This is a genomic window from Thauera sp. 27, assembly GCF_000310125.2.
GTDB lineage: Bacteria > Pseudomonadota > Gammaproteobacteria > Burkholderiales > Rhodocyclaceae > Thauera > Thauera mechernichensis.
In genome coordinates, this window is sequence record NZ_AMXB01000026.1 from 1 (window position 1) to 56,522 (window position 56,522).

The following is a 56,522-nucleotide window of genomic DNA, read 5'->3' on the forward strand; positions in this document are numbered from 1 at the left end:
CGTCCGCACGCGCGCTGGCCGGGGCTGTGCGACGCGCAGCCAGCGCCGGTGCGGCGGCAGGGGGCGCGCTTGCCCGCGTGCTGCGGGCTCTGATCGCGGCAGCGCGGGTGATTTCGGCGAGCAGGCGCAATACCGCCTCGATGCGCCCGAGCAGGCATTCGGCCTGGCCGCCGATGCGTGGCAGCGGCGTTGTGCGCAAGGCGCGGATGAGGATGGCGGTGAGGCGGTCGACATCCAGGTCCAGGGTGGGGAAGTGCGGATAGACGTCCGTCTCCAGCCGGTTGAGCAGGCAGGCGAAGCTCTCGCGCACGGCGCGCGCGGCCGTGCTGGCGCCGGCGGGGTGTGTGCGCAACTCGGCGCGTACCTCGCCGAGCATGACCAGGAAGTCGGCGCGGAAGCCGGCCTGGCTCAGGCCCAGGGTGTCGGTGAGGATGCGGCTCGCACGCCGCAGGGTGCTGCGGATCTGTGCGTCTGACAGCAGGCCGGCGAGCGGTGCCAGGCGCTCGAGGCCGGCGGCGATGTGCTCGAGCATGTCGGCGGTCGTGGCCGGCGGCGGCCCGCTCGCAAAGCTGGCAAGCGGTGTGGTGAGGGGCTCGACCAGTGCGCGCAGTTCGTTCAGTGCCTGCGGCAGGCGTGGGCCGATCCGTGCCAGCAGGGTCGAGGCGAAGCGCTGGCCGGCAGCCTCGAAGGCCGGCAGGACCGCGTCCGCGGCAGCAGGGTTGAGGCTGAGCAGGTGTGCGAGGGCAACGACTTCGTCGGCGATCTCGTCACCGGCGCCGCGCCCCTGCATGCGGTTGAGCATTTGCGGCTGGATCAGGAGGGAGCCGAGCATCGTCCTGTTCTCCTAGGTGCCCACGCTGACGCTGGCGCTCACGCTCACTGATGCGCCGCTGCCGCCGGGAGCGCTGGCAAGCAGTGCGGCGTAGGCGGCGTCAACGCGGCTGATGTGCAGGCGCAGTTCGGGTGGCAGCGCGTTGATCCAGTCGACGATGAGCTGGATCGAGGCGCTGGCGTCGAGCGCTGCGACCAGCGGCTCCACCGTCGCCCGCCAGGTCTCGTCCAGTGGCTGGAGCAGCAAGGGGTCGGGGTCGAGCGCGCCGACCTTGGCCTGCAGCTCACGGTGCATGGCGTCGAGCTGGGCGCGCTGGGCAGGCGGGATCACGGTGTCGAGCGAGATGCGCGCGAGCAGGCGGTCGCGGGTGGCCTCAAGCGGCTGGCGCAGTCCGGCGGGGTCGAGGGCGCGCAGTTCGCCGAGCAGGTCGCGGTATAGGGTATCGACCTGTTGCGCGTACAGGCCCGGGTCGAGCCCGGCGACGCGGGCGGTGAGCGATTCGATGCCTTCGAGCAGTGCGGCAAGCGCCTGCGGGGCGGCCAGGAGTTCGTCGAGCCTGGCCTGCAGGGCGTCGACCAGGCGACGCAGTGCGGCCGTGGCGCTGCGCAGCAGGGCCACCAGCACTTGCAGACTGTCGAGGAAGAGCACCAGCGGGCGGCCGAACTGGCGCACCAGGGCTTCGCGCACCCAGGCGCGCAACTGGACGGGGTTGCCCGGCAGCAAGGCGGCGAAGGGGCCTTGTGCGGCCGGAAAGCGGTTGCCGAGCTGGTCGAGCAGGGTTGTCATGCGGGCGTCGGTTTCGGTCAGACGACGCGACAGCGCGGCGATGGCGATCAGGCCGTCCTCGGCGGCGCGGGTGTCGGCTTCGTCCAGCCAGCTGGCGATCGGGTTGGCGAGCGCGGGCGGGAGTGCGCCGAGCTGGCCGCGGATGCGGGCGCGGGCGAGCGCGAGTTCGCGCAGCAGCGCTGCGGACTGGGTGCCGGGGCTGGTGTCGGCGAGTGTTGTGGCGAGCGCGTCACGGTGTGCGGCCCACTGCGCGCGCAGGGCGTCGGCACTGCTGGCGAGCGCGGCCTGGCGCAGCGTGTCGAGGGCCTCGAGCTGCGCTGCTGTGGCCGTTTCCGGGACCTTGGCGAGGATGCCGTCGAGCCAGCTGTCGAACTCGCTGCCGGCGTCCCCCAGGGTGCCGAGACGGTCGACGAGGTGGTCGGCGACATCGAGCGCGCTTGCCAGGGTGCTGGCGAAGCTGCGTATGCGGTCGAGCGTCGCCGCCAGCGCCGTGCCGAGCTCGCCCGCCGGTACGGCAGCGTCCAGCGCCTGGAGGGCCTGGCCGAGTGTGGTGGCGAGCGGCTGCAGCAGGGCGGATGGGCGCAGGCCTTCGAGCTCGCGCACCAGCGCGCCATGGGCTTGCGCCGGTGCGGCGAGCGCGCCGCCGATGTCGAGCTGGCGGCCGAGGCGCTGGCGGGTGTCGGCCAGCGTGCGATCGGCTTCGTCCAGCCATTGCGCGGGCTGGAAGGCGGCCAGGCCGTCGCGCACTGCAGCAAAGGGTTCGGCCAGCAGTGGGGCGAGGGCCGCGCGCGGCGACAGTGCGAGCAGGCGGGCTCGTGCCTCTTCGGGAATGGCCTTGAGCTGGGTCAGCAGTTCGGTCGGGCTGGCCTCGAGCTGGGTGTCGAGACGGACGATGAGCGGGTCGGTGAGCGGCACCAGCGAGGGCGGCAGTACGCTCATGGCGGAGCGGATCAGCTCGGGGCCCGGAGCGGGCAGGGTGGCGGGGTCGATTGCGCGCAACACGGCTTCGAGCTTGCCGATGGCGGCGATGACCTCGTCCGCCACCGGTGCGAAGGAGATGCGTGACAGAGATTCGCTCAGCGCCTTCACCTGGCCGAGCACCTGGATGAGCCGGGCCACGTCTTCTTGCTGACTGAGGCTGGCAAGGGGTTGCAGGATCTGCTGCAGCGGTGCGGAGAGCACTTCCGGATCGATCGCGTCCATCGCCGTGTCCGCGGCCTGGAGGGCCTGCGCAAGGGCCGTGGTGGCGGGCGCAAGCGTGGCGGCAAGGGCTGCCTCGATGGCCCCCACGGCTTGCTCCAGGCTCTGTTCGAACTGACGCTGAAGGCGCGCGAGGTCGAGCGTCTGGAGCTGGCTGCGGGCATCGTCGAAGGCGCGTGCGCTGCTCGCCCCGAGCGCGGCGAGCTGGGCTTCGATGTTTGCGAGGGTACTGTTTGCGCGCGCCAGTGCGGTGGTGACAGGGGCGCTGACGGCGCTGATGTCGAGCAGGTCGAGCACCGTCTCGAGGCGCGTCTGGATATCGTCGATCAGGGCCTCCAGTGCGGCGAAGGCATTGGCAGGCAGGCCCGGGATGGCGAGTCCGGGGACGGACTGGGTGAGGTCGGCCAGGCTCGCCCGTGGCAGCAGCAGGACCAGCGTGCGGCACAGCCCGGCGTCGAGGGCGCCTGGCAGAGCGAGGAGGGCGTTGTGCAGGCGCGCGCGGGCTGCGGTGCTGGCGGGGGCGAGCGTGACGTTGCGCGCCGCGAGCAGCGGTGCGCGCAGGGCCTGCGCATTCGCGAGCGCGGCTGCGATGGCAGCGGAGTCGGTGGGCTGCGCAGCGGTGAGGGCCGCGAGCGAGCCCACTGCAGTGACGAAATCGGCACCCGCGCTGCCCAGTTCGATGCCGGGCTGGGTGGCAAGGTCCGCAGCAGGGAGCGCGTGGGGAATGTGGGCGCTGGTATTGGCTGCGATCAGCGCCGCGAGTTGCTCCAGTGTCTGCTGGAGTTCGGCCTCTACCGCTGCGGCGCTGGCATCGTCCCAGCGGATCAGTGTGTCGAGCGGGTCACGCAGATCGTCGAGCACGGGTAACGAGCGCAGCTGGAAGTAACCCGGACGGAAGGTGCCCACGCGTGCATGCAGCCAGCGCAGCAGGCTGGGGACCGAAAGGTCGGCGGGCAGGGTGTCGATCAGTGCGTTTGCGGCCGCAACCTGTGCGGTGTCGAGCGCGCCGGCAGCGTTCGTGCCTGTTGCGCCGCCGCCTTCTTCCCCACCTTCTTCCCCACCTTCTCCCCCACCTTCGGCTCCGCCCCCGCTCGTGCTTGCGCCTGCACTGCTGCTAGCGGGGCCGGCCCCTGCCGTCAGGTCTGCCGGGATGGCGAGACCGCAGTGCCAGTCGGTGTTGAACACGGCCTGCAGCCGCGCAATGCGTGCGAGCAATGGTGCAAAGGCCGCTTGCAGGTCGGCGCCGAGGCGTTCGGGCAAGGCGGCAATATCGGCCTGCAGCGCCTGCGCGAGTCCGCCCAGCTCGCCCTGCAGGTTCGGCAACAGCGTGCCGAAGCCAAGGCTGAACTCGAAGCCGCCGGACAGTTGTGGCACTGGCAGGCCTGCCAGGTCGGCGAGCGCGCTGCCGAAGTCGCCCGGCGGGCCGCTCTGCCAGCCGGCGATGAGGCGGCCGAGCTCGCCGTAGGCGCCGCCGACGCTGCCCGCGATCGCGGACAGGTCGGCGCCGGATACTGTCAGGTCGAGTTGAACCAGCAGTCCGGCCATGGTCGCCTACTCCAGCAGGTCGCGCAGCCCGGCACCGATGCTGCCGAGTTGGCCGATGGCGGGCGCGGTGTCGCCCAGGATGCCGGTGAGCGGGCCTGTCGGGTCGGACAGTTCCGGCATGCTGCCGAGCGCCTGCAGCGCGTCGAGCGCCCCCATGGCGTCGTCGAGCAGGCCGGCTGCCTGGTCGAGCAGGCTGGTGTCGATGCCGCCGAGGATGTTGCCCGGTGGCGGTGGCGGCGGCGACTCGATGAGCCACAGCGCGTAGTCGATCTGGTCGGGCGCGCTGGCCTCGGCCTGGACATGAACCTGCTGCAGCAGCACGTACTGGATGTCGGTGCCGGTGACGATGTCGGAGACGAAGGTCAGGGGTTGTCCGGCGCCGTAGTGCTCGCGTACGGCGTTGAGCAGGTCGAGGCCGGCCTCGCTGCCGAACACCGAGCCTTCGATGATGATGCGTGCGGGACGGCGCTCGAGGTCCTGGAACAGGCTGCCCGCGCGCCCGGGTAGCGGGAGCTCGAGGAAGTCGCGCGTTTCGAGGGTCTCGAGCCTCGTCACCCGCGGCAGCTCCCAGTCGGCAAGCATCGGTGTCAGGCTCATGACAGATCGACTCCGCGTAACCAGGCCTGCTCGCGCAGCAGGCGCTCGAGTCCGGCCGCGAGCTCACCGGGGTGGGAGGGGGCGGCATCGGCGTGGTGCTCCGCCTGCGTGGGCGTACCGCCGGTCGTTTGAGGCGTGCGCGCGAGGACGGCGTCCTGGGCGCCCAGCAGGCGCGAGGGCGCGCGCCCTTGCGGGAGCAGCGCCGGTGCTCCGGACGTGCGGCCTGCAGGCTGCCCGGCAGCGGTTTCCGCCGGAGCAGGGCGGAGGCCTGCCCGGGGCGCGGTTGCGAACAGGGTGCCGACCAGTTGCCGCAGTGCGTCGCTGCCGAGCTGCGGTGAGCCGGTGAGGCTATTGTCCGCTGGGTGGCCAGGGGGAGGCACATCGGCGCGGCCCGGGCGATCGCGATGGAGAGCGGTGCTGCCAGGCCACCCCCCCTCGCCTTGCCGCAACGGTTTGCGCGGGTAAAAGGGCGTTGTGTCGGGAGCGGCCTGGACGGCTGCAGGCGGGCGCACATGTGCGGGGCCGGCGGCAGCGGGCAGGCGGCCAACGCGTGCGGGGCGAGTGTCCGGGCCCGTTGCGAGCCCGGACGCAGCGGAGCGGGTATCCCGGCCGTCCGCCTCCCGGGTGCCGCCGGCAGGATGCAGGCGGGGGAGGTGCTGCGGGTCGGGGCGGGGCGCAGTGTGGCGTCGGAGCAGGGCGGTGATGAGCGCGCCGGCATCCTCGCCTGCAGCGGTGGCCGCGATCGGGGGCGGTGTGCTTATCCCGCGTGCTGCCTGGCCGGCGCCTTCTCCTGGCGGCGGGGAGGCAGTGGCCTCGTTGCCCATCCGGTCCGCGTTGCTGGTGCGGGCCATCGCCTGGCGTGTCCCCCGCAGTGGGCGTGGGTCGGCAGGCATCGCGCTTGCGCGTGGCTGGCTGCGAGCGTTGGCCCCGGCAATCTCGGCAACCGCCGCGGCGGCGGCTGGCGCTGCAAAGGGGTCGAAGGACGCCAGGGCAGGAAGCCGGTCGAGGTGTGCGGCATGTGCGAGTCCGTGTTCGCTACAGCGGGCGATCAGCCCGGACAGCCTGGCTTCGACCGCCTGCAAGGCGTGCACACAGCATTTGAACCCGTCAAGGGGACGGATTGGGGGCGTACGACCGTGCGTTTCAGCCATCGCCGTCTCGCTCTTCGCGCAGCATCTGCAGGTGCAGCAGGATCTGACCGAGGGTCAGCTCACCGATCTGTTGCGGCGTCCATCCGAAGGCGCGCGCCAGCACATGGGCTGCGCGTGCAATGGGTTGCTCGGCGGCGTCCTCGAGTGCGGCCGGCGCTACGGCGAGGCCGCTGATGCGGTTGACCTCGGCGAGAAGGAACTCCATCAGGCCGAGCGGCAACGCGCTGATCTGCGGCAGGGTCAGCGCGGGGGTCTGCAGCGCAGCGTGCACCATCAGTGCGCCGGCGAGGCTGTCGCTGTCGCGTGCGGCGCGGCTGATGAGCTGCAGGTCGCGCACGGTGAGCGGACGGATCTGCACGCGGCCGGCGAGGCCGCTGCGTCCGGCTTCGACCAGCGCGGCGGGAACCTCGATATCGAAGCTGGCGGCGCTGCCGGCGAGCAGCTCGTCGGCGGCAAGGTAGCGATCATGGGCGGGCGCTGCGGCGGTGGCTGCGCCTGTCTGGGCAGAGAGCGCCATGGCGTCAGCCCTGTTCGTCGCGGACGCTCAGGTAGAGGGCCTGGAAACGCGCGCCCTCCATGACGAAATCGTCTTCGGGCATGCTCAGGTTCCACTGTTCGAGCTTGACGTCGTGCAGCGTCACGATCGAGCGCGTGCCCGGGTTGGCGGCGTTCTCCGCCATCAGCGTGATGTTGAAGGCGGGTTGGGCCCACGCACTGCGCGGCCGCTGTTCGCTCGCCTCGCCCAGCAGCAGGCGCAGCAGCGCGCCGTTGAGCCAGGCACGGTCGATCTGGCCGCGCACGCTGACGTTGCCTGCGCGCAACTCGCTCGCGTAGCGCTGGCCGATCTCGTGAAAGGGACGGATCGCCGAGCTTACCTGGACGGTGACGCCGGTGACGCGGCCGACCTGGATGAGGTCGTTGCCTTCGATCACCGTGCTGGCGGCCGCACCTTCGGGGCCTTCGCCTGCAGGGGCGAGCAGGATGGAACCGTCGGCTCCGGTGTAAACATGGGTGTTGGCGGCGGATGGCATGTCGGTCTCCTTTCCTGCGCGTTCAGGACAGCGCGAGGGTCACGCGGATGTAATCGATGCTGAAGGTCGGCTGCATGGCGACGTTGACGATGCAGCGGCCCGCGACCTCGTCGGCGCGTGTCGCCTTGACCTCCAGCTGGTAGCCGGTGAGCGCCTCGTCGACCACCATGGTGGTCAGGAAGCTGTCGAGCGCGCCGTGCAGGGCGGTGCGCACGCGTTCGTTGTTGAGCCGGCCGACGAAGGGGTTGGCGACCTGGCGAATGCCGGCCTTGGCGTAGTCGACGATGCGCCGTGTGGTGATCTGCGCGAAGGCTTCCCCTTCGGTGGTGATGCCCCGCACGACACGGATGCCCTGGCGGTCCTCAAGCGCGCATACGTTGCCCTGCAGCAGTGCCTTCAGCTGGCCATAGCTGTAGCGGGTGGCGAGCTGGGTGACGCCGGCAAGCACCTTGTTGGTGGGGCTGGCCTGGGGCGCGAGGCTGGCGACCAGGCCCGCGACCGCGGCTGCGGTGTAGTTGCCTGGCAGGGTGACCATGGCGCCGGCCGCCGGGTCGTAGGCGCGCACCCCGGGCGATACCAGCACGACGCGCTTGTTGGCCGCAACCTGGTCGACGACGGCGGTCACAGTGCTCGCATCCGAGCCGATCACCGTGATCATGTCCTTGCCGTCGCCCTCGGCGGCATTGACTGCCGCCGGCAGCACCTGCAGCGCGGTGGCGGTGGCCAGTTCGGGCGCGACCAGTATGTTGATGGTGTCCTTGAGGAGTTCGGCCGTACCGTTGGCGAAGGCGGTCTGGTCGGCGCCGGCTGCCAGCGCATGGGCATAGACGGTGCGCGCACCGTTGGCAAAGAGCAGGGCGAGGCCGCGCATCAGGTTGAGCGTGCCGGCGCTGAGCGCGTCCGAGGCAGCGTAGAGCTTGGCCGCATCCTCCATGCTGCCAAGGATGTGAGTCTGGCCGATCGCATCGGTGACGTCCTCGGCCGCAGCCGCGGTGCCGACGATGCCGACGTTGCCGAAGCTGACGCCCTTGGGCGCGATCAGTCCCTCTGCCTGTACCCGGATGAATGTGCCCGGAACGATCTGTTCCGCAAAGTTCTCTTCCATCGCCCGCTCCTTGGTTCCCCCTGGGGGTGTGTGCGCCCCGCGCGGGGCATTTTCGGCCGCACGGCGCGTGGTACGCGCGGTGCGCTGTGCGCGTCCGGGCACTCAGCCGTCGGGCGCGATGTCGAGGATGAGGTCCGTGATCACGCCCTCCGAAGTCGCGGGTGGGCGGATGAACTCGAAGTCGATGTCGAAGAGGATGGCGCGCGCATCGCTGCTGTCCGCACGTGCCATGCGATGGATGCCCGCAGCATGCAACTCGCTGCGCGACAGGCTGAGCAGGTGGGAAGCCAGGTTGTGCACATGGGCCCGTGCATCGGCCTCGCTGCCGCCATTGATGCTGAGGTTCAGGCGGGCATTCAGGCGCCGCCCGAACAGTGCGCCCTCGGGCGCAACATGGTGGCCGACATAGCCACCTAGCCCGAGCGGCCTGACGTGTCGCACGTCGAGCGCCCTGGTGCGGCTCAGGCCCGCGGGAGGCGCGTCCGGGAGCAGGCTGTCCACAGCCACACCCAGTGCGTCGATGGCGTTCTGGGACAGGGCATCAGGCATCTGTCTCTCCTGCGTCCGTTCGCACGCGGCCCCCCGCGCTCAGCTCGTGGAGTGGCGCGGGTGGGGAGGCTTTCCTTCCTTTGTCATAACCGGTTTAGTTGCCGGTGGGCGCTTTGTCAAACCGCGTGAATGGGGAGGTTCGCGGGCTGGCGAGGCGAGCCGCGAGGCCCTCTTGTCCGTTCGTGTGAAATCCTTGGCGCCAGGGCGGCTGCGGACTCTTCAAGGGGGGGCAACAGGGGAGTAGGCTTGTAACGATGATGAGTGAAGAGACCGTGCTCCTGCATTTCGAAGACGAGGCCGAGCAGGCCGGGCGTCTGGCGCAGGCTGCGGGGCTGGACCTGCAGTTGATCGAACGCCACCGCTTTCCCGACGACGAGTTGCGCTTGCGCCTGCCGGCCAGGCTGCCGCCGAGCGTCCTGCTCTACCGCAGTCTTTATCGCCCGAACGAGAAGCTGCTCGAGTTGCTGCTGGTCGCGCGTACGGCCGGCCGTCTGGGGGCGCGGCACCTGAGCTTGGTGGCCCCCTACATGGCCTACATGCGTCAGGACATGGCCTTTTGCAGTGGCGAGGTCGTCAGCCAGCGCGTGGTTGGCGACTTTCTGGCGGGCCTGTTCGACGCCGTGGTCACGGTCGATCCCCACCTGCATCGCGTCGCGACCCTGGCCGAGGCGATCCCTGTCCCACATGCGGTTGCCCTGTCAGGGGCCGGGCTGCTGGGTGCGCTCGCTGCCGAGCGGCGCGAGCGGCCGCTGCTGGCAGGACCGGATGCGGAGTCGAGGCAGTGGGTCGAGCTTGCTGCGCGCGAGCAGGGCCTGGACTTCATGGTGTGCACCAAGGTCCGCCATGATGACCGCCGCGTCGACATTGCGTTGCCGGAAGGGGCCGCCGTGGCCGGGCGCGCGGTCGTGCTCCTGGACGACGTGGCCAGCTCGGGGCACACGCTCGCCGAAGCGGCGCGGCAGTTGCGCGCAGCCGGCGCCGCATCGGTCGATGTCGCCGTCACCCACGCCCTGTTTGCCGATGGGGCGCTCGAACTGATCCATGGCGCAGGCGTCGAGCAGGTGTGGAGTACCGACTGCATCGCCCACCCGAGCAATGTCGTCAGCGTGGCGCCCATGCTTGCAGCTGCGCTGACTACAATGGGACTCTGCCGGTAGCCGTGTGTGCCGCATGCGCGTGCGGGATGCGCGCTTGCAGTGGGAAGGTCCCCCACGGTGCGGCGCTGCACCGAGATGCGCTTTGTGCAGGGCGCGATGCGCATGTCGGCGGCGGCCCCTTCAGCGATGACGTCTTCAAGCCTTAGTGCTAGCATCACGCATTCCGCGATGCTGCGAATGCGCGCCCCCTCTGCCCGGGGCGCCCGTCTGCGCGTCCGGCGACAGAATGAGGAGGCGTGTGGAGCAATCGGTCAGGACCGTGGTATTCGCCGATCTTACGGGCAGCACCGGGCTGTTCGAGACGGCGGGCAATGTGGCGGCGACGCAGATCGTCACTCGCCGCATGCACGCGCTCGGTCGCCATCTGGCATGCGCCGGGGGGCGCGTCGTCAAGTACCTGGGCGACGGCGTGCTGGTGCTGTTCGACGACACGGTCGCCGCGGTTCAGGCTGCTGCGAACATGCCCGAGGTCGTGCGCGAGCTCACGCATGGCGAGACCGAACGCGCACCGCTGGGGATCAAGACGGGGGTCGCGCGCGGTTCGATCGTCGAGCATGGCGGCGATTGCTACGGCGATGCGGTCAACGTGGCCGCCCGCCTGAGCGACCGTGCCCAGGCGGGAGAGATTCTCATCGGCGAGAGCGTCTTCGACAGCTTGCCCGACGCGATGCGCCTTGGTTGCCACAGCCTCGATCGCATCAGCATCAAGGGCAAGGCCGAGCCGTTGCGGGTGTGGCGGGTGGATTTCAGTCGCACCGCCGAGACCACGCTTACCACCATGCTTGGTTTCCAGGAACTCATCGATGGGCCGGTCTCGGTGCAGCGCATCGATATCGAGCGCCTCGACCAGCGTATCGAGCTCCATCCTGACGATGGCCCGCTGGTCATAGGTCGTGGCGATGGCGTTGGCTTCTCCATCGATGATCCGCGTGTGTCGCGCCGCCATGCGCGTATCGAGTGGACTGGCGGTCAGTGCGTGTTCACCGACTTCAGCAGCAACGGCAGCTGGGTTCGCTTTGCGTCGGCATCCGCGCCGGTGGCCCTGCGGCGCGACACCTGTACCCTGTATGGCGATGGCGAGATCGGGCTCGGTGCGACGCCCGACGATTTCACCGCGCCCACCCTGGGTTTTCACGTCATCGACCAACGCTGAGGCTGGCTTAACTTGCCGTCGCGGTCGTGGCCAGGCCTTCACAAATGACCACCTAGAGCTGCGATGAGAGTCCTCGCTGTCGTGTTGCTGTTGCTTCCCTCGCTGTCGTTGGCGACTGAGTGGAACGCGAAACCCCTGTCCGAGATCGCCCTTTACCCCGAGTTCCGCATACCCGCTGCAGTCCACGCGCGTGACGAAGCCGGCATCGCCGCCGAGGTTTCCGCACGTATCCTTGCCATGCCGGTGCGAGAGGGTGAGGCCGTTGCGCGCGGTGCAGTGCTGGTGCGTCTGGATGATGCGGCCTACCGCATCGAACTCGAACGCGCCCGCGCCCAGCGCGCCCTGGTCGATAGCCGCATCGAGCTGGCGCGTGCCCAGCTTGCACAGGCGCGTGCGCTGGCAGCGCGCGGTTTCATCAGCGCCGACGGCTTGCGCATCCGCGAGACCGAGGTCGGCGTGCTCGAGAGCGAGCGTGCTGCGGCCGCGGCTTCGGTCGCGTCCGCCGAGCTTGCCCTTGCGCGCTGCGTGGTACGTGCGCCCTACGCGGGTGTCGTGCGCAGCCGCAGCGCCAGCGTAGGCGACCTGGCAAGCCCGGGCATGCCTTTGCTCACCCTGGCGGCAAGCGATGAGGTCGAGGTCCGCGCCCGTGTACCGGCCAGCCAGGTCGAGGCTTTCGAGCGCGCCCAGGCCTGGCGACTGCATGTCGGCGACGCCGCCCATGAGTTGTCGGTGCGGCGTATCTCGCCTGTTGTAGAAACCGCGGGCCAGGTGCGTGAGGCGGTGCTGGTGGCGGCAAGTGCGCTCGCCCCCGGCCTGGCGGGCGAGTTGCGCTGGCGCAGCACGGACCCGCACCTGCCCGCGGCTTACCTGCAGCAGCGCGAGGGCGTGCTGGGTGCCTGGGTCGTTCGCGATGGCCAGCCGCAGTTCATGCCCTTGCCGCAGGCTCAGGCGGGCCGGCCGTTGGCGGTGGATTGGCCGTTGGCGACCGAACTCGTCGACGACGGGCGCTTCGCGCTCGACCTGCACGCCGAGCGCGCGGCGGAAGCGCAGTGAGTGCGCCGATGCGCGGTGATCATGGCGGCGGCGTTTATGGCCGGCTGATCGACAACCATCCGCTGGCCAACATCACCTTCATCCTGGTGCTGGTGGCGGGCCTGTTCGCCTATCTCACCATGCCGCGCGCGCAGGATCCGGAGATCAACTTCAACTGGGTCAGCATCATGACCAGCCTGCCCGGGGCCTCGGCCGAGGATGTCGAGCGCGAGCTCACCGGGCCGCTGGAGGATGCGATCAAGCAGGTCAAGGACATCCGTTTCGTGTCCTCGTCCAGCCGCGAGGGCATGTCGTCGATCCTGGTGCGCTTCGAGGAGGTCTCCGAGCGCCAGTTCGACAAGCGCGTGAACGACCTGCGGCGCGAGATCCAGAACAAGGCGGCGGCGGAGTTGCCGCCCGATGCGACCGACCCGATGGTGCTCGAGATCACCAGTTCGAACGGGTTTCCGACCGCCGTGATGGTGCTGCACGGCAGCGGCGGCGAGCGCCTGCGGCGTGCAGGCTTCGTGCTCAAGAAGGAGATAGAGGGCCTGGCCGGCGTTGATCAGGTGATCGCGGCCGGGCTGGACGACCCGCAACTACAGGTCGATTTCGATCCGGCACGGCTGGCGGCGGCAGGGCTGTCGCCGATCGCGCTTTCCGATAGCGTCGCGGCCTGGTTCCAGAACACGCTCGGCGGCCGGGTCAGGGTTGAGGACCGCGAATGGCTGGTCCGCCTCGAAGGCAAGACGCCCGACCCCGAAGCGCTGGCCCAGGTCGCGGTGGTGACGCCGCAGGGGCGCGTTGCCGTCGACGAGGTCGCCGCGGTGGTGCGCGGCAGCGAGCGCGCGAACCAGCTCGTCAGCTACGGCGGGCAGCCCGCGGTGATGTTCTCGATCACCAAGCAGCCCGACGCCAATACCCTGCAGCTGGTCGAGCGCTTGCAGCAGTTTGCCGCCGATCGCAACATGCTGCTCGCTGCGCAGGGCGTTCAGCTGGCGCTGATCGACGATCAGACGCACGCCACGCGCCATGCGATCGGGGTCATGGAGTCGAACGCGCTGTTCGGTCTCGCTGCGGTGCTGCTGATGTGCTGGATCTTCCTTGGTTCGCGGCTGGCCCTGCTGGTGGCGCTGGGCGTACCGTTCTCGCTGGCGGGCACCTTCATCGCCGCCGAGCTGATCGGCTCGACGCTCAACCTCACCGTGCTGCTGGGCGTGGTGATCGCGCTCGGCATGCTCGTCGATGATGCAGTCGTGGTGGTCGAGGCGATCTATTACCGTCTGCAACGTGGGGACGAGCCCCATGCAGCGGTAATCGGTGGCGTGCGCGAAGTCGGGCTGCCGGTGCTGGCAGCGGTGCTGACCACCATCGCTGCCTTCCTGCCGCTGATGCTGCTGCCGGGCATCCTGGGCAGCTTCATGTTCATCGTGCCTTTCGTTGTGACCGTTGGCCTGCTGATCAGCCTCTTCGAGGCGTTCTGGATCCTGCCCACGCATATCCTCGCCCTGAAGGTGCGGCCCGCGCAGCGGCGCACGCGAGCGCAGGTGCTGCGCGAGCGCTTCACCCATTGGTTGCGGGTGAAGTACGCGCGTGCGCTGGTCGGCGTGTTGCGCCGCCCGCGTTTGGGCGTTGCCGTCCTGGTTATGGTGATGGCAGGCGCTGGCGGGGCGGTCGGCGGAGGCTGGGTGAAGATGGAGTTCTTCGCCTTCGACTCGATGCGTCTGTTCTACGTCAGCGTCGATATGCCGCCCGGCGTCACTCCCGAGCGTTCGCTGGCCGCCGCCGAGCGCGCCGCCGAGGTGCTGGCACGCACGATCGATCCTGCCGAGTTGCGCTCGATCACGCCCTATGCTGGGCTCAAGTTCACCGACACCGAGCCGGTTTATGGCGACCAGTACGCACAGGTGCTGGTGTCGCTGACGCCACGCAACGGCGACATGCGCGACACCGGCGAGCTCATCGCCGAGTTGCGTCCGCTGATCGAGGCGCTTGACGGCGAGGCGCGTTACTCCTTCATGGAGATCAAGGGCGGACCACCGACGGCCAAGCCTGTGTCGGTGAAGGTCAAGTCGGACGACTATGCCGTGTTGCGTGCGGCGGCCGATGCGGTGATGGCCGAAGTGGCCGGGCTTCCGGGCGTGCGCGACCTGACCGACGATGATGTGGCCGGGCGCAACGAGATGCGCCTGGTGCTCAACCGCGAGAAGCTCGCGCGTGCCGGGGTGGGGGCGCACGAGGTGTCGCGCCTGCTGCGTCTGTACGGCGAGGGCGAGATCGTCGCGACCACGCGCGACGCCGGCGAGAAGGTCGAGGTCGTGGTGCGCGCACGTGCCGAACCCTTCGCCGACGTGACCGAACTCTTGCAGCGGCCCGTGCCTCTGCCTGCGGGCGGCAGCGTGCAGTTGGGCGACCTGGTGGACCACGAGCTGCGCCTGTCCAAAGGCTACATCCGCCACTACCAGCTGACGCGCGCGATCACCGTCGAAGCCGAGCTCGAGCGCAGCGAGATCGACACGCTGGAGGCCAACAACCGCCTCAAGGCCGCCTGGGAGCGGCTGCAGCCGCAGTATCCGGGCGTGGAACTGGATTTCTCGGGCGAGCTCGAGGACATCCAGGAGAGTCTCGATTCGATGGGGCGCCTGTTCCTGCTGGGCCTTGGCCTGATCTACCTGATTCTGGCCGCCCAGTTCCGCAGCTACTGGCAGCCCTTCATCATCCTCGTCACCGTGCCGCTGGCTTTCACCGGCGTCGTCCTCGGCCTGCTGGTGTCGGGTAATCCGCTGTCGCTGTACACCCTGTACGGCGTGATTGCGCTCACCGGCATTGCGGTGAACTCGGCGATCGTCCTCATCGACGCCGCCAACGAGCGCCGTGCCGCAGGCATGAGCGTGCAGCACGCCGCGATCTATGCCGCGCGTCGGCGCGTGGTGCCGATCCTGATCACCTCGACCACCACCATCGGCGGTCTGTTCTCGCTCGCCATCGGCCTCGGCGGCAAGTCGCTGATGTGGGGGCCGGTCGCGGCGAGTATCGTGTGGGGCTTGGGCTTCTCGACCGTGCTGACCTTGTTCGCCGTGCCCTTGGTGTATCGCATGGCGATGCAGCGCGGCCAGGCGGGGTGATCTTCTGGCCACGGCGCCCTTAAAGCGGGCGTAGGGGACAGACCCCGATTTCCCCTTGGTTTGTTGGCTTGTTGGCGACTTCGCTTTGACCCTGTGTGCGGGCTCGGCTAGAATCCGCGCCGTCATTGGGGAGTAGCCGCCCTCCGGAGCTCGGGAGGGGTGCGCGCCAACATGCTCGGCCGTCCGGCCGTGGTGCGCACGGGTCCATGGACCTGGCAAGACCTTTGACCCTGCTGCTGCCGTCAATGGCCGGGGTGGCGCGGGGTCATGGGTGTTCTGCCGGCCAGGACTGGAATCGAATGGACGCCTTCCTCATCTCCACTGCCATCGTCGCCCTTGCCGAGATCGGCGACAAGACGCAGCTGCTCGCCTTCATCCTTGCCGCCAAGTTCCGCCGCCCATGGCCGATCATCGCCGGCATCCTGGTTGCCACCCTGGCGAATCATGCCTTCGCCGCTGCGGTCGGCACCTGGCTCACCACCCTGATGGGGCCGCAGACCCTGCGCTGGGTGCTGGGCCTGTCCTTCATCGCGATGGCGGTATGGACGCTGATCCCCGACAAGCTCGATGAAGACGACGCCAAGCTGCCGCGTCTTGGTGTCTTTGGTGCCACCCTGATCGCCTTCTTCCTTGCCGAGATGGGCGACAAGACGCAGGTCGCCACCGTGGCGCTGGCCGCGCAGTACCAGGCCCTGGTTGCGGTGGTCGCAGGCACTACGCTGGGCATGATGATCGCCAACGTGCCGGCGGTGGTACTCGGCGACCGCATCGCCGCGCGCATGCCGGTACGGCTGGTGCATGGCATTGCTGCAGCGATCTTCCTCGGCCTTGGTATTGCGACACTGTTCGGTGCGGGCGAGGCGCTCGGGTTCTGAGTGCTTGTAAGGCCTTGAGCGCACACACGTGCAGCGGCGCGCGCAGTGCTGTGGGGTGCCGTGGGAGCGGCGCGAGCCGCGAGGTGTTGAAGGCGACATCGCGCATTGGCGCCGCGCGAAAGGCTCGCGGCTGGCGCCGCTCCTACGGGAGGGCGATGCGCATGGTGTGAGCGTCGACTTGTCGCGCGGGCCTGTTATGCTTGGACGCTTTTTGCACGCACGCCTCATGGAATCGTCCTTCCGCCGCGGTGCCCGCGAGGGCATGCGCGACTTCTTGCCGCTTTCGGTCGGTCTCGTGCCTTGGGCCGTGGTCACCGGCATCGCCATGCGCTCGATCGGGCTGTCGCCGCTCGAGGCCATGGGCATGAACCTGCTGGTCTATGCCGGCACGGCCCAGCTCGGTACGCTGCCGCTGATCGGCAGCGGCGCGCCGCTGTGGCTGATCTTCCTTACTGCGCTGGTGCTCAACCTGCGCTTCGTCATCTTCAGCGCGGCACTGGCGCCGGTGTTCCACGGCCACCCCTTCATGCGCCGCCTGGCGTCGAGCTACCTGCTGGTCGATGGCATGTTCGCGATCGGCGCCGAGAAGCTGCACAAGGCGGACGATCCGCACTGGCGCTGGGGCTATTACATCGTGCCCTCGCTGTACTGCTGGGCGCTGTGGCAGTGCTGCGTGCTGGGAGGCGTGCTGGGGGCCGGCGTGATTCCGCGCGACTGGTCGCTCGAGTTCATGACCACGATCGCGCTGATGGTGATGATGATCCCGATGTTGCGCGAGCGCCCGATGTGGGTAGCAGCCCTGGTCGGCGGCCTGGGCGCGGTGTTGTTGCGTGAGCTGCCGTTGCGTCTTGGCCTGATCGCCGGCATCGCGCTCGGCATCGGTGCCGGGTTTGTCGCCGAACGCGCGCTGGCGGGGAGGGCGGTGCGATGACCGAAGGCGTGATGAGCGAGGGCCTGTGGCTGTGGCTGACCTTGCTGGCGATCGGCTCGACCACCATCCTCACCCGTGGCAGCTTCATCCTCGCCGGCGAGAAAGGCCGTCTGCCGCCTGCGTTGCAGCGCGCCTTGCGCTATGCGCCAGCGGCGGCGCTGTCGGCGCTGGTGATGCCTGACCTGTTGCTCGATGGCGGCAGCTTCGATCCCTTCAACCCCAAGCTCGCCGCCGGCATCGTGGTGGTTGCCGTGGCCGTGCGCTGGCGCAACCCCTGGCTGCCCTTCATCCTCGGCATGGCGGTGCTGCTGCTGATGAGAAAAGGGCTGGGCTGGTAGCGTTTCTGCTAACAGCTCCAGCCCCCTCGGCGGCCGCCTGCGCCGGGGCGGGCCCCAGCGCAGCGTGCGATCCGATTTGACGATTACTTCCTGGCCACGCCGTGCTCGTCGCCGGCTTCGATGTCGGCCGTGTTGTCGCCGATGATCGACAGGTCCTGCTTGGCGCGCTGGGCGGCGTTGGGACGCTCGATCAGCCAGTACAGCAGCAGGCCGATCACCACCGCGTACACGGTCGCCTTCGGATCAGGCATGGCCAGCGTCACCGCAACGATGCCGGCCACGCCGCGTTCGGTCGAGTTCTTCAGCTCTTCCATGCCCACCATGATGCAGATGTAGGCCGTCAGCACCAGGGTCAGCGACAGCGCGATCGGCAGCACCGGCTTGAAGAAGGACACCAGCGGCAGGATGAAGAGGGCGACGAAGCCGGTGATCCAGAACGTACCGCCGCCGGAGAAGATCGAGTCCATCGACTTGCGACCCAGCGCGTAGCGTTCGGCCACGGTGGCGTGGGCGGCGGTCCACAGCGGGCCGGCGAGGCCGGGCCAGGGGGCGAAGAAGGCGTGGATGCCGTTACGCAGCGCGGTGACCAGGTGCACGCGGGTGACGTCGAGCTCGATCTTCTCGTCCGGGCGCAGGTGGTCAACGCGCTTGCACAGCGTGAAGCCGACCAGGATGTCGCCGAAGGCGATCACGTAGGCGATGATCGCGGTCGGGATGGCGAGCAGGAACATGTCCAGGCTGGGCATGCCGACGGCAAAGATCAGGTACTCGGTCATGCCCTTGAAGTCGGGCTGGGTGATGCCCCACTCGATGCTCGGCAGCGGATATTCACCGACCGCCCAGCCCACCAGGATGGCGACGAAGAGGCCAGGGATCATGCCGAAGTTGGAGATCGTCTTGGCGAATCGGCTGGTCTCGACGATGTGCTTGAAGGAGAGCGAGAACAGGATGTAGGCCGACACGATCGAGCCCAGCAGCAGCGAGATCGGGGTGCTGTCGATACGGCCGCCGGCCTTGAGTTCGCCCATCATCGCCGCGATGCCGGCGCCGATGATGATGCCGCTCTTGAGCGAGTTGGGGATGATCGTCACCAATCTGTTGCCCAGTCCGGTGATACCCAGGATCAGGAAGATGGCGAATACCGTGATCTGCAGTGCGAACATCGCGCGCACCGCCTCGGGTCCGGGCTCGAAGCCCTGCAGGAAGAGGATGACGACCGGGATTGCGGGGGTGATCCAGCCCGGGACGAGCGGTACGCCGAGCAGCGCGGGCAGCATGTAGCCGATGCCAGCGATCACGCAGAAGGCGAGCGCCGCCTCGTAGGGCATGCCGAGGTACTTCTGCAGCAGCGGGATCATGGCCAGGCCGACCACGAACATGAACAGGCCCTGCACCATCTCGGGGTATTCCCAGCGATAGTGGATGAAGGGCAGGCGGATCTTGAACGGGCCGAGCGGCCAATACGGATGCTCGGCGCCGTGCTGGCGCTGAATCAACATGGTTTGTCTTCCTTGGGTTGTCGTTATGCTGGGGGAGGCCCGGGCCGCGGCACGATGGCCGCCGCCCGGGTCTCGGGGGGCCTTGCGGGGTGCTTACTCGATGGCCGAGGCGGACTTGGCCATTTCGCGCAGCGCGAACTTCTGGATCTTGCCGGTCGAGGTCTTGGGCAGGACGCAGAACTCGATGTGCTTGGGCACCTTGTAGCGAGCGAGGTGTTCGCGGCAGTGGGCGATGATGTCGTCCGCGGTCACGCCGGCGCCGTCCTTGACCTCGATGTAGGCGGCGGGCACCTCGCCCCACTTCTCGTCTGGCCTGGCGACCACGGCGGCAGTCAGCACTGCGGGGTGGCGGTACAGCACCTCTTCGACCTCAAGCGAGGAGATGTTCTCGCCGCCGGAGATGATCACGTCCTTGGAGCGGTCCTTGATCTTGACGTAGCCGTCCGGGTGCATGACCGCGAGGTCGCCGGTGTGGAACCAGCCGCCCGCGAAGGCTTCATTCGTGGCCTTCTCGTTCTTGAGATAGCCCTTCATCACCAGATTGCCGCGGAACATGATCTCGCCCATGGTCTCGCCGTCGGCGGGCACCGGCTCCATCGTGGTCGGGTCGAGCACGGTGATTGCTTCCTGCATGTGGTAGCGCACGCCCTGGCGACCGTTGCGCTCGGCGCGGCGGTCGATCGGCAGTTCGTTCCACTCGGGGTGCTTGGCGCACACCGATGCCGGACCGTAGGTTTCGGTCAGGCCATAGACGTGGGTGATGTCGAAGCCGATGCGCTCGGCGCCTTCGATGATCGCGGCCGGGGGCGCGGCACCTGCGATGAGGCCGGCAACGCTGTGCTCGATGCCGGCGCGCAGTGCGTCGGGGGCGTTGATCAGCATGCCGTACACGATCGGCGCGCCGCACATGTGGGTGACCTTCTGGCTGCGGATCAGCTCGAAGATGAGCGCCGGATCGACCTTGCGCAGGCAGACGTTGACGCCGGCGTTGGCTGCCAGGGTCCACGGGAAGCACCAGCCGTTGCAGTGGAACATCGGCAGCGTCCACAGGTAGACCGAGTGCTGCGGCATGCCCCAGCTGATGATGTTGGAGGCGGCGTTCAGATATGCGCCACGGTGGTGGTAGACCACCCCCTTGGGGTTGCCGGTGGTGCCCGAGGTGTAGTTGAGCGCGATCGCGTCCCACTCGTCGGCCGGCAGGCGCCAGGCGTAGTTGGGGTTGCCGCCGGCGAGGACCTCTTCGTACTCGAGCGTTCCGACGCGCTCGGTGCCCGGGTATTCGGAGTCGAGCGCGTCGATGACGAGCGGCTTGTCGCCGTCGAGCAACTCTAGCGCGGCACGGATCACGCCCGCGAACTCGGGGTCGGTGATCAGCACCTTGGCCTCGCCATGCTTGAGCATGAAGGCGATGGCCTCGGCGTCGAGCCGGGTGTTGAGCGTGTTGAGCACGGCGCCCGTCATCGGCACGCCGAAGTGGGCCTCGAACATCGGCGGCACGTTGGGCAGCATCACCGCCACCGTGTCGCCCTTGCCCACGCCGTGGGCGACCAGCGCGCTCGCCAGGCGGCGGCAGCGCTCGTAGGTCTGCGCCCAGGTGTAGCTGCGAGCGCCGTGCACGACGCTGGTGCGCGCGGGGTACACCATGGCGGTGCGCTCGATGAAGCTGAGCGGCGACAGGGGCACGTAGTTCGCCGGATTCTTGTCCAGTCCTTGTTCGTATGCAGTCTTCGACATCCTTCTCCACTCCCAGATGTGTGCAACAGGTTGGCGATCGGGATGGCGAGCCCAGGGACGGCCTGGGTCTCCATACCGTCGGGTATGGAGAATGACAAAACATCTTGTCCGTAATTGCGTGGGAATGTACTGAATCGTGTCCTGGGCGTCCGCATGGCCGGCACAGGCATAGAATGGGCCGGTTTTGTGCGGGTGATTGCGGACTGAGTTGGAGCGCCACGGGGATGAGTCGGGAGCAGCAGATGTCGAGCGAGGAGCGGCTCAGTCACAGCGAACTGCGCCTGCGCCAGATCACCGATACGATTCCGGCCCATGTGGGTTACTTCGATCACGACTGGGTGTTCCGCTACGGCAACAAGCGTTACGCGCAGTGGTTCGGCACCACCAGCGAGGCAATGAAGGACCGCCCCATCCCCGAGGTGATCGGCCCCCACGTGTTCGCCCAGGTCGAGGACAAGGTGCGCCGCGCGCTTGCCGGCGAGCAGGTGAGCTACGAGTACAGCATGCCCGGCCCGGACGGCGAGACGCGCTTTACCCGCAGCACCCTGGTGCCCGATTTCGGGCCGGATGGCGAGGTGATCGGCTGCTATGTGCATGCGGTCGACATCACCGAACAGCGCCGCACGCAGGACGCGCTCGCCCAGGCGCAGAAGATGGAAGCGATCGGCCAGCTCACCGGCGGTCTCGCCCACGACTTCAACAACATGCTCACCGTGGTGATGGGCAACCTGCAGGGCCTGATCGAGGTGCTGGGCGAGCATCCCGCGGTGGACGAATATGTGCAGCCGGCGATGGCGGCCGCCGAGGGCGGCGCCGGACTGGTGCGCAGGCTGCTCGCCTTCTCGCGCCGGCAACCGATCGTGCCGGTGGTGGTCGAGGTCAATGGCCTCGTGCTCGACATGGCACGCATGATCCGGCGCTCGTTGCCGAGCACGATCGCCATCTCAACGGCCTCCCGCGACGTCGATCTGCGCGCGCTGGTCGACCCCAACCAGCTCGAGAGCGCTCTGCTCAATCTCGCCCTCAATGCCCGCGACGCCATGCCCAATGGAGGTGAGCTGCGCATCGAGTGTTCGCTCGAGTGCATCGAGGGGCGGGCGGCGGCCGACCTTGAACTGCCGCCCGGCTGCTATGTCCAGATTGCGGTCAGCGACAACGGCACGGGCATGGATAGCGCGACGCTGGCGCGGGTGTTCGAGCCCTTCTTCACCACCAAGAGCTTTGGCCGCGGCAGTGGTCTCGGGTTGCCGATGGTGTATGGGTTCATCAAGCAGTCGGGCGGGGGGGTGCGGATCCGTAGCCGGCAGGCAGTCGGCACCACCTTGTCGCTCCTGCTGCCGCAGGCGCCGCAGCAGGTGCAAGCGGTCGCGCTGCCACCCGTGAGCGTGGCGCCGGCAGCGGCGCTCGAGGGGCGCCTGGTCCTGCTCGTAGAGGACGACGACAAGGTGCGCGACGTCGTGCGCAAGCAGCTTTCGGCGCTTGGCTGCGCCGTGCTCGAGGCCGAAAGTGGCCACGAGGCCGCCGACATGGTCGAGAATATCCCCGCGATCGGCCTGGTGTTGTCCGACATCGTGATGCCGGGGGGCATGGACGGGCGTGCGCTTGCACGCTTCGTGCGCCGTTTCCGGCCCGAGTTGCCGCTGGTGCTGATGAGCGGCTACGCCGACAAGGCGGAGGACGGCCGCGAGGAAGCGGACGTGCAGGTGCTCGACAAGCCCTTCAGCGCAGAGCAGCTTGCCGCCGCGCTGCATGCCGCGATCGCCTGAGCGTCCGCGCCGCCAATCGCGCCGCGGGCAAAGCATGCTTCAAGCTTGAGGGAGCCGAGTTGAGCGACAGGGCACAGCCAGGGCAGGCGTTGATTCACGTCGTCGAGGACGATGCCGCGGTGGCGCGGCTGATCACCGGTACGCTCGAGCGCTTCGGCTACCGCCATGCGGTGTTCCCGACCGGGGGTGAATTCCTGCGCCAGTTGCGCATGCAGTCGCCCGATCTCGCCATCCTCGACCTCGGCCTGCCCGACATGGACGGCATGGAGGTGCTGCAGCAGGTGCGTGGCCGTCATCGCTTCGGTCTGCTCATTGCCACCGGCCGTGACGATACCCATGACCGTGTGATGGGCCTCGAGCTCGGCGCCGACGACTATGTGGTCAAGCCCTTCGAGCCGCGCGAACTCATCGCGCGCGTGCGCAGCATCCTGCGCCGCTACCAGCCCGAGCCGGCGGCCTGCGCCCAGCCCCCGGGCGTTGCCTGCTTTGCAGGCTGGACCTTCGAGCGCGGCACGCATCGCCTGGTGTCGCCAGAGGGGGTCGAGGAGACCCTGAGTCTGGCCGAGTCGCAGTTGCTCATCGCCTTCCTCGAGCGTCCCAACCAGATCCTGTCGCGCGAGCAGTTGCTCGCCGGGCGCGACGTGTCCGCCCTCGATCGCAGCATCGATCTGCGCGTGTCGCGCTTGCGCAAGCGTTTCGAGCAGGGCGGGCATAGCGGCAAGTTCATCAAGACCGTGTATGGCGCAGGCTATCTGCTTGCCGCTACCGTGACCTGGCGCTGACAGGTACGCAAGGGCGACACAGCAGGAGGGGTTTTTTTGATCGGGATCAAATGCGAATAATTCGCATTTTTGTATTATCATTTCGTCCGATCCTTATATCCTGAAGAGCAAGCCAGCCGCCGCCAGCCAGCTCGAGAACCCTTGGAGCTGTCATGCATTTGCGTCTGCGCGCGCTGGCCCCGGCGATGCTGGGCCTTTCCTTCGCTTCCTTGCCTGCGGTCGCAGCCGACACCGTGCTCGGCACCCAGGTCGTCACCGCCAAAGGCTATGCCGCCGACGTGCTGGAGACGCCACAGGCGGTCGAGATCCTCCACGCTCCTGCGGCGAGCGGCGCAGTAGCCGGCGAGCTGTTGCGCGGCAAGCCGGGCCTGGCGGCGCAGTCCGACGGTGCCTGGGGGCAGAACCCGGTGCTGCGTGGGCTCAAGAAGGAAAGCGTGGTGGTCATGGTCGATGGCCTGCGGGTCAATTCCGCCCAGCCGCAGGGGGCGATCGCATCGTTCATGGATCTCGGCCTGCTCGAGCGCGTCGAGGTGGTCAAGGGGCCGGGTTCGGTGTTGTACGGCAGTGGCGCGATGGGCGGTGTGGTCAACCTGATCACGCCCGAGGCCGAGTTCAGCGACCAGGCGCGCACCGGCGGCCGAGCGGGTGTCCGCTTCAGCAGCGTCGACAAGGGCATTGCCGGCGCGCTGCTGCTGCAGCATGCCAGTGCCGACAATGCGCTCGTGCTCGGCGTCGCCGGCCGTGACGTCGATGACTATCGCAGTCCCGATGGGCGTGAGGCGCGCACCGGCTACCAGTCCGACACGCTGCTGGCGAAGTACCGCCACCGCGTCGCCGACGGTGTCAGCCTGCGCCTGAACCTGCAGCGCCATAACGACGAGGATGTCTGGTACCCCGGCTCGGCACGGGAGCAGAGCTTTCGCAGACGCTTGCCCGATGGCAGTTACGCAGAGACGCCTTTGGGAGAGGTCACAATCCATTCTCCCGAGCAGCGCCGCGAGCTTTACGAACTCGGCACCGACATGACGTTAGGTGATGGGACCCTCTCGGCCGAGGTGTACCGTCAGGAGGTCTTTCGCCAGATTCGCGCGTATACCGAGCGGTTCGGCAAGAATTACGTGCGCAACGACGTTACGTTCTCCACCAATGGAGCGAAGGCGAAGTATGTCTTCCCGTTAGCGGGGGCACATCTGCTGACGGTGGGTGTCGATACATGGGAGATGAAGGGCAGCCCGGAGCGCTATATGGGCAATCCGGCGACCGGCTTTGAGGCTACCGTGCGCAACGACCCTTTCAGCAGGGGGAGGGTGAAGTCCGCAGGGGTGTTCGTGCAGGACGAGTTCGAGCTGGGTGTCACGCGATTGGTGGCGGGCGCGCGCTACGACCGCGTCACGGGCAATGCGGCTCAGAAAGGCTGGGGTGCGGATGCTCGTACGACCGGGCTGAAGAAGTCGGACAACAACCTGTCGTGGTCCCTGGGGGTGGTGCACCCCTTGGCCGAGGCGCTGAACGCGTACGCCAACATCGGTCGCGCCTACCGCGCTGCCGACATGCGCGAGCGCTTCGAGGACTCGGCGCGCGGGGATGGCTACTTCCATGTCGGCAACCCCCAGCTCGACCCCGAAGTGTCGACCAGCTTCGAGATCGGCCTGAAGTCCACCGCGGCCGGGTTGAGCTACAACGTGGCGGCCTTCTACACCCGTATCGACGACTACATCGCAGGGCGCATCACCGGCGCCAGCCATCCGGGTACCGGCCTGCCGCTCAAGCGCACCGAGAACCTCGACAAGGTCAGCATCTACGGCATCGAGGGCAGCGCCAGCATGCCGCTCGGCGCCTTCGTTGCCGACGCCGGCTTTACCTGGCTGCGCGGCAAGAACCACCAGGACAACGAGCCGCTGTTCCAGATGCCGGCGCCCGAGCTGACGCTCGGCATTGGCCAGCCGGCCGAGCGCGGCTTCTGGTGGCGCGCCCAGCTGCGCGCGGTGGCCGAGCAGGACCGCATCGCCACGCGCTTCTCCAATGGCACCGAGAACCGTACCGCCGGCTTCGTCACCGCGGATGCCGGGTTCGGCTGGCACTTCGGCAAGGTCGGCGCCTTCGAGTCCGCCGGCCTGGCCGTACAGCTCACCAATCTCGCCGACAAGCGCTACCACGAGCATCAGACCGACGGCGTCTCCGGCAACGAGCTTGCCGCGCCCGGGCGCGGTGTCGCACTCAGCCTGAACGGGAGCTTCTGATATGGAAAACGGCCACCGCTACTCAGGACGACGCCGGCGCTCGCGCGGCGTCGTGTTTGCGGACCGCTCGACGCAGCGCTTCGGGGGTGCATCGGGCGCGTCGGGCGCGGAGAAGGGGGCGGTGGCCGCCCGGCGCGAGCGGCGCGCACTGATGCTGCCGGCGTGGACACGCGCCGTGCTGCACGTGTGCGTGGTATGCGCCTTCCTGCTCGTCACTGGCGTCGTACATGCGCAGAAGCTGCCGAGGCTGACCCTGTCCGGACCTTCGGCCTCGGTGTCGAATGCATTGATCCACATGGCCGACTCCGGTGCGCTCGCCGACGTCGCCGAGGTGGTCGAGTTCGTGCCCTGGCGCGACCCGGACCAGCTGCGCGTGATGGCGCTCGACGGCCGTGCCGACGTGCTCGCCATGCCGACCAACGTCGCCGCCAACCTGTACAACCGCGGCGCCAAGCTGCAACTCATCAACGTGTCGACCTGGGGCGTGCTGTGGCTGGTGTCGCGCGATCCGACGCTCAAATCGCTTGCCGACCTGCGCGGCAAGGAGCTGGCGATGCCGTTTCGCGGCGACATGCCCGACATCGTGCTGCAGCTGCTGGCCGAGCAGCAGGGCATCGACGTCAGGAAGGATCTGAACCTGCGCTACGTTGCCAGCCCGGTCGATGCGATGCAGCTGCTGGTCATGCGTCGCGTCGACCATGCCTTGCTTGCCGAGCCTGCCGCCTCGATGGCCTTGCGCAAGACGGGCTCATTCCCGCTCAGCGTGCTTGCCCCCGAGCTCCACCGCAGCGTCGACCTGCAGCAGGAGTGGGGGCGGGTGTTCGCTCGCGAGGCACGCATCCCGCAGGCCGGCATTGCGGTGATGGGCGCCCTGCGCGCGCGCCCCGAGCTGGTCGCGCGCATCGAGGCCGAGTACGTGCGCTCGCTGGCCTGGTGCAAGGCCAACGCCGAAGCCTGTGGCAAGGCGGTGGCGGCACGCATCGACATGCTCAGCGCCGAGGCGGTGGCCGATTCGATCGCGGTGAGCCAGCTCGACGCCGTGCCGGCGGCGGCAGCGCGCGCCGAACTCGAGTTCATGTACGGCCACCTGCTTGCAAAGAACCCCGCGTTGGTCGGTGGCAAGCTCCCCGATGATGGCTTCTACGCCGGAGCGGGGATGCGATGACGCTGCTGCGCGCCTGGCTCGCCGGGTTGCCCGCCTACCTGTGGAGCGGCTGGGGCGCGATCGCCAGCCTGTTCCTGCTGCTCGCCGCCTGGGAGGCGGTGAGCCTCGTTTACGGGCCCTTGGTCATGCCCGACCCGCGTTCGGCCTTCGCCACGCTGTGGGCGCTCATCGACAGCGGCGCTGCCTGGCCCGAGCTCGCCGCCACTGCTCGCCGCGCGCTGTCAGGCTATGTTCTGGCGGTGCTTGCCGGCAGTGTGCTGGGGCTGGTCGCCGGGCTGTCGATGACCGCATCCATGATGTCGCGCCCGCTCGTCACCGTGCTCATGGGCACGCCGCCGATCGCCTGGCTGGTGCTCGCCATGCTGTGGTTCGGCGCGAGCGACGGCACACCGGTGTTCACCGTTTTCGTCGCTGCCTTCCCGGTGATCTTTATCGGGGCGCTGCAGGGCACGCGCACGCTCGACAACCACCTGCGCGGCATGGCCGAGGCCTTCCGCCTGCCGCGGCGAATGATGTTCGTCGACGTCTATCTGCCGCATGTCGTCTCTTACCTGTTCCCGGCCTGGATCGCCGCGCTCGGCACGGCCTGGAAGGTGGTGGTGATGGCCGAGCTGCTCGCCACCCAGGATGGCGTCGGTGCGGCGCTCGCGGTGTCGCGCTCGCACCTGGACACGGCGTCGACCATGGCCTGGATCGCGGCGGTGGTCGGCTTGCTGCTGGCGGTGGAGTACCTGGTGCTCGAACCGATCAAGCGCGAGGTTGAGCGTTGGCGGGAGCAGGGCGCATGAGCATCGGCACACTGCCGGCAGCGGCCGGCACGCAGCATGAACTGCGCATCCGCGCGCTCGATCACGCCTTCGGGCGCGACGAGGTACTGGCCGGCATCGATTTCCGCCTGCGTGCGGGAGAGGTGGTCGCCCTGGTCGGCCCCTCGGGTTGTGGCAAGACCACGCTGCTGCACCTTGCTGCCGGTCTGTTGACGGTGCAGGCGGGTGAGGTGTCGAACAGCTTTTCGAGCACCGCCTTCATGTTCCAGCAGCCACGCCTGCTGCCGTGGAAGACGGCGCTCGACAACATCGCCCTCGGTCTCAAGGCCGCCGGCGTGGGGCGCGACGAGCGCCACTTTCGCGCTCGCGAGCTTGCCCTGCGCCTGGGTCTCGCGCATCGCGACCTCGACAAGTTTCCCCACCAGTTGTCGGGCGGCATGCAGAGCCGTGTTGCGCTTGCGCGCGCGCTGGTGCTGGCGCCCGAACTGCTGCTGCTCGATGAGCCCTTCTCGGCGCTCGATGTCGGTCTCAAGGAAGAGCTCTACCGCCTGCTGCTGGCGCAGCAGGCCGAGCAAGGCATGGGCGTGCTGATGATCACCCACGACCTCATGGAGGCTGTCCGCCTGTCCGACGCCATCCTGGTGATGGCGCCCACGCCCGGGCGCATCGTGTGCCGGTTCGAGCTCGGTCAGCCTGCGGCGAGCAGGGACGACGCCTGGGTCTATCACCATACCGCGGAACTGCTGCAGGCGGAGGCGGTGCGCGACAGCTTCGGCCTGCCGCCCGCCGTGCCTGCGTTGGCTGAGGTGCCGGCAGTGCGCCCGGGTGCAGGCTTGCGCCTGGTCGTGCCCGCCGAGCCGGTGCTGGGCGCCCGTGGCGGCGCGCGCTGCGGCGGCTGAGGCGTACACGTCATGCGCTTTACGACTCGCGACACCTTGTTCGACCAGCTGGCGGCGCGGCCGCTGTTCATGTGCGGCTTTCGCCCCTTCTTCCTCGCCACGGCCGGGTACGCCGTGATTCTGCTGTCGATCTGGCTGGGCTTTCTTGCCTGGGGGCTGGGCGTGCCGGCCGTGTCCGGCGGCCCGATCGTCTGGCATGCGTATGAGCTGATGTTCGGTTTCGGACTGGCTGCGGTGGCGGGCTTTCTGCTGACGGCGGTGCCCGAGTTCACCGGTACGCCCGCCCTGGGGCGCCGTGTCGCGCTCGGTATGGTCCTGCTGTGGGCGGCTGCCCGTCTCGCCTTCTGGCTGTCCGGGACATTGGGCGTTGTTGGGGAGGCCCTGGCGGCGGTGCTCAACCTGGGCTTTCTCGGCGCGCTGATCGCGCTCGTCGCACCGCGCCTGTGGCGCGACCCCGAGCGTCGCCACCTCGCCTTCCTGTGGGGGCTGGGCGCGATGTGGCTGGCGCTGGCCGGCTTCCATGCCGACGCCCTGGGCGGGCTGTATCCGATGCGCTGGGTAAAGGTAGGTGTCGGCGTGATGATGGTGCTGATCGTGGTCGCCTTGAGCCGCATCTCCATGCGCATCGTCAACGATGCGCTCGATGCCGAGCGTCTGCGACGCGATGGTGCTGCGGCCCGCCGCCATGGCGAGGACGACGACCTGCCTGATTACCGCGCGCGTCCGCCGCGACGCAATCTCGCCATCTTCGGTGTGGCGCTGTACACCGCGGTCGAGTTCGTGCTGCCCGGATCGGTCATTGCCGGGTGGGTGGCGCTGGCTGCGGCTGCCGCCGTGCTCAACCTGCTCAACGACTGGCATGTCGGCCGCGCGCTGCTGTCGCGCTGGGCACTCATGCTCTACGTGGTGTATTGGCTGATGGCGGCAGGCTATGCCTTGAGCGGCCTGGCCCTGCTCGGTGTGCCGGTGGCGCCCAGTGCAGGCCTGCACTTGCTGACAATCGGCGCGATGGGGGTATCGATCTTCGGCGTGCTGTGCATCGCCGGGCGCACACATGCGGGCCACGAACTGGACATGAGGTCCTGGGTACTGCTGGCCGCAGTCGGGCTGGTGGTGGCGGCGCTGGCGCGCGCGGCCTCGGGCCTGCCCGGCCTGCCGATCGCGGGTCTGCAGGCGGTGAGCGTTGCCGCCTGGGTGGTGGCCTATGGCCTCGCCGCGCGCTATCTGGGCGCAGTATTCGTGGCGCCGCGGCCCGATTCGGGAACGGGCTGCGAGGAAGTGCTCGAAGAGGCGAGTCCGCCCTGATACGCGTCATATCGACGATGACGATGAGCCTGGTGCACGGCGCCGCCAAGCTGGAGTTCGGCTGGAGTCGCGATGGCGGGGTGCGCGGCTTCGAGGGCGCCGCTGGCTTCGGGCCGATCGACAACGTCGAGGTGGAGGTCGGGCTCGGCCGGGCCAAGGATCGCGACGCCGATCCCGACGCCAGGATCCGCGCCGTCGGCGCTGCGCTGAAGTGGATACCCCTGCAGGCCGAGACTGGCCTGTCGGCGGGCCTGAAGTACGAGTATGGCCGCGAGCGCGTGAGCGGCGAGGGCACGGCACGAGCCCATTCGCTGGCAGGTCTTGCGACCTGGGCGTTCGAGCAGGGGCCGAGGGTTCACCTCAACCTTGGCCGAGGTTGGACGAAGGGCGACGAAGACCTGAATTTCTGGGGTCTGGGCCTGGACGTTCCGCTGAGCGAGCAGGTCGATTTCGTCGTCGAGACCTTCGGCGAGGAGCATTCCGGCCCTGATCGCCAGGTCGGGCTGCGTTACACGATTGCCGAAGGTGTGAAAGTGTCTGCCGCAGTTGGGCGAGGCAACGGCCGCACGATCGCCAATGCGGGCGTCGCCTGGGAGTTCTGATTCTGCCGGCACCGGGGCTGCAATTGCAGCCCTGTTTGACTTTTGTCATATCCGCAGCGGCGGGATGGCGTAGAGTTTTTTCATCGATGTGAAGGGGTGGTTGAGCGGTGGATTCGCTCCCGCCCGGTTTCTGCATCGAGTCGGGTTCGCGTAGCCAGCCGAAGTTGCCAGCCAGGAACCCCCTGGAGCGTTTTTCGCTCGGGGTGGCTGGCGTTGCGTGCGGTGCTCGATCCGTACCCTTGCGCAGCCCCCCGGCGTGGATGGGTGGATCTGCAAGATGCCTGATTTCGAAGAACTGCGCGCTTTCCTGCGGGAGGTGCGCATCGCCCATCATATCCGCGGACGAATCCGCCTCAAGGTCGAGGCGGCGGCGGTGTCGATCGACTTTCCGCGCGAACGTGCGCAGGTGTTCCAGTCCCTGCTCGACCACATCCCGGGCGTGCGCTCGGTCCAGGTCAATCTGCTCGCGCGCTCGTGCACCGTGCAGTACGACCCCGCGCTCATCCCCGAACGGGCGTGGAGCGACCTGCTGGACGGCAGGGTGTCGGATGCCGCAGCAATCCTCGAACGCATTCTGCGCGATACCTACGTGGAGATCGGCAATGCAAAACCATGACGAACTGATCCTGCGTACGCAGCGGATCGATCCGCGCGCGCCGTACCCGGTGGTGCACCAGGCTGTCAGGATCGCGCTCTATGACGAGTATGCGGCCCGCAGCTTCTACGCCCGTGTGATCGAAGCCTTCGGTGAGCGGCCGCCGTTTGCAAACATCCTGCGCTCGGAAGGACAACATGTCGCCGCCCTGCTGGGGCTCTGCGAGCGCTTCGGCATTCCGCGTCCGCTCGATCCGTTCGCGCAGGAGACGACGGTCGAGCCGACCTGGTTGGCGAATTGCCAGCGCGCCGTCGTCGGCGAGATCGCCAATGTGCAGCTGTATGCCTACCTGCTCACCCAGGTGGCAGAGCCCGAGGTGCGCCGGGTGTTCCAGAACCTGCAGGCAGCGGCCCTGCATAACCACCTGCCCGCGTTCCGCCAGGCAGTGGCAGCTGCCTCGGCCCAGGAGAATTACCACGCTGCTCACGGCATCCCGCCACAACAGGCTTATGTGAGCCACGGACCGCTGTCCGACTTTCTCGAGCGCGCCTTCTCGCAGTTGGGCCCGTATGCCGGCCCCATCGGTGTCTTCAGTCCGCTTCTGCGTCGTGCACACCCCGCCATGCTGGCCGGCATGGTCGCGGGGGGCGCCGGAGTCTACCTGTTGAAGGACAGGATCGGCCGTCAACGCAAGGAGAACTGACATGTTCCCGCTGTTTCCCTTTGTAGCTGGGGTGCTGACCGGCGCAGTCGCGCTCCGTCTGATCAAGACCGACAAGACCAAGGCTGGCCTGGAGAAAGCCCAGGACAAGCTGCGCGGCGCGACGGTGTCCAGCCTTGAGGCGATCGAGAGCGCTTCCGCACGCGTGCGCCAGCGTTTGACGGCCGAGGATGCAGAGGCGTCCGCAACTGCCGAAGCAGTTGCCGATGTCGTTGCGCCCGCCGCCGCCCCCGAAGCGCCACCGCGCAAGCGTGCAGCGCGTGCCGCCAGGCCCGCGGCAGGGCGTGCTCCGAAGACCAGCTCCAAGGCCAAAGCCGCGCCTGGCGGGGAGCCGGCCGATGATGGAGAGGCCGGGTCATGAGGCCGCTGCCACGCCTCATGCCGGCGCCGACGCCCAGGATAGGGGGGGCCACCTTCGTGCAGGGCTTCGTTGCAGGGGCCTGCGTATCGGCTTTCCAGGATCAGGCCTCGCCCCTTTCCAGAACCGAACTCAAGCGCGTGCTCCGCCATGGGCTGCAGGGCGGTACGGCGCTGACCGCCGGCAGCGCCGCCGCGCACGCCGTACGCCGGCAGGACTACGCGGCGGCGCTGCTCGCCGCGGCTGCGGGTGCTGCCGGCGTACTGATCATCGAACGAATGCTGCGCGAACGGGTGCAGACCGAACAGGAGAAGAAGGATGTCCAAGAAGCATAAGAAGGCCCACCGCCGCGCCTATGGCGAGATGGCGGGTGGCCACCCGGGGGCTGCCGGCCCGATGTACCAGGGGCATTACGGCCAATACCCGCAGTACGGCCACAGCGGCATGGCGGCTGATCCGGCGATGACGGGCATGTACGGAGCGAGTGGCGGGTTTGGGCAGGGCGTGGGCGATGGCCAGGGCGGCCAGGGCCTGTATGACGGTCTGCAGGCGGGCCTGCACGCGGCTGGCCTGGACAAGGGCCTGCTGCAGGGCATGCCGGCCTTCCTGCGCACGCGCAACACCGAGCAGTTCCTGCTCGGGGCGCTCATCGGCGCGGCCGCGGCCTGGGTGCTGAGCGACGAGGAACTGCGCGGCAAGATCGTGAAGTCGGCAATCAAGCTCTACGCCGGTGTCGCCGGCGGCTTCGAGGAGATGAAGGAGCAGATGTCCGACATCCGCGCCGAGGTCGAGGCGGAGCGCCACGGGGACGCATGATGGCCAGTGCCTGGGTGTCTGCGCTCGAGCCCGTGCATGCGACCCGGGGGCGGGTGCGCTGGCGCTATGCCTTGCGCCCGGGTGCATCGGCCGACGTACAGGCCCTTGAGCGCGCGGTCCTGGTCGTCGACGGGGTGCGCAAGGTGCGCGTCAATGCCGCTGCGCGCGCACTGGTCGTGGAGTACGACCACAGGACCACTACGGCCGAACGCGTCGCGATCGAGATCCTGCGCATGGATGCCGTCCGTGCGCGCAGGGCGGGCGCCGCCAATGGCGAGCCGAGCGCGGCACCGCTGGCGCTGAGCGCGGCGACCTTGCTTGCGACGCGCTCGCTGCAGCCCGGGCTGCAGGCTCCGGTGGCCCTCGGCACAGCGATCCCGCTGCTGGGCGAGGCGATGGACGATTTCCTCGAAAAGGGGGTGACGTCGCACGTGCTCGAGGCGATGGCGGTGGCGATCTCCATTGGCCGGCGCGATTTCCTCGCCGCGAACACCACGTCCTTCCTGCTCGCGCTCGGCGAGTACCTCGAGGCCTCGATCGAGCGCCGCTCGGACGAACTGCTCAAGCACCTGCTCAAGCCCGCGGTCGACGAGGTTTGGGTGGAGCGCAACGGAGAGGAAGTCCAGGTCGACGCGGACGAGGTGCGCGTCGGCGACACCGTGATCGTCGCGACCGGCGCCGTGATTCCGGTCGATGGCACGGTGCTCGGCGGCGAGGCCTTGGTCAACGAGGCCACGATGACCGGCGAGAGCGTGCCGGTGGCGCGTCGCCGTGGCGATGCGGTGCTGTCGGGCACGCTGGTCGAGGAAGGGCGCTTGCGCATCTATGCCGAGAAGGTTGGCGCCCAGGCTGCCGTCGCGCGCATCGCCGACTTCGTCGAGCAGTCGCTCGCGGTCAAGAGCAAGACCCAGCTCGAGGCCGCGCGCATGGCCGACCGCCTGGTGCCCATGGTGCTGGGGCTGGCGGGTGCCACCTGGCTGGTGTCGCGTGACTGGCAGCGTGTGGCGGCCGTGCTGCAGGCTGACTATTCCTGCGCGCTCAAGCTGTCCACACCGGTGGCCTTCAAGGCGGCGATGTATGCCGCCGGCAAGTCTGGGATGCTGGTCAAGGGCGCCAAGGCGCTCGAGCGACTGGCCGAGGCCGACACCTTCGTGTTCGACAAGACCGGCACCCTGAGCACCGGCAGGCTCGAGGTGACCGACTCGGTGGCCTTCAAGCCCGGCTATTCGCCCGAGGACCTGATCAACCTGGCCGCGTCGGTCGAGGAACACTATTTCCACCCGCTCGCGCTGGCGGTGGTCGAGGCCTCGCGGCGGCTGGAGAAGCCACGCCACTTCGACCACAAGGAAGTCGAGTTCATCGTTGCCCACGGGGTGGCCAGCGTCATTGACGGACGGCGCATCGTGGTCGGCTCGCGCCACTTCGTCGAGGACGACGAGGGCATTCCGGTCGCGGCTCACCGCGAGGTCATCGACCGTCTCCACGTCGAGGGCAAGACCCTGCTCTACATCGGCTTCGGCGGCGAACTGCTCGGCGTGATTGCACTGCGTGACGGCCTGCGCAGCAACAGCGCGGTAACCATCCGCCGCTTGCGCCGGCTCGGCGTCAGGCGTGTGCTGATGCTCACCGGCGACCACCCCGAACGCGCACGTGCAATGGCGGAAGCACTCGGCCTGGACGCGTTCCATGCCGGGCTGATGCCACAGGACAAGGCCAGCATCCTGCAGGCGCTGGCAGCCGATGGTGCGCGCATCGCCTTCGTTGGCGATGGCGTCAACGATGCGCCGGCACTCAGCGGTGCGCACGTCGGCATCTCTATGCACAACGGCGCCGACGTGGCGCGGCTGGCGTCGGACGTGGCGCTGCTCGAGGACGACATCGCCCGTGTGGCGGATGCCCGTGCGCTCGCGCTGGCGACGCGGCGCCTCATCGACAGCAACTTCAAGCTCACGGTTGGCCTCAACACCACGATCCTGTCGGCGGCTGCGTTCGGCTGGCTGACGCCGGTGGCCGCTTCGGCCCTGCACAACGGCACGACGATCGCCATCCTGCTGCGTGCGCTCGCTGGCGCCGGCCTGCCGCGCGGACCGAGCGTACGGAATGAAAGCGCCGCACAAGGGGGCGTAGCCGCATGAGCCACCCAGACCGTTCCAGTGCCTTCCCCCTGGCGATGGCCGCCGAGGGTGAGGCCGTTTGCGTGGTTGCCATCCTGGGCGGTTCGGCCATGGCCTTGCGCGTGGCCGAGATCGGCCTGAATGTCGGCAGCGAGCTCGTCGTCCGCCAGCGCCAGGGGGGTGGCCTGGTGGTGGGGCGCGGCGAGACGCGCTTTGCCCTGGGTGCCGGCATGGCCCACAAGATCCTGGTGGCGCGTGCCGGCGCCTGAGCCGCGCGTCCCTTCACATGCTGCGGGTGCGTGCTGCACGCGCGGTCAACAGCTGGAGTCGTTGTGATGATGCTGAAGCAACTCGAGGTCGGAGACCGCGCAAAGGTCAGTGGTTTTGCCGAGGCGGGCGGGGCCTATCGCCGCAAACTGTTGTCGATGGGGCTCACGCCTGGGGCCGAGTTGCAGATCGTACGCGTCGCTCCCATGGGCGACCCGGTCGAGATCCGCGTGCGCGGCTTCGCGCTCACGCTGCGCAAGGGCGAGGCCGACGCCCTGACAGTCGAGAAACTCTGATTCAGGTGCTGCAATGAACCACGAACACACCATTGCCTTTGTAGGCAATCCCAACTGCGGCAAGACGACCCTGTTCAACGCCCTTACCGGCTCGCGCCAGCGTGTCGGCAACTGGCCCGGCGTCACCGTCGAGAAGAAGTGCGGCGAGTACCGGCATGATGGGCGGCACTTCGAAGTCGTGGATCTTCCCGGAACCTATTCGCTCGACGTGGTCGATCGCGAGGTGTCGCTCGACGAGAGCGTGGCGCGCGACTTCGTCCATGGCAACGAGGCCGGGCTGGTCGTCAATATCGTCGATGCCGCGAACCTCGAGCGCAACCTCTACCTGACGAGCCAGCTCGTCGAGATGCGCGTGCCCCTGCTGGTCGTGCTCAACATGGTGGACGTGGCCGAAGCCAAGGGCCTGCGCATCGATGCCGATGAGCTGTCGCGTCGGCTCGGTTGCCCGGTGATCCCGGTGGTGGCCTCCGAAGGCCGCGGCGTGGATGCGCTGAAGTCAGCGATCCGCAGCGCTGTCCAGGTGCGCCAGCCGGCGAGCGCCACGGTTGATTATCAGCCGGCGCTGGAGCGCGCGATCGAGACGCTCGTTCCCTTGCTCGGCGAGCCGGCCCGGGCTGCCGGAACGTCGGCGCGCTGGCTTGCGGTCCGCGTGCTCGAGGGCGACGACCTGGCACGCCGCGCAGCGGGGCCGGCGGTCGCTGCCGAAGCCGAGCGGCTGGGGGCTGGGCTTGACGACGATCTCGACATCATGGTGGCCGATGCGCGCTATGGGCTCGCCAACCGCATCGCCGCGGCGGCGGTCACCGTCAGCGGCCGTGTTGGGCGCGATCTCACCGACCGCATCGACCGCGTGGTGCTCAACCGCGTCCTCGGAGTGCCGATCTTCCTGCTGATGATGTACCTGATGTTCCTCTTCACCATCAGCATCGGCGGCGCCTTCATCGACTTCTTCGACCAGTTTACCGGTGCCTTGCTGGTCGATGGCTTTGCCGAACTGCTGTCCGGCCTCGGTTCGCCCGAGTGGCTCACCGTCCTGCTCGCGCAGGGCATCGGTGGTGGCATCCAGGTGGTCGCCACCTTCATCCCGATCATCGGCTTCCTGTTCCTGTTCCTGTCGGTGCTCGAGGACTCGGGCTACATGGCGCGCGCAGCCTTCGTGATGGACCGCTTCATGCGTTGGGTGGGGCTGCCCGGCAAGTCCTTCGTGCCGCTCATCGTCGGCTTTGGCTGCAACGTGCCGGCGATCATGGCCACGCGTACGCTCGAGCACCGCCGCGACCGCCTGATGACGATTGCCATGGCGCCCTTCATGTCCTGCGGCGCGCGTCTGCCGGTGTATGTGCTGTTCGCGGCCGCCTTCTTTCCGAGCGGTGCACAGAACGTGGTGTTCGGGCTCTACCTGATCGGCATCGCAGTGGCGGTGCTGACCGGGCTGGTGTTGCGCAACACCCTGCTCAAGGGCGAGCCGACGCCCTTCATCATGGAACTGCCGCCCTACCACCTGCCCACCGTGCGCGGCGTGCTGCGCCACGCCTGGGAGCGCCTGATGGCCTTCATCGTGCGCGCCGGCCGGGTGATCGTGCCGATGGTACTGGTGCTGAATGTGCTCAACTCGGTTGGCACCGATGGCAGCTACGGCAACGAGGACAGCGATGCCTCCGTGCTTGCCGCGGTGGGGCGGAGCATCACGCCGGCCTTTGCGCCGATGGGGCTGACCGAGGAGAACTGGCCGGCTGCTGTGGGGATCTTCACTGGCGTACTTGCCAAGGAGGCGGTCGTCGGCACGCTCGACGCCGCCTACTCTGCGCTCGCCGCCAAGGACGCGGGTGAAGAGGGCGGTGAGGAGACCCCCTTCGACCTCGTCGAAAGCGTCGCCGCCGCCTTCGCCACCATCCCGGCGAACCTGGCCGATGCGCTTGGCGCCTGGGCCGACCCGATCGGCCTGGACGTTGGCGACCTCAGCGACCAGGCTGCGGTGGCCGAGGAGCAGGCAGTGTCGACCGGCACTTTCGGCGCGATGGCCGCACGCTTCGACGGCGCGGCGGGGGCCTTCGCCTACCTGTTGTTCATCCTGCTCTATGCGCCATGCACGGCTGCGATCGCGGCGATCTATCAGGAGTCGGGTGCGCGCTGGGCGGTGTTCGTCACCGCATGGACGACGGCGATGGGCTACGGCGTGGCCACGGTGTACTACCAGGCCGCCACCTGGGCGCAGCATCCGGGTGCATCGCTGGCCTGGATCGCCGGGGTTACCGTGTTCATGGGGCTGGTGCTGTGGGCGCTGCGGCGTCACGGCGCACGCGAGGCAGGCGCCAGCATGCCCCTGCCGCAGCAGGTCTGAGGGGGAGCGATGATCTTGTCACGCCTGGGCAACTACCTGCGGGAGCGCCGCCGCGCCAGCGTTGCCGACATGGCGAACGGCTTGGGCAGCACGCCGGCTGCGCTCGAACCCATGCTCGCCACGCTCGAACGCAAGGGCAGGGTGCGACGCCTGGCCGCCGCATCGGCTTGTGGTACCACCTGCTGCAAGTGCGATCCGGCAACGGTCGCCGTCTACGAGTGGGCGGGCGATGAACGGGCGGGCGATGAGCGGGCCGCAGGCAAGGGGGCCGGCGGCGACGCCACGGTGTGAGCGCAGACGGAGGCAGTGTGGTGGCGGGCGTGCTCGTCGTGATCGGTATCCACCGCGAGGAGCTTGCCTTCGGTCGCGAGGTGCTCGATGGCTTCGATCCAGGCGAGATCGACGTGCTTGAGGTTCCCGACGGCTTGTCCGGCCGTCGGCCCCTGCCCGACGAGTGCTTCCGCAACCGCGTTGTGCACCGCGCACTCTACCTTCAGCTCCTGTCGCAACTCGGCCCCGCTCACCGGCTGCTGCTTGACCTCCATGCCGGACATGACGATAGGGGGCCAAGCGCAGACCTGCTGTGCGCGAGTCCGCGCCTGCGAGCCTGTCTCATGCACGCGCTCGAGTCGCCCGCTACGCTTGCGGCGGGCGAAGCACTGCCCTCGCTGCGCGAGCAGGTGCGTATCGTTGCGCTCGACGCGGGCCAGCCCTTGCATGCGCGCACCGTCATCCCGGAGGCGGTCTGGAACAACCCCCGTTTTGCCTACCTGGGCGTCGAGGTCTACCTGCCGGATGATGCTGCCCGCCGCGCTTCAGCTGTCCTGCTGGCGCGCCGGATCATCCACCTGGCCGGATGCTGCGCCTGAGACACGGCTGCTGCCTGATCGCCGCGGGAAGGCGGTCAGCGCAGCAAGGCCTTGCGGTGCAGCCCGATGTGCACGCCGAGACAGGCTACGAACACGCCGCCACTGAGCGCGTGCCAGCGCTTGTTGCCGGTGGCCGCGAGCGCAAGCGATGCCCCCAGGCTGCCCAGCATGCCGACCTTGGCGATGCGGTTCGCGTGCCTGCGCAGGCTGCGGCGGCCCGGGCTGCGCGGTGCGGCGAGCACGGCGTCGACCAGTGCATCGACGCGGCGCTCGAGCTCGACGGCCTCGATCCGGCCGCCATCGTATCGGATCACCACGCTGCCGGCGCTTGCGTTCGCCTCGATCTCCCGGATGCCGTCGATCTGATGTAGCTGCGCTTCGAACTGTGCGATCCGGTCGCGGTCGCGAAGGGCCAGGTCCCGGATTCGCAGCCGACCGGGTGAGCTTGATGCAATGCGCGTTTTCCGTGGGTTCATACCGATGTGTTCCTGATTGCGGGGCCGGCTTTCATTTCGAGGCAAAGCCGGCGTATAATAATTACAAATAGAAATCATTCTTACTTAGATTTTATCTAGCTCAATTTTGCCCGCTTGTGCTGTGCTTGTCTGCAGCCAAGCGGAGTGTTCGGTCCCTTTTTCGCATATCAGCCAGCAACCAACGCCTGTACGGATAGGTAGCCAGCCAAATCTTCCTTCCTGGAGAGCTTGATGGTTACCTTCACTGGCGTTCAGTCGACGCTTCGGTCCGCATCGTTTGGCGGTGTGTCACGGATCATGCTGGCGCTCGCCGTCCTGCCCGCCGCGCAGGCCTGGGCTGGGGCGGCTTCCGATTCGAGGCTCGACGAGGTCTTCGTGACCGCCACTCAGCGCGAGCAGGCTGTTCGCGACGTGCCCGCAGCGGCAGCGGTGGTCAAGCGCGAAGAAATCGAGGCCGCAGGGGCCGACAATGTGCTTGCGGCCGTGCGCGAGACGACGGGAATCGGCCTCGTCGGGCAAAGCGTTGCTGGCCGCAAGACGATGTCCCTGCGCGGCATGGACGGCAAGCACACCCTCTATCTCGTCAATGGCCTGCGCGTCATCAATACCGACGACTGGGTCGGACATTCCGATTTCCAGTATGACTGGACGCCTGTCGACAGCATCGAACGCATCGAGGTTGTGCGAGGGCCGATGTCCGTGCTCTATGGCTCGGATGCACTCGGTGGCGTCATCAACACGATTACCCGCCGGCCCGACGCCGAATGGCGTGGCGGCGTTCGCCTCGGCGGGCGCAGCGTAGCGGGTGCGGGTGGGGGTGATTCGCTCAGCGGCGGTGTCCATTTTTCCGGTGGCCTGACCGACACCTTGCGCATGGCGATCTCGGCCACGCGGCTGCAGCGCTCGCCGCTCGAGCGCAAGGAAGACCGGCGCACCTCCGAGATCGAGGGTACCGACCTGCAGTCGGGGCATCTGCTGCTGTCCTGGCAGCCGCTGGCCGCGCACACGTTCGACCTCGAGCACCGCGTCAGCAACGAGGAGCGTGAGCGCGACCAGGTCCGCAGCGGCACCTACTACCGCGATACCTACGACATCGATCGCTCGCAGTCGATCGCGACCTGGCGCGCCGACTGGTCGGGTGTGGAGACCCAGTTGCGCGCCTGGGAGTCCGATTTCTCGGTGTCGAACCGGCGCACCAATGGCGTGGCGCCCACCCGCCCGCAGAGCATGGACGACCGCGGTGTGGACGGGCGCGTCGGCTTCGCGCTCGGCAGCATGCAGTACCTGACGGTGGGCTTCGACACCCGGACCGAGACGATGAAGAACGCCGGCCTTGCCGGTGGCAAGGACGACGCCGATTTTCGCGCGCTCTATATCCAGGATGAGATTGCACTGGCTGCAGATCTCACGCTCACGCTCGGCTTCCGTCGCGATCGACACTCGATCTTCGGTGCCGAGAGCAGTCCGCGCGCCTACCTTGTCTGGCATGCGACCGATGCCTGGACGCTGCGAGGCGGCTACGGCGAAGGCTTCCGCGCGCCAACGCTCAAGCAGGCCTCGTCGTCGTACGAGGGCGCCGAAGGACCGCATACCTTCTACGGCAACGGTGACATCCGGCCCGAGACGAGCAAGTCGTGGGAGCTCGGTCTCATGTACGCCAAGGGTGCGATCGACTGGGAGCTCACCGCGTTCCGCAACAGTGTCACCGATCTCATCACCACGCGCGAGATCCGGCGCGTCGGCCCCCGGGCCTTCTACATCTACGACAACATCAACGATGCCCGCATCCAGGGGGTCGAGACCGCACTGCGCGTGGATCTTGGCGGCGGTTTCGATGCCCGCCTGGGCGGACAATGGCTCGACACCGAGGACAAGACCTCGGGCAAGCCGCTCAATGCGCGGCCCGACCACTTGCTCAATGCCCGTCTGGGCTGGAAGCAGGGGCCCTTGAGCGCAGCCCTCCGCCTGGAGCACACCGGCCGTCAGTATGTCACCTCGGCGGCGCGCAAGGCGCCAGCCTACAACCTGCTGCATCTGCAGGGTGGCTACGCGTTCAACAAGCACCTGCGCGTGACGGCGGGCATCGACAACATCACCAATGTCCGCCTGGCCGACAAGTCCAGTTTGTTCAGCTACTCGGAAACCCCGCGCGCGCTGCGCGTCACGCTGCACGGCGCGTTCTGATCGCCGCCTGCCCGTTGTTGCGTCCCGCGTTCCTGCGGGGCGCTTGTCGAACCCACGATGCCTTCCATGAACAGTTCCACTCCGGTCGAATCCGTCTCGCATGCGCCAGCCCGTGCACCCTGGCGTCATCTAATCTTCGTCTGTGTGCTGCTCGTGCTTGCCGCCGCGTTGGCGATCGCCCTCCAGCCGCAGCCCCGTGCTGGGCGGGTTGCTGTGATCAGCAGCGACTTCGTGCTCGGTGGCAAGTTCGTCGCGCTGCGCGCCCTGGCCGACACGGCCGGGGTGGATCTTGCCGTGGTCAATGTCGACCGTGACGCCGCGGATGCGGTCGAGGCTGCCCTGCGCGGCGTGAGGCTGGCCGTGCTGGACGCGCCGCGCGAGGAGGACGGCCGACGCATGCGCGAACAGGTCGTGCCCGTGCTCGAACGCCTCGCTGTGCCCTGGATGCTGTCGTCGGCACGTGGCGTACAGGTGGGCGGCGGGTTGGAGCCTGCGGCCGGTGAGGCCTTGTACGCCTATTACCGCAACGGCAGCCAGCGCAATTTTGCCGGCTTCTTCGCCCATGTCCGCCATCACCTCTTCGGCGAAACCGCCGTCGCGGTGCCGGCCCCGGTGGTGTTCCCGGACACCGGCATCTACCACCCGGATCACCCTGATCTCGTGGTCGGCGATCTTGCCGCCTACCGCCAGTGGCTGGGCGAAGAGCGCGCTCGGCGCAGCCCGGCGGTCGGCATCGTCGTCCACCAGGCCTATATCGGCAACATGGGCATGGGGCACATCGACGAGCTGGTGCGCATGCTGGAAGCGCGGGGGGCGCTGCCGGTGGTGTTCTACCACCCGCTGACGGCGCCGAGCGGCGCGCTCGACATCGTGATGGACGAAGGGCGAGCGGCGGTGGATGTGCTGCTCAACTTCCAGGTCATGTACCAGGGCAGCCGGCGCGAGGACTACGCCAGGCTGGACGTCCCGGTGCTGCAGGCGATGACCTGGCGCGAGGGCGACGCCGCCCACTGGCGTGCGAGTGCCGAAGGGGTGCCCGGCGGTGCCGTGCCCTTCCTGCTCGCGATTCCGGAGCAGGCTGGCCTGAGCGACCCGCTGATGGTCGCCGCGATCGAGGACGAGCGTGCCGTGCTGATCCCCGAGCAGGCGAACGCCCTGGTGGATAAGGCGTACCGCATTGCCCGCCTGCGCGCGAAGGCGAATGCGGACAAGCGTGTGGCGCTGATGTTCTACAACTACCCGCTCGGCGAGCGTAACCTGTCGGCCTCGTTCCTGAACGTACCGCGCAGTCTTGCCCGCCTGTCCGAGGCCCTGCAGGGCGCGGGCTACACCGTGCCGCCCGCCGAGGAACAAGCGCTCATCGACAGCGCAGCCCGTCTGCTCGCACCTTTCTACCGCGAGGGCAGGCTCGACGCCCTGCTGGCCGACAACCTCGCGGCGGCCTTGCCCCTTGCCGACTATCTTGCCTGGTTCGATGGCCTGCCTGCGCATGTCCGCGAGCGCATCAACAAGCACTGGGGGCCGCCCGAGAACGACCCGATGCTGGTCGGTGCGGGTGACACGCGCAGCTTCGCGATCCCGCGCCTGCAGCTTGGCAACCTGGTGATCATGCCGCAGCCGCCGCGCGGCCGCATCGACGAGCCGCCCGAGAAGGCGATCTACCACGACACCAAGGTGCCGCTGACCCACTTCTACCTTGCCGCCTACCTCTATGCGCGCACCGCCTTCGATGCCGACGCGCTGATCCACTTCGGCACCCACGGCAGCCAGGAGTGGACGCCGGGCAAGGAGCGCGGCCTGTCCATCCATGACGACCCCTACCTGGTGCTGGGCGACCTGCCGGTGATCTATCCCTACATCGTCGACAACATCGGCGAGGCCACCCAGGCGAAGCGGCGTGGCAGGGCGACCATCATCAGCCACCAGACGCCCTCGTTCGCACCGGCCGGTCTGCATGCGCAGCTGATGCCGCTGCACGACCTGCTGCACGAGTACGAGCTGCTCGACGTCGGCGCAGTCAAGGATCGCACCATGGCTGCCATCGTCGATGAGGCGGCACGCCTGACCCTGATCGAGGACATCGGCTGGACGGCCGAGCGCGCACGCGCAGACTTTCGCCCCTTCGAGCGCGAGCTGCACGACTGGCTGCACACGCTGGCGCAGACCGCACAGCCGCTCGGCCTGCACACCTTCGGCGAGGCGCCGCGCTTCGAGCATCGCGTCGGCACGGTGATGCAGATGCTCGGCGAACGGCTGTACGCGAGCCTCGGCCTGGCCGAGCCGGACGAGCTGTTCGTGGAGGACTACAAGGCGCTGCCCGAGTCTGCCCCCTACCGCCTGCTCGCCGGCGCGTTCGCGACCGAGCCTGCGGCGGATGAAGACGCGCTGCTGAGCGAGGGGCGCGCCTACTTTGACGCACTTGCCGCAGCCGGCGAGCACGCCGGTCTGCTCAAGGCGCTCGACGGCCGCTTCATCGACACCCAGTACGGCGGCGACCCGATCAGGAACCCCGAGAGCCTGCCCACCGGGCGCAACCTCTACGGCTTCGACCCCTCGCGCATCCCGACCGAGCAGGCCTGGCTCGCCGGCGCTGACGCTTTCGCCCAGCTGCTCGAAGCGCACCGGGCGGAGCACGGCACGCCGTTGCGCAAGGCGGCGTTCTCGCTCTGGTCGGTCGAGGCGATGCGCCACCTCGGCGTGCTCGAGGCCCAGGTCTTCCACGCCCTCGGCGTGCGCCCGGTGTGGGACCGCTTCGGCCGCATCAGCGACGTGGAGGTCATCCCGCGCGAGGAACTCGGCCGTGCGCGGGTGGATGTGGTCGTGTCCGCCACCGGCCTCTATCGCGATCACTTCCCGACCGTCATGACGCTCATCGCGCGTGCGGTCGAGCGCGTGGCGGAGCTCGACGAGCCCGACAACGCCGTACGCGCGAACGCGCTGGAGATCGAGCGCTCCCTCATCGAGCAGGGCTTCACCGCCGAGGACGCGCGCCTGCACGCGCTGACGCGCATCTTCTCGAGCGAGAGCGGCGCCTACGGCACCGGCCTGGATGACGCTACGCTCGCATCCGACACCTGGGACGACGAGGGCAAGCTTGCCGATCTCTATCTGGAGCGGATGCAGTACGCCTATGGTCCGGACCCCTCGCGCTGGGGCGAGCGCGTGCGTGCGCCCGGCAATCGGGAGGCGGCTGGCGGCGCGGTAGGCAAGGGCGGCGCGGCAGGCAAGGGCGGCTTCAACCTCTATGCCGAGCACCTGAAGGGAACCGAGGCGGCCGTGCTCGCGCGCTCGTCCAACCTCTACGGCATGCTCACCACCGACGATCCCTTCCAGTACCTGGGCGGCATCGGCCTCGCCGTCCGCCGCCTCGACGGGCGCACGCCCGGGCTCTATATCAGCAACCTGCGCGAGCAGGGCAAGACCCGGGTCGAAGGCGCAGGGCGCTTCCTGGCGGCGGAGCTGCGTGCGCGCTACTTCCATCCGCAGTGGGTGGAGGCGATGCAGCAGGAGGGTTATGCCGGCACGCTGGCGGTCGTCGATACGGTCAACAACTTCTGGGGCTGGACCGCCGTGGCGCCTGAGATCGTCCGCGACGACCAGTGGCAGCAGTTCTTCGAGGTCTATGTCGAGGACTCGCTCGAGCTGGGCATGGAAGAGTGGTTCGAGCGCCACAACCCCACCGCCCGTGCCCAGGTCGCAGAGCGCATGCTCGAGGCCGCGCGCAAGGAGTACTGGAGCACCGACGAGGCCACGCTGAAGCGGCTCGTCGAGATCTATGCCGACGCGGTCGAGCGACTCGACTACCAGCCGGTCAGCAGCAAGGTGGACGCCTATGCCCGCTCGCTCGCGGCCGGCTTCGGGCTGGAATCGAGCACGGCACCTGCGCAGGATGCGGCGGCGACCCCGACCCCGAACGCGGCCGAGGCAGAGCCGCAGCAAGTGACCGGACAGGTGCTTGAGCAGGTCGCACCTGATGCGGCCGCCGACATGCCGGCGCCCTGGCTGGAGCTTTTGCTTGCGCTGCTGACCCTGGGCGCCTTCTTCGCGGGTACGCTGAGCCAGTCGCGCCGGCAGCCGGGCGTCATGCCTGGTACGCGCGCATGATGCGGGCGCGTGCGCACCTTGGGTCGCTGCTTGCGGCGCTTGCCGCCGGCTTGCCGGTGGGCGCCCTGGCGGACACCGAGCTGAAGGCGATCGAGGTCGAGGCCGTGCTCGATGCGGTCGCCGAGCAGCGCTATGCGGCGGGCCAGAAAGTGGTCTTCGACCGCGAGGACATCGCCAGCCTGGGCGGGCTGTCGGTGTCCGAGGTGTTGCGCAAGCTGCCCGGACTGGAGCGCGGTGCGGATGGCATGGAAGGCGCCTCGGCCTCGGCGCGCGGGATGGCGCGCGATTCGGTGCTCATCCTCGTCAATGGCGAGCGCCCCACGGCGAGCGGGCGGCACGCGCTTACCGTGGTCGGCCGGCTGCCCGCTGGCGAACTCGAGCGGGTCGAACTGGTGCGCGGCGGCTCGGCCGAGTTCGGCGTTACCGCCGAGGTGGTGGTGAACCTTGTCGTGCGTGCGCCGCAGGCCAAGCCGAGCCGCTCGCTGAAGGCCACCGTGGGCCTGCGCGGCGACGAACCCAACCTGCAGTTGACCGGCAGCGTCGAAGGCGGGGTGGCCGAGCGTGCGTGGACCCTGCCGCTGACGTTCAACCGCCACCGCATGCCGGTCGACCAGCAGCGCATGCGCGGCGATCCGGCCGGCGTCGTGGCCGATGAGCGGACGCTGGGCAGCTACCGTGTCGATGAACTGATCCTGTCGCCACGCCTGTCCTTGAAGGACGGCGAACGACGTCTGACTGTGTGGCCAAGCCTCTATCTCAACAACGGCTGGCGGCGCCAGCAGCTCAGCGCCGGCGGCGTCGATACCCGCGTCGACCGCGAGCGCAGCGACATGCGCATCGCGCGCCTGCGCGCCGACGCCAGCATGCCGCTGGCGTCCGTCGATGGCCGGCTCGGGCTGCGGCTTGCGGTGATGGACGGCGACCGTCGGACGGACACCCGTCGCCTGCCTGCCGTGGGCACGGCCGCAGTCGAGGCGCTCGAGCGCAGCGAGCGCGAACTCACCGGGTCGGCTCGGCTCGACAGGGCAGTGGGGGCCCACCTGCTGACCTGGGCGCTCGAGGGCGCGGTGCTCAGCCGGAAGGATGCACAGGAGGCGGGATCGGATACGGCGTTTGCGCTGCGCCGTCATGACTTGCGTGAAACAAGCGCGGCGGCCTGGTTTCAGGACGAATGGACCTTCGGCGGCGCCGACGGCGACACGTTTACGCTCACCAGCGGCCTGCGCGTGGACGGCCTGCGCCAGCGTTCGGGCGGCGCGCAGCGGCATACCGAGGCGGTGTCGCCCTCGCTCGCATTGCGTTGGGCGTTCGCGCCGGCCTGGGTGCTGCGCACCAGCGTCGGAAGTGGCTTGCGCGCGCCCAAGCTGGACGAGCTCAGTCCGGTCGTCACCCGTAGTGCGGGCGTCAATACGCCACTCGAACCCGACCTGGGCGGGCGGCCGGGCCTGGCTGCGGAGCGTATCCAGCGCTTCGAGATCGGTGTCGAGCGCTATCTCGGCGGCGAGCGCAGCGTGCTTGGGGCCAACGCCTACTTCCGTCGCACTGCGGACTTCATCGAGCGCACGTTGGCCGACGAGGCTGGACGCTGGGTCGAGCGCCCCGCCAACGTCGGCGATGCGCGCCATTGGGGCGTCGAGCTCAGCGTGCGCCTGGACAGCGCCGCCCTCGCTGGCATCTTGCCGGCCGGCGGCAGCCTGCGCGCAACCCATACCCTGCCGCGGGCCGAGGTCGACGACGCCCGGCTGGGCGTCCGGCGTATCGCCAATGACACGCCCCGCCATGTCTCCAGCCTTGGCTATGAACACGCGCCTTCGGGTGCGGCCCTGCGCTATGGCGTCCAACTCCGCCACACGGGGCCGGTACGCACGGCGCGGGCCAGCGAACTGCAGGGGACGAACCGCAGTGGCACGCGCATCGACGTCCACGTCACCCGGCAGCTCGTTCCTGGGGTTGATCTGCGCCTGGCCGGGGAGAGCCTGCTCGGTGCGCGCGATCGCCTTGCACGTGTGGCGCGCGATGACGACCGTCGCTGGCAGCTGTCCGGCAGTGATGGCGGCGACAGGACCTGGCTGCTGACCCTGGAGGGGAAGTGGTAGCAGCCACTGCCCCGGCACATTCACGACCACCAACCCATTCACCTTCCAAGGAGGACACATGTCCCTTTCCCAACTGATCGAAACCGCCATGTACGGACTCAGTCAGCTCTTCATGCTGCCTGTGCTGCTGCTCGTGACCGTGCTGTTCTTCTACGCCTTCCACGCCCTCGGCCGCTTCCTCATGCAGGCGCGCCAGCGCCGTCGCGGCGACCCGCGTGCGCAGGAACTCCATGCCGCGCTGCGCCTGGATCCCAGCCTGGGGGTGACCGATCTGGAAGCAATCGCCGTGCACCGGCTCGAGACCCTGCGCATCGCCACCCGCGTCGGGCCGATGCTCGGCCTGGTCGCAACCATGATCCCCATGGGGCCGGCCTTGATGGCACTCTCCGATGGGCAACTCCAGGAGGTCAGCCGCAACCTGATGATCGCCTTCTCAGCGGTGATCCTCGCGCTGATCGCCTCTGCGATTACCTACTGGGTCGTCAGCGTGCGCCGCCGCTGGCTGGCGACCGAGCTGGCCGATATCGAGAAGCGGGGCTGCCGCGCTGCTGCGCACGAACAGGGCGGTGCGCCATACGATGATCCGCTCGCCCCGCTGGCCGCGGAGGGTGTGCAATGAGCCTGCGCCTGATGGACGACCTCGAGGCCGACGACCCCATCCTGTCGGTGGTCAATCTGATCGACGTGTTCCTGGTGATCATCGCCGCGCTGCTGCTGGCGATCGCAAGCAACCCGATGAACCCTTTCACAACCGATGACGTCACCATCATCAGGAACCCCGGGCAGCCGAACATGGAGATGATCGTCAAGAAGGGCGAGGTCATCGAGCACTACCAGGCCAGTGGCGAGATCGGCTCGGGAGAGGGCGCCAAGGCTGGGGTCGCCTACCGCATGAAGGATGGCTCCTTCGTCTATGTTCCGGAGTAGTCCATCAAGGGCAAGAAAGGCTTGACTTTCTGCGGATAGTAATAATAATGAGAACTGTTCGCAGAAAGGAGTTCGTCATGTCTCTTCAGGTCTCGACCGAACAGCTCAGGCTGATCTCCGGCCTCATCTCACACGTGGCCCGCTACCTGGACAGTGGCTGTCCTCGTGCGGCGCACGAGGCGGGCATGTTGCTGCGCGAGCTCGACGCGCGTCCGATCGACCAGGAGCTGAACCGCTCATGCGAACAACTCGAACAGGCCATCGCGAACAGCCAGCCGCCCCGAGCGCTGCGTTCCAGCGCAGTCGCACGCGACGCGGTCTCGATTTCGAAGCTGCCTCAATCGCACTTTTCGCACGCCTGAGGCGTGCTGCACAGACTCACGGAACAACAGAAGGAGAACGACTTGTCACGTTATACCGGCCCCCGCCTGAAGGTGATGCGCGCACTGGGCTGCGAGCTTCCCGGCCTGTCGCGCAAGCCGCTGGGGGAACGCAACTACCCGCCAGGCCAGCACGGCCAGCGCCCAAAGCGCAAGTCGGAGTTCGGCTCGCAACTGATCGAGAAGCAGAAGCTGCGTTTCAACTATGGCCTGGGCGAGCGCCAGATCCAGCGCCTGTTCCGTGAAGCCAAGCGCGACAAGGCGCCCACGGGCGAGAAGCTGCTCGAACTGCTCGAGCGCCGCCTGGATAATTTCGTGTTCCGCGCCGGCTTTGCGCCGACCGCCGTCGCCGCTCGGCAGCTGGTGCGGCACAAGCATGTCCTGCTCAATGGCCGGTTGGTGAACATCCCGTCGATCCGCATTCGTCCGGGTGACCGCATCACGCTCACCGAGCGTGCACGCAAGATTCCGGTGGTCGTCGAGGCGCTCGCCGAGCCGGCGCTCAGCCGTCCCGAATGGCTGGCGTTCGACGAGGCCTCGCTGAGCGCGCAGGTCATGCGGACGCCTTCGGCCGACGAGGTGCCGTTCCCGGTCGAGGTGCAGCAAGTCGTCGAATACTACGCGGTGCGCCTGTGACTCCCGAGCGCCGTGCCGCGGAACCCTTGGCGCACACCGGGTGTGCAGAGGGGCCGGATTACGGTCACTCGCCCGACCTCGCGCTCGCCGCGGTCCTGCAGTTGCTGTCGCGTTTCCCGGCGCGGCGCTCGCCCGCAGTGGCGCGTGCCATCGCCGCACACCTGGCGCTCATCGGTGGCGACACGCGCATGCCCGAAAGCGTGCGCGAGTGCGCCGCAAGGCTGGTGTCCGACTGGCGCGCCTATGAGGTGCTGGGCGAGTCGTGGAGCGCAGCCGAGTGTCCGGGACACCTGCAATAACGGCCCGCACGGCGACAAGCTGACACCACGGAGTATTTCATGAGCAAGAAGTGCTGCAGGAAAGACAAGCCCTGCAAAGGCTGCCCTCGCAAGGGCAAGTGAAATCCGTTCGAACGTCTTCGCGTAGCCGTGGCCACGCGAAGAGTGCATTTACTCAGAAGGGCAACACCATGAAAAAAATGATCCTCGCTGCTGTTCTCACCCTCGGTACGCTGGCGACCCCGGCGTGGGCATCCGGCCCGGGGGAGAAGTACGCACACTTCGAAGCCAAGCCGTCAGAGACCCTTGACCAGGCAGTCGCGAACTTTTCGGAATACAACACCAAGCTGCAGGCCATCCTCGACGGCGCCGTCAGCGACGGCGATATGGCCGACGTGCACCAGCTGACCTATACGCTGGAGGCTGCGCTTGCCAAGATGAACGAGGAGATGGGCAAGCTTGCCGAGACGCTCGAGGAAGTGCATCAGGCGTCCGAGAAGCTCGACCGCGAGGGCGTCATCAAGCATGGCAAGGCCTACCTGGAGACTTCGCGCAAGGTCGTGAAGTAGCTTTGCGCCAAGCACCGTCCTCAACTGAAGAGGGGGGTGCTTGCAGGTTTGCGCGAGACTCGTTGTTCGTCAAACGTGCTGATCAGGGTGAGACGATCTTGTCGATCCCTTCCAGATATGCCGTGCCGAAGTCGATGACCGCATCGCGCTTGAGCCCCTCGCTCGCGAAGTGCATGTCAGCGACGGTGTTGTGTAATTGCTTGACCTCTTCGGCGATACGCGCCAGCGAATCCTCAAGTGTGTAGCTAAGGCTGTGGATATCGTGAATGTCGTATTCGCCGACCTCGCCGGCCAGCAGTGCTCTGAGCTTTGCATTGGCTTCGCGCAGGTTGGCCATGGTCTGTGCGATGGATTCGGCCTGTTGCGCCTGATAGTGCGAGACCCTGTTCGCCGGCGCAGCGTCATTGGCGAGGGCAGCGGATGAGACAACGGTCAGGGCGCCGAGGGTGATTGAGGCCAGTGTTTGCTTGATCATGCTTGGTGTTTCCAGAACGGGGTTGATGAAGAAGGAAGGCAGGGCGATGCCTTGATGCGGCATCAGTAAATGTCGCGGCGGTAGCGGCCCTCGATGGCCAGTTGCGCGATGGTGTCGGCGCCGAGGATTGTCCGCAGGGCCTCATCCACGGCCGGGCCCATGCCCACCGCGTTGCCGCAGACGTAGATCGCGGCGCCGCCACTCACCCATTCGCGTACCGTGTCCGCAGCACGCAATAGCCGGTCCTGCACGTATTCGCGTGCCGGCAGGTCGCGCGAAAACACGCGATCGCAACGCGCGAGCAGGTCGCGGCCCTGTAGATCGTCGAGTTCGGAACCGTGAAAGTCGTCGCAGGCGGCGTTGCGTTCGCCGAAGACCAGCCAATTGCGGCCGTCGCCGTTGCGTGCGCGCTGGCGCAGGTGGGCTAGCAGTCCCGCAAGTCCAGTGCCGTTGCCAATCAGTAGCAGTGGGCGTGAGCTGTTGTCACCGATGCGGAAGTTCTGATGGCTGCGGATGCGTCCGCGTACCATCGTGCCAACCGCGTCCGGTGCTGTGAGGCGCGAGGACATGACGCCCGGCTTCGAGTCGGCGCCGATCACGCGGCGCACGAGCAGATGTACAGCCCCATCCTCCGGCAGGGAGGCGATCGAGTAGTCTCGCGGGTAAGCATCGCCATCAGCTGGGTAGAGCTGCAGCAAGTCGCCGGCCTCCCAGTTCGGTGCCTCGGCGCTTGCATCGTCGGCGAGCGCCTCGAGTTCGACATGATGGACGGCGGCCCCCGCACTTCCCGGATTGAGCAGCGTGCTGCGACGGATCCGCCAGGGGCGGGTTGCCGGCAACCGGAGCGCATCCAGTTCGGCAATGCCGACAAAGGCCGCCAGCTGATGGCGCCAGGCCCGCAGCGCCTCTGTGTTGGCGCGATCCACCTCGATACGCGGAAAGATACGCCGAGCGCCACGGCTTTCCAGCCAAGCGTCGAGCCTGCGGCCGAAGCCGCAATAGTGGTTGTAGCTGCGATCGCCCAGTGCCAGCAGGCCATACTGCAGGTCAAGCGGGAGTTCTGCCGTTTCGTCCCCGGCGGTCTCGCGCATCAGGGTGTCGGCGAAGCGGGCAGCGTTGTCGGGCGCATCACCCTCGCCGCAGGTGCTGACGATGAACAGGGCCGATGAAAAGGACTCGAGCAGACGTTTGTCGATCTGGTCCAGCGCGAGCAAGGTCGCCTGCGCCCCCGCGCTACCCAGTGCCTGAACGGCCTCGTCGGCAAGTTCGGCAGCAAAGCCGCTTTGGCTGGCGTAGGCGATAAGCACGCCATCGGCAGCTGTGGCCGTTACTGTTCTGCCTGCACGCCGGCGATACTGACGCCAGCTTTGCAGGCAGAGCACCGCATATGCGGCAAGGACCCCAGCTGCGGCGCCTAGGCGGGGCAGCTCGAGCGCGATCATCCCTTGTGCAGTCCGCTCGTGAGTTGCCGAACCGGGCTCGTGCCAAGCTTCATTGTGCGAGCACTTCCAGTGTCGCAACGTAGGAAAGGCGTCGCTCGGTGTTCTGCATGGTATCGCTTTGGCCGTCGACCGTCGTCTTCAGGTAATACATTCCCGGTGCAGGCCAGGTGTGAGTGATCCTGCCTTGTGCATCGGTCACCAGCTTCTGTTTTTCCAGCTGGTCGCGATAGCGCGTGCCGCCGGCCATGATCTCGACCTCGATGTTCGCTGCAGGCTTACCATCGATGACGAAAGCGAGCGTTGCCGGGTCGCCGGCATAGAGATCATTCGGGTGGGTCACGGGCAGCAACTCGAGACCGCGTCCGCTTGGCTTGAGCTCGCTTGGACGTCCCACCGTGATGAAGGTCTCGATGCGGCTGTTGCCCTCGCGGATGACAAGCTCTTCGGCATTGGCCGGAACGCTGGCCGCCAGATCCTCGTGACTGCCGCGCCAGCGCTTGGTCTCACCATTTTCTTTCCAGCTCGCCATGAGGCTCGCATTGACCAGTGCGATACGATAGGTGCCAGCGGCCTGCAGGTTGGCGTCGAAAACGGTACGCAACTGGCCCTGAAGGAGGTTCTCCGGCTGCACGGTGCTGCCGTCCGGTGCGCTGATGACGAGGTTGTCGCGGACCATCATCGGACGGTAGTTGAAAAAGAACAGGTCGTTGGAGACCGCGCCGTCGATAGTGACGTAGCCCGTGCTCGACAGTACCGTTGAAGAGGGCAGCAGCCAGGCCTCGTGCGCATGCGCAAGCGGTGCGCTCAGGGTGGCCGGCAGGACTGCGAGCGACAGACTCAGGCGTACGAGTCGGTGGCGGAGGGCGTTCTTGAGTGACATCAGGGGCCTCGTGACGTTATGCATGGGTTGGTGGCGCGGGGGCAAGGTGCTCAGGGCTTGAGCTGTACTACGACCGACGTGATCTCATGCTCGCCGTGCGCTTCGGTGCGAGTGGCTACAGTGGGTGGCCATGTCAGTGGCAGCGTGATCACTTCTCGGCCGCCGTGTTCGCGCGATGCCTCCACCACCAGGCGGTAATCGCCTGCAGCAAGCGTGCCCAGAGGTTCTTGGCCAGTGGTGAAGCTCAGGGTGTGCTTGCCCGGGTGGCGCGTGGCGCTGGTGATGCCGTCGATCGGCACTTCGAGCTCGCGGCCGCTGCGCCGCCACCACAGCCGCATGTCCTTGAGCCATTTCGCGCCTTCGCCGTTGCGCATCTTGACGTCGTACCAGACGGCTAGATTGGCGGCGACGCTATTGTCCGGGCGCTCGATCCAGGCGGCGACGTAGGGACGGCGGTAGTCCGACACATCGATGCGCGGCAGTTCGATCTCGACGTCGATTCCCCCAGCAGTTGCGGAAGTGGCCAGGCCGGTGCCGAAGGCGAGGGCAGCGGCCATGATCAGGGGCTTGTGCATTTCAGCTCCAGTAGGTTGGGCAGGTCAATGAATGAACAACAGGGCCAGCAGTACGGGCAGCACCACGCCGAAACCGACCGTTGGCCACACCGCCGGCCGGTTGGCTGCATGCGCTTGCAGGATCAGCAGTCCGGTGAGCGAGAACAGCACGCAGGCCACAGCGAAGATGTCGATGAACCAGCGCCAGGCTTCGCCCGTGTTGCGACCCTTGTGAAGGTCGTTGAGCCAAGCGATCCAGCCGCGATCGGTAAGTTCGTACTCGGCCTCGCCGGCCTCGAGGTCCAGGCGCAACCAGGCATCGCCACCGGGGCGGGGCAGGGCGAGATAAATCTCCCCCTCGGACCACTCGGCTGCGCCGCTGGGTAGACGCACGTCGAGTGCGTGTCCGACCCAGGCCACTGCATCCGCCGGCAGCGACTGTCCTGCGGACGGCGGACTGGCGGCAACCAGTCGCAAGGTTTCGACCAGTGCCGTGGGCATGGCCTCCACCCGCGTCTCGATGCGTGGCTTCGACTCTATCGCACCGGCATGGTTGAGCGTGATGCCGGTGACGGCAAACATCAGCATCCCGAACAGGGAAACGGCGGAGCTGATCCAGTGCCACTGGTGGAGGGCGCGCAGCCACCACGCTCGGCGCTCGGCTGGCGAGGGCCTCGACGGATGGGCTGTTGCGGTTGTGTCGTGCATTGGCGTTGCCGTGAGCGGGAGAGGCGGCGTGGCGCCTCTCCCGTGGTGCTGTGGACTCAGAAGTCGACGGTCGCGGAGACCCACAGCATCCTGCCGCTCGGCACACTACCCTTGGTTGCCTGCATGGAGCTGAAGTAGTCCCCCGTCACGACGGGGTTGCCGGCCGTGTTTGTGTAGACCTGGGTGTTGCGGAAGTCCTTGTCGAACAGGTTGAAGATGTTGGCGTTGAGCGTCACACCCTTCGAGTACTTGTAGCTGCCGCCCAGATGGAACAGGGTGTAGTCCTTGATGTACTCGCCCGTCACCGCGTATTCACGCAGTGAGTTGCCGGTCAGGAAGCGTGGATCCTTGTCGAAGCGGCGGCTCTTGCCTCGGTACTCGCCACGCAGCCACAGGTTGAGCTTGTCCGTGGCGGACCATTGCAGCTGGGCGTTTGCCATGTGTTCGGCCGTGTCGCTAAGTTTGCCGACCTTCTCTCCGTCCTGGATCAGCTCGCTGTCTGTCCAGGTGTAGTTCATGCTGAGGGCCCATCGCGCTGCCAGCGCAACGCGGCCGTTGAGTTCGATGCCCCATGTCTTCGCCTTGTCCTGGTTGAGGGCGTAGGTTGCGGTTGGGTTGGCCGCGCAACTGGAAATGGGGTCGATGGCGCAGTCACCGGCGCCGCTGACGATCTTGTCGCGGATGTCGTTCCTGAACACGGTCATGCCGGCACTGCTGCCCTGCCGGTTGTCATACAGGAAGCCCACTTCCGTGCTGACGCTCTTCTCGGGCTGGAGGTTCGGGTTGCCGATGTTGATGGTCAGGCCCTGGCCACTGATGCCATTGACGCCATCGATGAGCTGGTTCACGTTGGGCGCCTTGAAACCGGTGCTGACCCCACCCTTGACCGTCCAGCTGTCGCTGGCGGTCCATACGAGATAGGCGCGTGGGCTCAACTGGTTGCCGAAACGTTCGTGGTCATCGTGACGCAGGCCAAAGGTCGCCACCAGCGACTGGGTGATGCTCCATTCGTCTTCCGCAAACAGCGACCACATGGTCTGGTCGTGGCGTTTGCGGAGCAATCCGTCCTCGAGCTCGGCCTTCCACCACTGCCCGCCAACAGTCAGTACGTTGGCCTCGCCGAGTGCGGTCACCAGCTTGGTATCGAACAAGGTGTTCGTGGTTTCGAGTTTGCGATCCTTGCCGATGTCGGGACTGCCCGCACTTCTTGCGTCGGTCGGGATGGTACGTCCTTGGGTCTCCACGACGGTGCGCGTCAGACTGGATTCAAGTACGCCGAAATCCAGCCGGGTGGTGTGGCCGATCGCGATCTGATCCTGATTGAAGCGGAGGTAGTCACGGTAGCCGAAGGACTGCGCGACGGTCGCTCCTGTGGCGCAGTTGAGGCGGTCGATACGGCCGAGACGGCAGTCATCGTTGTTGTACCAGGTCCGGTTCTGCTCCAGGTCCAGCCAGATGTCGTTGTCCTTGTCTGGGGTAAGCATGAAGCGGGCCCCGAGGTTGTACTGTCGGCTCTGCGGCGTTGCCGGGTCGCGACCACCCGCGGCGCCCAGAGCGGCTGCGGGACGCAACCTTTCGGCCTCTCCCCGGCGGTAGATGCTGCCACGTACTGCCACACCCAGCACATCGTGCTGGATGGGGCCATTGGCGTAGATGTTCAGGCGCTGGGCGTCGGAGTCGCCACCGTCCTGCGGCAGCCCCATCTCCACGCCCACGGTACCGTTCCAGGTCTGAGCAACCTTGCGGGTGATGATGTTGACGACACCGCCCATGGCATCGGCGCCGTAAAGGGTTGCCATGGGGCCACGGATCACCTCGATGCGTTCGATGGCGGAGAGTGGTGGCATGAAGCTGGTAAGCGCATCGCCGAAGCCGTTGGGTGCGACGTCAGCTGCCACGCTCTGGCGCCGACCATCGATCAGGATGAGGGTGTACTCCGAGGGCAAGCCGCGAATGCTGATGTTCAGGCCGCCGGTCTTGCCCGTTGCGCCGCGGACGTCGACCCCTTCGATATCGCTCAGGGCTTCGGCCAGGTCACGGAATTGCTTGCTTTCCAGGGCCTCGCGCGTCACGACCGAGATGGATGCGGGGGCTGTTCGCACCTCCTGCTCGAAGCCAGAGGCAGAAACGACCACTGCGCCGAGTTGGCGTGCCTCCTGTGCAGCAGTCGGGAGGGACAAGGCGAGCAGTAATGCGGCTGAACATGGGCGCAGCGCTGGAATGCGCGCGCGCTGATTGTTGGCGTAGGCCATCGAGGTGAATTCCTTTGA

At 67.7% G+C, this 56,522-nt stretch carries 52 protein-coding genes and 1 riboswitch; of the genes, 35 read left to right on the plus strand and 17 right to left on the minus strand.

Going from position 1 to position 56,522, the window contains the following annotated elements; genetic code table 11:
* The 8 genes from B447_RS14140 to B447_RS14175 form a co-directional block, all read right to left on the minus strand.
* On the minus strand, positions 1 to 832 hold an 832-nt coding region (locus tag B447_RS14140), incomplete at its 3' end, for a hypothetical protein (protein ID WP_002941594.1).
* Positions 833 to 844: 12 nt separating this feature from the next.
* A complete protein-coding gene (locus B447_RS14145) occupies positions 845 to 4,363 on the minus strand; it encodes a hypothetical protein (RefSeq protein ID WP_002941595.1) in 3,519 nt (1,172 codons plus the stop codon).
* Between the two features lie 6 nt (positions 4,364 to 4,369).
* Positions 4,370 to 4,960 (minus strand): hypothetical protein, encoded by a 591-nt coding sequence (locus tag B447_RS14150; protein ID WP_002929529.1) that lies wholly within the window; start codon positions 4,958 to 4,960, stop codon positions 4,370 to 4,372.
* On the minus strand, positions 4,957 to 6,051 hold the full coding sequence (locus B447_RS14155; RefSeq protein ID WP_002941596.1) for a hypothetical protein: 1,095 nt from the start codon (positions 6,049 to 6,051) through the stop codon (positions 4,957 to 4,959). The genes B447_RS14150 and B447_RS14155 overlap by 4 nt, the downstream gene beginning before the upstream one ends.
* Positions 6,052 to 6,103: 52 nt before the next feature.
* The gene (locus B447_RS14160; RefSeq protein WP_002941597.1) at positions 6,104 to 6,628 is read right to left on the minus strand and encodes a hypothetical protein; all 525 of its coding nucleotides are present in this window, start codon (positions 6,626 to 6,628) and stop codon (positions 6,104 to 6,106) included.
* 4 nt (positions 6,629 to 6,632) lie between these two features.
* Positions 6,633 to 7,142, minus strand: coding sequence for a hypothetical protein (locus tag B447_RS14165; protein ID WP_002929540.1), 510 nt, complete (start codon positions 7,140 to 7,142; stop codon positions 6,633 to 6,635).
* Positions 7,143 to 7,164: 22 nt separating this feature from the next.
* Entirely contained in the window at positions 7,165 to 8,247 is a 1,083-nt protein-coding gene (locus B447_RS14170) for a phage tail sheath C-terminal domain-containing protein (RefSeq protein ID WP_002929541.1), read from the minus strand.
* Positions 8,248 to 8,349: 102 nt separating this feature from the next.
* The gene (locus B447_RS14175; RefSeq protein ID WP_002929542.1) at positions 8,350 to 8,796 is read right to left on the minus strand and encodes a hypothetical protein; all 447 of its coding nucleotides are present in this window, start codon (positions 8,794 to 8,796) and stop codon (positions 8,350 to 8,352) included.
* 257 nt (positions 8,797 to 9,053) lie between these two features.
* Here B447_RS14175 and B447_RS14180 point away from each other — a divergent pair, with 257 nt between their 5' ends.
* From B447_RS14180 to B447_RS14210, 7 genes are all read left to right on the plus strand, one after another.
* Entirely contained in the window at positions 9,054 to 9,953 is a 900-nt protein-coding gene (locus tag B447_RS14180) for a ribose-phosphate diphosphokinase (protein WP_232431631.1), read from the plus strand.
* 238 nt (positions 9,954 to 10,191) lie between these two features.
* A complete protein-coding gene (locus B447_RS14185) occupies positions 10,192 to 11,106 on the plus strand; it encodes an adenylate/guanylate cyclase domain-containing protein (RefSeq protein ID WP_002941599.1) in 915 nt (304 codons plus the stop codon).
* A 63-nt stretch (positions 11,107 to 11,169) separates the two neighbouring features.
* Positions 11,170 to 12,159 carry an efflux RND transporter periplasmic adaptor subunit gene (locus tag B447_RS14190; protein WP_232431632.1) on the plus strand — a complete coding sequence of 330 codons (990 nt, stop codon included), beginning with the start codon at positions 11,170 to 11,172 and terminating at the stop codon, positions 12,157 to 12,159.
* A gap of 8 nt (positions 12,160 to 12,167) precedes the next feature.
* Positions 12,168 to 15,263: an efflux RND transporter permease subunit gene (locus B447_RS14195; RefSeq protein ID WP_002941601.1), complete on the plus strand. Its 3,096-nt coding sequence runs from the start codon at positions 12,168 to 12,170 to the stop codon at positions 15,261 to 15,263.
* Positions 15,264 to 15,370: 107 nt separating this feature from the next.
* Positions 15,371 to 15,554: riboswitch (yybP-ykoY riboswitch) on the plus strand.
* A gap of 8 nt (positions 15,555 to 15,562) precedes the next feature.
* Positions 15,563 to 16,138: a TMEM165/GDT1 family protein gene (locus tag B447_RS14200; protein ID WP_002941602.1), complete on the plus strand. Its 576-nt coding sequence runs from the start codon at positions 15,563 to 15,565 to the stop codon at positions 16,136 to 16,138.
* Between the two features lie 226 nt (positions 16,139 to 16,364).
* Entirely contained in the window at positions 16,365 to 17,069 is a 705-nt protein-coding gene (locus B447_RS14205; protein ID WP_002941603.1) for an AzlC family ABC transporter permease, read from the plus strand.
* Positions 17,066 to 17,407: an AzlD domain-containing protein gene (locus B447_RS14210; protein WP_002941605.1), complete on the plus strand. Its 342-nt coding sequence runs from the start codon at positions 17,066 to 17,068 to the stop codon at positions 17,405 to 17,407. The genes B447_RS14205 and B447_RS14210 overlap by 4 nt, the downstream gene beginning before the upstream one ends.
* Before the next feature lie 83 nt (positions 17,408 to 17,490).
* Here the strand turns inward: B447_RS14210 and B447_RS14215 are convergent, their stop codons facing one another.
* Complete coding sequence (locus B447_RS14215; RefSeq protein WP_002929559.1) at positions 17,491 to 18,906, minus strand: solute carrier family 23 protein; 1,416 nt, start codon at positions 18,904 to 18,906, stop codon at positions 17,491 to 17,493.
* Positions 18,907 to 18,999: 93 nt separating this feature from the next.
* Positions 19,000 to 20,640, minus strand: a complete 1,641-nt coding sequence (locus B447_RS14220; RefSeq protein ID WP_002941613.1) for an acyl-CoA synthetase — start codon at positions 20,638 to 20,640, stop codon at positions 19,000 to 19,002.
* A 224-nt stretch (positions 20,641 to 20,864) separates the two neighbouring features.
* Between B447_RS14220 and B447_RS14225 the strand changes: the two genes are divergently transcribed.
* From B447_RS14225 to B447_RS14315, 19 genes are all read left to right on the plus strand, one after another.
* Positions 20,865 to 22,406: a PAS domain-containing sensor histidine kinase gene (locus B447_RS14225; RefSeq protein ID WP_002941616.1), complete on the plus strand. Its 1,542-nt coding sequence runs from the start codon at positions 20,865 to 20,867 to the stop codon at positions 22,404 to 22,406.
* Positions 22,407 to 22,495: 89 nt separating this feature from the next.
* Complete coding sequence (locus tag B447_RS14230) at positions 22,496 to 23,188, plus strand: response regulator transcription factor (RefSeq protein ID WP_002929565.1); 693 nt, start codon at positions 22,496 to 22,498, stop codon at positions 23,186 to 23,188.
* 152 nt (positions 23,189 to 23,340) lie between these two features.
* On the plus strand, positions 23,341 to 25,428 hold the full coding sequence (locus B447_RS14235; RefSeq protein ID WP_002941620.1) for a TonB-dependent receptor plug domain-containing protein: 2,088 nt from the start codon (positions 23,341 to 23,343) through the stop codon (positions 25,426 to 25,428).
* A gap of 1 nt (position 25,429) precedes the next feature.
* Positions 25,430 to 26,593 carry an ABC transporter substrate-binding protein gene (locus B447_RS14240; RefSeq protein WP_002941624.1) on the plus strand — a complete coding sequence of 388 codons (1,164 nt, stop codon included), beginning with the start codon at positions 25,430 to 25,432 and terminating at the stop codon, positions 26,591 to 26,593.
* Entirely contained in the window at positions 26,590 to 27,381 is a 792-nt protein-coding gene (locus tag B447_RS14245) for an ABC transporter permease (RefSeq protein WP_002941628.1), read from the plus strand. Before B447_RS14240 ends, B447_RS14245 begins: the two co-directional genes overlap by 4 nt.
* Positions 27,378 to 28,259, plus strand: coding sequence for an ABC transporter ATP-binding protein (locus B447_RS14250; RefSeq protein WP_002941629.1), 882 nt, complete (start codon positions 27,378 to 27,380; stop codon positions 28,257 to 28,259). The genes B447_RS14245 and B447_RS14250 overlap by 4 nt, the downstream gene beginning before the upstream one ends.
* 12 nt (positions 28,260 to 28,271) lie before the next feature.
* The gene (locus tag B447_RS14255; RefSeq protein ID WP_002941634.1) at positions 28,272 to 29,564 is read left to right on the plus strand and encodes an NnrS family protein; all 1,293 of its coding nucleotides are present in this window, start codon (positions 28,272 to 28,274) and stop codon (positions 29,562 to 29,564) included.
* 17 nt (positions 29,565 to 29,581) lie between these two features.
* A complete protein-coding gene (locus B447_RS14260; protein WP_002941644.1) occupies positions 29,582 to 30,166 on the plus strand; it encodes a hypothetical protein in 585 nt (194 codons plus the stop codon).
* Between the two features lie 277 nt (positions 30,167 to 30,443).
* The gene (locus tag B447_RS14265) at positions 30,444 to 30,782 is read left to right on the plus strand and encodes an HMA2 domain-containing protein (RefSeq protein WP_002929582.1); all 339 of its coding nucleotides are present in this window, start codon (positions 30,444 to 30,446) and stop codon (positions 30,780 to 30,782) included.
* A complete protein-coding gene (locus B447_RS14270; RefSeq protein ID WP_002941652.1) occupies positions 30,769 to 31,464 on the plus strand; it encodes a ferritin-like domain-containing protein in 696 nt (231 codons plus the stop codon). The genes B447_RS14265 and B447_RS14270 overlap by 14 nt, the downstream gene beginning before the upstream one ends.
* Before the next feature lies 1 nt (position 31,465).
* Positions 31,466 to 31,843 carry a hypothetical protein gene (locus B447_RS14275; RefSeq protein WP_002941653.1) on the plus strand — a complete coding sequence of 126 codons (378 nt, stop codon included), beginning with the start codon at positions 31,466 to 31,468 and terminating at the stop codon, positions 31,841 to 31,843.
* Positions 31,840 to 32,175 (plus strand): hypothetical protein, encoded by a 336-nt coding sequence (locus B447_RS14280; RefSeq protein ID WP_002941654.1) that lies wholly within the window; start codon positions 31,840 to 31,842, stop codon positions 32,173 to 32,175. The genes B447_RS14275 and B447_RS14280 overlap by 4 nt, the downstream gene beginning before the upstream one ends.
* Positions 32,159 to 32,656: a hypothetical protein gene (locus B447_RS14285; RefSeq protein ID WP_002941655.1), complete on the plus strand. Its 498-nt coding sequence runs from the start codon at positions 32,159 to 32,161 to the stop codon at positions 32,654 to 32,656. Before B447_RS14280 ends, B447_RS14285 begins: the two co-directional genes overlap by 17 nt.
* On the plus strand, positions 32,653 to 34,791 hold the full coding sequence (locus tag B447_RS14290; protein WP_002941656.1) for a heavy metal translocating P-type ATPase: 2,139 nt from the start codon (positions 32,653 to 32,655) through the stop codon (positions 34,789 to 34,791). Before B447_RS14285 ends, B447_RS14290 begins: the two co-directional genes overlap by 4 nt.
* Positions 34,788 to 35,039: a FeoA family protein gene (locus tag B447_RS14295; protein ID WP_002929597.1), complete on the plus strand. Its 252-nt coding sequence runs from the start codon at positions 34,788 to 34,790 to the stop codon at positions 35,037 to 35,039. The genes B447_RS14290 and B447_RS14295 overlap by 4 nt, the downstream gene beginning before the upstream one ends.
* Positions 35,040 to 35,105: 66 nt before the next feature.
* A complete protein-coding gene (locus tag B447_RS14300; protein ID WP_002941657.1) occupies positions 35,106 to 35,333 on the plus strand; it encodes a FeoA family protein in 228 nt (75 codons plus the stop codon).
* 13 nt (positions 35,334 to 35,346) lie between these two features.
* The gene (feoB, locus tag B447_RS14305; protein ID WP_002941659.1) at positions 35,347 to 37,674 is read left to right on the plus strand and encodes a Fe(2+) transporter permease subunit FeoB; all 2,328 of its coding nucleotides are present in this window, start codon (positions 35,347 to 35,349) and stop codon (positions 37,672 to 37,674) included.
* 9 nt (positions 37,675 to 37,683) lie between these two features.
* Entirely contained in the window at positions 37,684 to 37,965 is a 282-nt protein-coding gene (locus B447_RS14310) for a FeoC-like transcriptional regulator (RefSeq protein WP_002941661.1), read from the plus strand.
* A complete protein-coding gene (locus B447_RS14315) occupies positions 37,962 to 38,543 on the plus strand; it encodes a hypothetical protein (RefSeq protein ID WP_232431636.1) in 582 nt (193 codons plus the stop codon). Before B447_RS14310 ends, B447_RS14315 begins: the two co-directional genes overlap by 4 nt.
* A gap of 35 nt (positions 38,544 to 38,578) precedes the next feature.
* Here B447_RS14315 and B447_RS14320 read toward each other — a convergent pair whose 3' ends face one another.
* Entirely contained in the window at positions 38,579 to 39,019 is a 441-nt protein-coding gene (locus B447_RS14320; RefSeq protein ID WP_002941672.1) for an HMA2 domain-containing protein, read from the minus strand.
* 231 nt (positions 39,020 to 39,250) lie between these two features.
* On the opposite strand from B447_RS14320, the gene B447_RS14325 reads away from it, so the two are divergent.
* The 9 genes from B447_RS14325 to B447_RS14365 all read left to right on the plus strand — a co-directional run bounded on the left by B447_RS14325 (position 39,251) and on the right by B447_RS14365 (position 50,193).
* Entirely contained in the window at positions 39,251 to 41,203 is a 1,953-nt protein-coding gene (locus tag B447_RS14325) for a TonB-dependent receptor plug domain-containing protein (RefSeq protein WP_002941673.1), read from the plus strand.
* Positions 41,204 to 41,269: 66 nt separating this feature from the next.
* Positions 41,270 to 45,307, plus strand: coding sequence for a cobaltochelatase subunit CobN (gene cobN / locus B447_RS14330; protein ID WP_002941676.1), 4,038 nt, complete (start codon positions 41,270 to 41,272; stop codon positions 45,305 to 45,307).
* Positions 45,304 to 47,403: a TonB-dependent receptor plug domain-containing protein gene (locus tag B447_RS14335; protein WP_002941678.1), complete on the plus strand. Its 2,100-nt coding sequence runs from the start codon at positions 45,304 to 45,306 to the stop codon at positions 47,401 to 47,403. The genes cobN and B447_RS14335 overlap by 4 nt, the downstream gene beginning before the upstream one ends.
* A gap of 58 nt (positions 47,404 to 47,461) precedes the next feature.
* Positions 47,462 to 48,022, plus strand: a complete 561-nt coding sequence (locus B447_RS14340) for a MotA/TolQ/ExbB proton channel family protein (RefSeq protein WP_002929626.1) — start codon at positions 47,462 to 47,464, stop codon at positions 48,020 to 48,022.
* Positions 48,019 to 48,330 carry a DUF2149 domain-containing protein gene (locus tag B447_RS14345; RefSeq protein WP_002929629.1) on the plus strand — a complete coding sequence of 104 codons (312 nt, stop codon included), beginning with the start codon at positions 48,019 to 48,021 and terminating at the stop codon, positions 48,328 to 48,330. The genes B447_RS14340 and B447_RS14345 overlap by 4 nt, the downstream gene beginning before the upstream one ends.
* Positions 48,331 to 48,407: 77 nt before the next feature.
* Entirely contained in the window at positions 48,408 to 48,692 is a 285-nt protein-coding gene (locus B447_RS14350) for a hypothetical protein (RefSeq protein ID WP_002929630.1), read from the plus strand.
* A 42-nt stretch (positions 48,693 to 48,734) separates the two neighbouring features.
* The gene (gene rpsD / locus B447_RS14355; protein ID WP_002941680.1) at positions 48,735 to 49,346 is read left to right on the plus strand and encodes a 30S ribosomal protein S4; all 612 of its coding nucleotides are present in this window, start codon (positions 48,735 to 48,737) and stop codon (positions 49,344 to 49,346) included.
* The gene (locus B447_RS14360) at positions 49,343 to 49,645 is read left to right on the plus strand and encodes a hypothetical protein (RefSeq protein WP_002929632.1); all 303 of its coding nucleotides are present in this window, start codon (positions 49,343 to 49,345) and stop codon (positions 49,643 to 49,645) included. The genes rpsD and B447_RS14360 overlap by 4 nt, the downstream gene beginning before the upstream one ends.
* 170 nt (positions 49,646 to 49,815) lie before the next feature.
* The gene (locus B447_RS14365) at positions 49,816 to 50,193 is read left to right on the plus strand and encodes a DUF6746 family protein (RefSeq protein ID WP_232431637.1); all 378 of its coding nucleotides are present in this window, start codon (positions 49,816 to 49,818) and stop codon (positions 50,191 to 50,193) included.
* A gap of 82 nt (positions 50,194 to 50,275) precedes the next feature.
* Here the strand turns inward: B447_RS14365 and B447_RS14370 are convergent, their stop codons facing one another.
* From B447_RS14370 to B447_RS14395, 6 genes are all read right to left on the minus strand, one after another.
* Complete coding sequence (locus tag B447_RS14370; RefSeq protein ID WP_002941682.1) at positions 50,276 to 50,731, minus strand: DUF6746 family protein; 456 nt, start codon at positions 50,729 to 50,731, stop codon at positions 50,276 to 50,278.
* Positions 50,731 to 51,975, minus strand: coding sequence for a sulfite reductase subunit alpha (locus B447_RS14375; RefSeq protein ID WP_232431638.1), 1,245 nt, complete (start codon positions 51,973 to 51,975; stop codon positions 50,731 to 50,733). The genes B447_RS14370 and B447_RS14375 overlap by 1 nt, the downstream gene beginning before the upstream one ends.
* Positions 51,976 to 52,159: 184 nt before the next feature.
* Entirely contained in the window at positions 52,160 to 52,990 is an 831-nt protein-coding gene (locus B447_RS14380; RefSeq protein ID WP_002929637.1) for a DUF4198 domain-containing protein, read from the minus strand.
* Positions 52,991 to 53,040: 50 nt separating this feature from the next.
* Entirely contained in the window at positions 53,041 to 53,565 is a 525-nt protein-coding gene (locus tag B447_RS14385) for a DUF2271 domain-containing protein (protein ID WP_002929647.1), read from the minus strand.
* A 24-nt stretch (positions 53,566 to 53,589) separates the two neighbouring features.
* On the minus strand, positions 53,590 to 54,252 hold the full coding sequence (locus B447_RS14390; RefSeq protein ID WP_083491465.1) for a PepSY-associated TM helix domain-containing protein: 663 nt from the start codon (positions 54,250 to 54,252) through the stop codon (positions 53,590 to 53,592).
* Between the two features lie 56 nt (positions 54,253 to 54,308).
* Complete coding sequence (locus B447_RS14395) at positions 54,309 to 56,504, minus strand: TonB-dependent receptor domain-containing protein (RefSeq protein WP_002941688.1); 2,196 nt, start codon at positions 56,502 to 56,504, stop codon at positions 54,309 to 54,311.
* Positions 56,505 to 56,522: the final 18 nt, after the last annotated feature.

What these genes read in the sequence shown, in the direction of transcription:
- B447_RS14145 (WP_002941595.1), bottom strand. Translation starts at nt 4,363, where the DNA reads ATGGCCGGACTGCTGGTTCAACTCGACCTGACAGTATCCGGCGCCGAC.
- B447_RS14150 (WP_002929529.1), bottom strand. Translation starts at nt 4,960, where the DNA reads ATGAGCCTGACACCGATGCTTGCCGACTGGGAGCTGCCGCGGGTGACG.
- B447_RS14160 (WP_002941597.1), bottom strand. Translation starts at nt 6,628, where the DNA reads ATGGCGCTCTCTGCCCAGACAGGCGCAGCCACCGCCGCAGCGCCCGCC.
- B447_RS14165 (WP_002929540.1), bottom strand. Translation starts at nt 7,142, where the DNA reads ATGCCATCCGCCGCCAACACCCATGTTTACACCGGAGCCGACGGTTCC.
- B447_RS14170 (WP_002929541.1), bottom strand. Translation starts at nt 8,247, where the DNA reads ATGGAAGAGAACTTTGCGGAACAGATCGTTCCGGGCACATTCATCCGG.
- B447_RS14175 (WP_002929542.1), bottom strand. Translation starts at nt 8,796, where the DNA reads ATGCCTGATGCCCTGTCCCAGAACGCCATCGACGCACTGGGTGTGGCT.
- B447_RS14180 (WP_232431631.1), top strand. Translation starts at nt 9,054, where the DNA reads ATGAGTGAAGAGACCGTGCTCCTGCATTTCGAAGACGAGGCCGAGCAG.
- B447_RS14190 (WP_232431632.1), top strand. Translation starts at nt 11,170, where the DNA reads ATGAGAGTCCTCGCTGTCGTGTTGCTGTTGCTTCCCTCGCTGTCGTTG.
- B447_RS14195 (WP_002941601.1), top strand. Translation starts at nt 12,168, where the DNA reads ATGCGCGGTGATCATGGCGGCGGCGTTTATGGCCGGCTGATCGACAAC.
- B447_RS14200 (WP_002941602.1), top strand. Translation starts at nt 15,563, where the DNA reads ATGGACGCCTTCCTCATCTCCACTGCCATCGTCGCCCTTGCCGAGATC.
- B447_RS14205 (WP_002941603.1), top strand. Translation starts at nt 16,365, where the DNA reads ATGGAATCGTCCTTCCGCCGCGGTGCCCGCGAGGGCATGCGCGACTTC.
- B447_RS14210 (WP_002941605.1), top strand. Translation starts at nt 17,066, where the DNA reads ATGACCGAAGGCGTGATGAGCGAGGGCCTGTGGCTGTGGCTGACCTTG.
- B447_RS14215 (WP_002929559.1), bottom strand. Translation starts at nt 18,906, where the DNA reads ATGTTGATTCAGCGCCAGCACGGCGCCGAGCATCCGTATTGGCCGCTC.
- B447_RS14220 (WP_002941613.1), bottom strand. Translation starts at nt 20,640, where the DNA reads ATGTCGAAGACTGCATACGAACAAGGACTGGACAAGAATCCGGCGAAC.
- B447_RS14225 (WP_002941616.1), top strand. Translation starts at nt 20,865, where the DNA reads ATGAGTCGGGAGCAGCAGATGTCGAGCGAGGAGCGGCTCAGTCACAGC.
- B447_RS14235 (WP_002941620.1), top strand. Translation starts at nt 23,341, where the DNA reads ATGCATTTGCGTCTGCGCGCGCTGGCCCCGGCGATGCTGGGCCTTTCC.
- B447_RS14240 (WP_002941624.1), top strand. Translation starts at nt 25,430, where the DNA reads ATGGAAAACGGCCACCGCTACTCAGGACGACGCCGGCGCTCGCGCGGC.
- B447_RS14245 (WP_002941628.1), top strand. Translation starts at nt 26,590, where the DNA reads ATGACGCTGCTGCGCGCCTGGCTCGCCGGGTTGCCCGCCTACCTGTGG.
- B447_RS14250 (WP_002941629.1), top strand. Translation starts at nt 27,378, where the DNA reads ATGAGCATCGGCACACTGCCGGCAGCGGCCGGCACGCAGCATGAACTG.
- B447_RS14255 (WP_002941634.1), top strand. Translation starts at nt 28,272, where the DNA reads ATGCGCTTTACGACTCGCGACACCTTGTTCGACCAGCTGGCGGCGCGG.
- B447_RS14260 (WP_002941644.1), top strand. Translation starts at nt 29,582, where the DNA reads ATGACGATGAGCCTGGTGCACGGCGCCGCCAAGCTGGAGTTCGGCTGG.
- B447_RS14265 (WP_002929582.1), top strand. Translation starts at nt 30,444, where the DNA reads ATGCCTGATTTCGAAGAACTGCGCGCTTTCCTGCGGGAGGTGCGCATC.
- B447_RS14270 (WP_002941652.1), top strand. Translation starts at nt 30,769, where the DNA reads ATGCAAAACCATGACGAACTGATCCTGCGTACGCAGCGGATCGATCCG.
- B447_RS14275 (WP_002941653.1), top strand. Translation starts at nt 31,466, where the DNA reads ATGTTCCCGCTGTTTCCCTTTGTAGCTGGGGTGCTGACCGGCGCAGTC.
- B447_RS14280 (WP_002941654.1), top strand. Translation starts at nt 31,840, where the DNA reads ATGAGGCCGCTGCCACGCCTCATGCCGGCGCCGACGCCCAGGATAGGG.
- B447_RS14285 (WP_002941655.1), top strand. Translation starts at nt 32,159, where the DNA reads ATGTCCAAGAAGCATAAGAAGGCCCACCGCCGCGCCTATGGCGAGATG.
- B447_RS14290 (WP_002941656.1), top strand. Translation starts at nt 32,653, where the DNA reads ATGATGGCCAGTGCCTGGGTGTCTGCGCTCGAGCCCGTGCATGCGACC.
- B447_RS14295 (WP_002929597.1), top strand. Translation starts at nt 34,788, where the DNA reads ATGAGCCACCCAGACCGTTCCAGTGCCTTCCCCCTGGCGATGGCCGCC.
- B447_RS14300 (WP_002941657.1), top strand. Translation starts at nt 35,106, where the DNA reads ATGATGCTGAAGCAACTCGAGGTCGGAGACCGCGCAAAGGTCAGTGGT.
- feoB (WP_002941659.1), top strand. Translation starts at nt 35,347, where the DNA reads ATGAACCACGAACACACCATTGCCTTTGTAGGCAATCCCAACTGCGGC.
- B447_RS14310 (WP_002941661.1), top strand. Translation starts at nt 37,684, where the DNA reads ATGATCTTGTCACGCCTGGGCAACTACCTGCGGGAGCGCCGCCGCGCC.
- B447_RS14320 (WP_002941672.1), bottom strand. Translation starts at nt 39,019, where the DNA reads ATGAACCCACGGAAAACGCGCATTGCATCAAGCTCACCCGGTCGGCTG.
- B447_RS14325 (WP_002941673.1), top strand. Translation starts at nt 39,251, where the DNA reads ATGGTTACCTTCACTGGCGTTCAGTCGACGCTTCGGTCCGCATCGTTT.
- cobN (WP_002941676.1), top strand. Translation starts at nt 41,270, where the DNA reads ATGAACAGTTCCACTCCGGTCGAATCCGTCTCGCATGCGCCAGCCCGT.
- B447_RS14335 (WP_002941678.1), top strand. Translation starts at nt 45,304, where the DNA reads ATGATGCGGGCGCGTGCGCACCTTGGGTCGCTGCTTGCGGCGCTTGCC.
- B447_RS14340 (WP_002929626.1), top strand. Translation starts at nt 47,462, where the DNA reads ATGTCCCTTTCCCAACTGATCGAAACCGCCATGTACGGACTCAGTCAG.
- B447_RS14345 (WP_002929629.1), top strand. Translation starts at nt 48,019, where the DNA reads ATGAGCCTGCGCCTGATGGACGACCTCGAGGCCGACGACCCCATCCTG.
- B447_RS14350 (WP_002929630.1), top strand. Translation starts at nt 48,408, where the DNA reads ATGTCTCTTCAGGTCTCGACCGAACAGCTCAGGCTGATCTCCGGCCTC.
- B447_RS14365 (WP_232431637.1), top strand. Translation starts at nt 49,816, where the DNA reads ATGAAAAAAATGATCCTCGCTGCTGTTCTCACCCTCGGTACGCTGGCG.
- B447_RS14370 (WP_002941682.1), bottom strand. Translation starts at nt 50,731, where the DNA reads ATGCCGCATCAAGGCATCGCCCTGCCTTCCTTCTTCATCAACCCCGTT.
- B447_RS14380 (WP_002929637.1), bottom strand. Translation starts at nt 52,990, where the DNA reads ATGTCACTCAAGAACGCCCTCCGCCACCGACTCGTACGCCTGAGTCTG.
- B447_RS14385 (WP_002929647.1), bottom strand. Translation starts at nt 53,565, where the DNA reads ATGCACAAGCCCCTGATCATGGCCGCTGCCCTCGCCTTCGGCACCGGC.
- B447_RS14390 (WP_083491465.1), bottom strand. Translation starts at nt 54,252, where the DNA reads ATGCACGACACAACCGCAACAGCCCATCCGTCGAGGCCCTCGCCAGCC.
- B447_RS14395 (WP_002941688.1), bottom strand. Translation starts at nt 56,504, where the DNA reads ATGGCCTACGCCAACAATCAGCGCGCGCGCATTCCAGCGCTGCGCCCA.